A 54,392-nucleotide genomic window follows, 5' to 3' on the forward strand; every position below is an offset into this window, starting at 1 on the left:
GCCTGACCGGATCCGCCGGACGCGGCCTCGGCGAGGGCGTCCGCCTCCAGGGCGTACGCCGCAGCGGGCGGGATGCGGATCTCCTCGACCGGTTCGCCGCTGCGGGACACCAGGATCACCGAGTCTTCGTCGGAACTCGGAACCCACGGCGCGGCGACGGTGATGGTGCCCCCACTACCGACCACGCGCACGCGGTGCGGTTCGCGCAGCTTCACTCCGGTGGTCAGGTGGGCGGAGATGGGGCCGAACCCGACGGTGGCCGTGGCCCACTCGTCCACGCCCGTGGATCCGACGGTGCCGGACGCCGCGAAGCTGGTGGGGACGGGCGACTCGCCCGCGGCCAGTACGACAGCGCGTGCCAGCGAGAGCGGGTAGCCGCCCACGTCGAGGATGCCGCCGCCGGCGAGATCCGCGTCCAGAAGGCGTCCGCTCGTCGCCGGGGTGTGGAAGGAGAACGACGCCTCGACGTGCGCGACCCGGCCGACGGCGCCCTCGCGGACGAGTTCGAGCAGGCGCACCGTTTGCGGGTGGAAGCGGTACATGAAGCCCTCGAGCAGCGCCACGCCGTTGCGGCGGGCCGCTTCGATGATCGCCATCGTGAACGGCGCGTTCGGAGAGAGCGGCTTCTCGCACAGCACATGCTTGCCCGCTTCTGCCGCCTTGATCGCCCACTCGGGATGCGACGTGTGGACGGTCGAGATGTAGACGGCGTCGACCTCGGGGTCGCGGAGAAGTTCTTCATAGTCGGCGTAGCTGCGTTCCGCGCCGAACTCGTCCGCGAATCGCTTCGCACGATCACCGTCACGGCTGGCCACGGCCACCAGTCGGCCCCGCCGGCTCTGGGGAAGTTCCCCCGCGAAGCTGCGCGCGATGGTGCCCGGTCCGATGATTCCCCAGCCCAGTACGTCGTTCGTCATCGTGTGTCCTCCGTCATGTCGGGTTCTGGCCCTCGCCGCGCAGGCAGCCATGACGTGCTCGGCGTGAAAGCGGTGGGCTGCATCGAGCGCATTATCCACACAACTTTACACAATCAGTGCGTATGTGTTGCGTGCAAGAATGTCGACCAGGCCGTAGACCGCCGCGAAGGGGACCCCCGATGAAGCACACGCCGCACTTCATGCTCGAGGACGTTGCCGAGGTCAAGCGCCTCGTTCGGGAGAACCCGTGGGTCACCATCGTGTCCCCCGTCGGGGGGTCGGTCGTCGCGTCGCACTACCCCGCTCTCCTCGAGGAAAGTGGCGAGGACACGATCACTCTGGTCAGCCACGTCGGGCGGCCGGACGAAGAGCTCCACGAACTCGGGCACGCAGATGTGCTCATCATCGTGCAGGGGCCTCACGGCTACATCTCGCCGAGCTGGTATCCGTCCGGCGGGTTCATTCCGACGTGGAACCATGTGACCGCCCACCTCTACGGGCGCCCGGAGATCCTCTCGCCGGAGGAGAACTTCCGGTCGCTGAACCGACTCGTCGAGCACTTCGAGATGCCGGTGGCCAACCCCCGTGGCCTCTCGCAGGATCTCGACTTCGCCCACGGGATGGCGCGCGGCACCGTCGGGATCCGTATTCCGATCACCCGCTTCGACGCGCGCCTCAAGCTCAGCCAGAACAAGTCGGCCGACGACGTGCAGGGAGTCCTCGCCGGGCTCGAGGGGACCGGGCCGTACGCCAACCTCCCCCTCGCCGGGGAGATGCGCCGCGTCCACGGCTGACCTGCGCCTTCATCCGCCCCCCGTCGGAGCGCTCGCCCGCGAGGCCCGCTGTTGCGCAATAGATCTGTAGTGATGCGTACACTGGCGCCCATGGATCCTGCCTTCCCCGACCACGCGCGCGCCATCGCGAACTACCGACGGCTCGTGCGGATCCCGACGATGTCGCGGCTGGACGCTGCGGACGTGGACTGGGCGCCGTTCGACGAGTTCCTCCGGGTTCTCCCCGAGCTCTACCCCGCCCTGTACTCGGCGCTCGAGCACGAGGTCGTGAAGGGGCACTCGTTGCTCTTCCGATGGCGCGGCACCGACGACGGGCCTCCGTCGGTTCTGATGGCCCATTACGACGTCGTCGGAGCCGGCGACGACGGGTGGAGCACCCCGCCCTTCGCCGCCGAGGTGATCGGCGAGGGCGCCGACGCAACCGTCGTCGGACGCGGCGTCATCGACGACAAGGCATCCCTCGTCGGGATCCTCGAAGCCGTCGAGGAGGCGGTGCGGGCCGGGCGCACCCCGCGCAACGACGTCTTCCTCGCGTTCAGCCACAACGAGGAGATCCTCGGCGATGCCACCCCCGCGATCGTCGACCTGCTTCAGGGGCGAGGCATCCGCCCGGGGTTCGTCCTGGACGAAGGAGGCATCGTCGGCGAGAGCATCCTTCCCGGTGTCCCCGACGACGTCGTCTTCGTCGGAGTGAGCGAGAAGGGCGTCGCGACGATCCGGCTCACCTTCACCGCGCCCGGAGGCCACGCGTCGGTGCCCCCCGAGGTGACCTCCACCGCGCGGATGGCGCGTGCCATCACCCAGATCGACGAAGCGGGTGGCGTTCCCGTCCTGAACGAGGTCACGCGGCGCATGATCTCCGCCATCGGACCGGCCGCCGACGGTCCAGTCCGCCGGGCAGCCGAGCTGCTCGACAGGGACGAACCGGCCGCCATCGCGGAGTTCGCCTCCGTGAGCCGTGACGCGCACGCGATGGTGCACTCGGCATCCCTGGTCACGATGCTCACCGCCGGCGAGGCTCCCAACGCCGTGCCCGAGCGCGCGAGCGCCGTCGTGAACGTCCGCGTGGCCGTGGGCCACCGCGCCGAGGACATGGTCGACCGGGTGATCTCCGCCATCAGCGACCCCGAGGTGGTGGTCGAGGTCGTACAGTGCCTGGATCCGGTGGTGCCGTCACAGTCGGACGGGCCCGTCTGGGAACGACTGGAAGAAGCCATCACGGCGGTGTACGGCGACGTCCTCGTCGTGCCCTATGTGAACAACGGCGGGACGGACAGCCGCAACTACAGCGTCATCAGCGACCACGTGTACCGGTTCAATCCGTACGCGATGACGCTGGCTGAAAGGCGCAGCATCCACGCGGTGGACGAAAGGCTCCGGCTCTCCTCGTTCACGGAGGGTCTGAGGTTCTACAGCGACCTGCTCCGGCGCATCTGATTCGGCGGCGCTACCGGCTCGACCCGGGCTCGACGGCCCGGGCGAGCTGGGCGAGCGAAGAGATCATCGCCCCCACGTGCACGTCCTGGTCGATGCCCTCGGGTGCGTCGGCCGCCTCGACCGTGACGAGCGTGCCGGTGGCCTCGGGCTCGAAGGTCCACGTCATCCGCATCGTGCCGGCGAAGGCGGGGTCGCCCGAGGGGAAGTCGACCTCCTCCACCACCCGACGCGGCGGGTCCAGCACGACGCGGCGAACGACGCTGACGTCGGTCTCGCGTGACGCTTTGCCGCCCCCTTCGGGCGGACGGTCGTAGGTGAGCACCATCCGGTAGCCGCGCTCGGCGTCGAACCCCTCCAGCCGCCCGGTCATGCCCTCCGGCGGAATCCAGGCCACGAACACGTCGGGATCGGTGAACGCCCGGAAGACCCGGTCGGGATCGGCGGTGATGTGTCGGGTGGCCCGCTCGGCTCGCATGGCGCCACCTTACGCGGCGCCGGTGCGTCCGCCCGCCCGCCGAACGATACCCGCGACCACGGCGGCGCGGCCCCCGGAGGGTGTCGGGGGCCGCGCGTACCCTGAGGACATGCCCGCGAGAAAGCCCGTCACCGCGTCGTCCTACCGGTGCACCGAGTGCGGGTGGACGACCCTGAAGTGGGCCGGCCGCTGCGGAGAATGCCAGCAGTGGGGCACGGTGGTCGAAAGCGCGGAGAAGACGGGCATCAACCGCGCGGTGACCGCGATCGCGCCGGGTGCGACCCGTGCCGCGCGCCCCATCACGGCTATCGACACCCAGGATGCTCCGCGCCGGACGAGCGGGGTCGGCGAGTTCGACCGCGTGCTCGGTGGCGGCATCGTGCCCGGAGCCGCGATCCTCCTCAGCGGCGAACCGGGGGTGGGCAAGTCGACGCTGCTCCTGGAGGTCGCCGCGCAGAGCGCACGCGCCGGCCGCCGCGTCCTGTACGCCAGCGCGGAGGAGTCCACGGCGCAGGTCCGGCTCCGCGCCGAGCGCACCGGGGCGCTCCACGACGAGCTGTATCTGGCGGCCGAGACCGACCTCGCGACGATCCTCGGACACATCGACGAGGTCGAGCCCGACCTGCTGATCGTCGACTCGGTGCAGACGGTGTCCTCGGCGCTCAGCGACGGCGCGGCGGGGCAGCCCAGCCAGGTGCGCGAGGTCGCCTCGACCCTCATCCGGGTCGCGAAAGACCGGTCGCTGCCGGTCATCCTCGTCGGGCACGTCACGAAGGACGGCTCGATCGCGGGCCCCCGCATCCTCGAGCACCTCGTCGACGTCGTGTGCCAGTTCGAGGGCGACCGGCAGACATCCCTGCGCTTCGTGCGCGCACTCAAGAACCGGTTCGGGCCGACCGACGAGGTCGGATGCTTCGACATGACGGGCGCGGGGATCGCCGAAGTGCCCGACCCGAGCGCGCTGTTCCTCGGGCACGGAGACCCGGTTCCCGGCACGTGCGTGACGATCGCGCTCGAGGGCCGGCGCGCCCTTCCGGTGGAGGTGCAGGCGTTGACCATCGACACGACGGCGCCCAACCCGCGCCGCGTCGTCAACGGTGTGGATTCCGCGCGCGTGGCCATGGTCCTGGCGGTGCTGGAGCGGCGCGCGGGCGTGAAGGTGTCGGACAAGGATGTGTACGTCTCGACCGTCGGCGGTGTCCGGCTGATCGAGCCGGCCGCCGACCTCGCGATCGCCATCGCCGTGGCCAACGCGGTGCTGAACCGCACCATCTCGCACCGGACGGCGGCGATCGGGGAACTCACGCTCACCGGGGAGATCCGGCCCGTCACGCAGTCCGCGCAGCGTGCGGGCGAAGCATCCCGGCTCGGGTACCAGACGGTGGTCGATGCGACCTCCCGCTCCATCGAGCGAGCGCTGCGCGACCTGCCCGTTCGACAGCGCCTCGACCGGGGCGATCCCCCGGGGTTCTGACCCCGGGTCAGCGACCCGGAGGGCCGGAGCGGCGACGCTGCTGCGAGAAGCCGAGAACGACCGGGATGACCAGGCCTGCCGCACATACCGCGCCGACGATGAGGTACTCCATTCGGCCGAGTCTGCCACTGACGACCCGGAAGCGCGACTCGGGCACGGGCGTTCCCGATCTGCGTCAGGCGTCGAGCGCAGCCAGGAGGTCGGCGGGCGAGGCCTGCATCGGGTGCGGCCCGGCGATGTCGAGGAACACCGTTGTGATGTCGTCGCGGTGCGTCTCGAGGAACAGGCGCAGCCACGCGGGCGACTGCAGCGCGACGTGCGGGGGCAGCGTCTCGGGCTTGTGGGTGGCGTCGCTGAAGAGCAGCAGGGCGATGTCGCCGGTGTTCGGGTCGCGGTAGGTCCACACCTCGCCCGCGTCCCGCGGGTTATCGCGGTCGCCGGCGCGCAGGAGCGGAACGACGGTGGGCCCGTTGCGGAGGGCGAAAGCGACCGCGGCCATGTCCTGGGTCTGCAGGGCGTCCGTCAGCACGACATTGCGGAACTCCAGTTCCGCGCCCTTCCGGCCCTTCTTCCCCGCCATCGTTCCAGCCTAACGGGGCCCCCCGAACCGGCCGCGCTCAGCTCAGGAAACCCCTCAGCAACGCCTCCGTACCGGCGAGGTGATCGAGGACGGCGGCGGATGCCGCATCCGCCCGCCCCGCGAGGATCGCGGTGACCATCCGCTCGTGCTGGCCGTTGGAGTGCTCGATGTTGCGCGGCAGCAGCGGAAAGGTGTCGAGCCACGCGTTGATGCGCGCGCGATTGTCCACCACGAGCGGCACGAGCGATGGGATCCCGGCCAACTCGGCCACCGTGAGGTGCAGCAGCGTGTCGGCGCGGCGGTACTCGGTGGCGCCGGCCGACGCCGCCTCCTCATGGCGGGCCCACAGCGCATCGCGGTCTGCCGGGCCGAGCGCACGGACAGCCGCCGCCCGGGCAGCGCCCGCCTCGAGCACCCGACGCATCCCGAGCACGTCGTCGAGCTCCGCCGCATCCACCGCCGGAGGCCCGGCGGGGCGCGGCAGCGGGTCGGCGATGAACGTGCCGCCGTATCGGCCGCGGCGCGACTCGAGGAACCCGGCGTCGGCGAGCTCGCGGATGGCTTCGCGCACGGTGTCGCGGCTCACCCGGTACAGAGCGGCGAGCTCGCGCTCGGGAGGAAGCGACTCGCCCGGCGCGAGCACGCCGAGGCGGACCGTCTGGATCAGGCGGGCCACGGTGTCTTCCAGCGCGTTGCCCTGCCGCACCGGCCGGTACACGGCTCGGCTCACATCCGGCAGCGGGGTGCCGGTCATCGCTTCGGATGCTGCGAGTGGGGCGAGCGCATCGTCACAGGGGGGTCACGTACGCGTTGCTGATGCCGCCGTCGACGACGAAGGCGGTCGCGGTGATGAACGACGCATCGTCGGAGGCGAGGAACGCGACCGTTGCGGCGAGTTCCTCCGGCTCGGCGAACCGGCCCATCGGCACGTGGACGAGACGGCGCTGCGCGCGCTCGGGGTCTTTCGCGAACAGCTCCTGGAGGAGCGGCGTGTTCACCGGCCCCGGGCAGAGGGCGTTGACCCTGATCCCCTGGCGGGCGAACTGCACGCCGAGCTCACGGGTCATCGCCAGAACCCCGCCCTTGGATGCGGTGTAGCTGATCTGCGAGGTCGCCGAACCCAGGAGCGCGACGAACGAGGCGGTGTTGATGATCGACCCCGACCCGGCAGGCACCATGTGCCGCAGGGCGGCACGGGAGCACAGGTAGACGCTCTTGAGGTTGACGTCCTGCACGCGATCCCACGCCGGCAGCTCCGTCGTCTCGATCGAGTCGTCATCGGCCGGGGAGATCCCGGCGTTGTTGAAGGCGATGTCCACGCGCCCGAAGTCGTCGGCCACCCCGTCGAACAGCGCGTTCACGCGTGCTTCGTCGGCCACGTCCACGGATCGGAAGACCCCGCCCACCTCGGATGCCGCGGCCTCTCCCGTCTCCGGATCGACGTCGGCGATCACCACGCGCGCGCCCTCGGCGGCGAACCGGCGGGCGGTGGCCAGACCGATGCCGCTCGCCCCACCGGTGATGATGGCCACCCGGTCTTTGAGGCGCTGGGTGAGATCGACGGTCATGCGTGCAGTCCTCTCGGTGGTGCCGGATGCGGCGGTCATGACGCGTCCGTGGCGAAGAAGACGTTCTTCGTCTCGGTGAAGTGCTCGGCCGCGTCGGGTCCGAGCTCGCGGCCGAGGCCCGACGCCTTCATTCCGCCGAAGGGCGTGGAGTACCGCACCGAGGCATGCGAGTTCACCGACAGGACGCCGCTTCGCACACCCCGCGACACGCGCACCGCGCGGCCCAGGTTCTCGGTCCAGATGGAGCCGGCGAGGCCGTAGATCGTGTCGTTGGCCAGTCGAATGGCGTCGGCTTCGTCGTCGAAGGGAAGCACGGCGACGACCGGGCCGAAGATCTCCTCCCGTGCGATCGCGTCGTCGGTGTCAGCGAGGACCACCGCGGGCGCGAACCAGAATCCGTCGCCCTCCGGAGCCGAGCCGCGGTACGCGATGCGGGCGTCGTGGAGGTAGGACGCGACCTTCTCGCGATGCGCGGCGGAGATGAGCGGCCCCATCTCCGTCGTCTCCAGGGCGGGGTCGCCCACACGCCAGGCCTGTACGGCCGGTTCGAGCAGCTCGAGGAACCGGTCGTAGACACTCCGCTGCACGAGGATGCGGCTGCGGGCGCAGCAGTCCTGCCCGGCGTTGTCGAACACCGCGCCGGGGGCGCTGGCGGCAGCCTTTTCGAGGTCGGCGTCGTCGAAGACGATGTTGGCGCTCTTGCCTCCCAGTTCGAGCGTGACCGGCTTCAGCATCCGCGCGCACCCGGCCGCGACCTCGGTCCCGACCTCCGTGGAGCCGGTGAAGACGACCTTGTGCACATCAGGGTGCGACACGAACCTCTGGCCCACGACCGATCCCGACCCCGAGATGACCTGGAAGAGTCCGTCGGGAAGACCGGCCTCCCGGGCGAGTTCGCCCAGCCGGAGAGCGGTGAGCGGGGTGAGCTCGGCGGGCTTGAGGACGACGGCGTTGCCGGCGGCGAGCGCGGGCGCGAAGCCCCACGACGCGATCGTCATGGGGAAGTTCCACGGCACGATCACCCCGACGACGCCGTACGGCTCGTGGAAGGTGACATCCAGCCCGCCGGCGACGGGGATCTGCCGGCCGGACAGTCGCTCGGGCGCTCCCGCGGAGAAGTTCAGCACCTGGGCGACGTGGTTCGCCTCCCACCGGGCCGAGGAGATCGGGTGCCCGGAGTTGCGCACCTCCAGCGCGGCGAGTTCTTCCACGTGCGCCTCGACCACGCGCGCGAAGGCCCGCAGCCCATCGGCGCGGGCGGCGGGCGGGAGCGCGGCCCAGGATCGCTGCGCCGTGACGGCGCGGGCAACGGCCGCATCCACATCGGCGAGGGATGCACGCGGGACCTCGCGGAACGGCGTGCCGGTGGACGGATCGATCAGGGTGAAGCTCACGCCGTCACCGGGTCCTTTCGCTGAGCGTATGCGGAGGCGGCGGCGACGAGCCCGAGGAACAGGCGCCGGTCGGCGGAATCCTCCTCGGGATGCCACTGCACCGCGACGAGGTAGTCGTCTCCGGGGAGTTCCACGCCCTGCACGAGTTCGTCGTCCGTGCGGGCGGTCACGATGAGGTCGCGTCCGAGTTCGTCGACGCCCTGGTGGTGGTAGCTGTGCACCGCCAGGTCGCCGGCGCCCACGAGTGCGGCCAGGCGCGTGCCCTCGGTCACGGCGACGGTGTTCTCGGCGAACACTCCCCCGCCCAGCCGGTAGCGCTCGGTGCCCAGGGCCTCGGGAAGATGCTGGTGCAGGGTTCCGCCGAACGCGACGTTGATGAGCTGCAGACCGCGGCAGATGCCGAAGACCGGGATGCCGCGTGCACGGGCCCCTCGGAGCAGCGCGAGTTCCCACGCGTCGCGGTCGGGACGCGCGGGGTCGGTGAGCGGGTGGCGTTCGGCGCCGTAGAGCTCGGGTTGGACGTCGGCCCCGCCGGTGAGGATGAGGCCGTCGAGCCCGTCCAGGACGGCGTCGGCGGCGGCATCCGGGCGCGGCTGCGGCGGCAGCAGTATTGCAGCGGCGCCGGAGGCGGTGACCGCGTCGAAGTACTGGTGCGGGAGGAACGAGGCCCGCACGTCCCACACCCCCTGCTTTGCCTGTTCGAGGTAGGTGGTCAGGCCGACCACCGGCGTGCGGGTCACTGAGCCTGTCGAAGCGTCAGAGCCGCTCGAAGCCACGGATGCGCTCCCAATCGGTCACGGCAGCGTCGAAGGCTTCCACCTCGATGCGCGCCTGGTTGAGGTAGTGCTCGACGACCTCGTCGCCGAACGCGGCACGGGCGATCGCCGACTCCGAGAACAGCCGCGCGGCGTCGCGCAGGGTCGTCGGAAGGTGCTCGACGTCGGAATCGTACGCGTTCCCGGTGAGCGGTGCCGGCAGCGGGAGGGAGTTCTCCACCCCGTAGAGGCCGCCGGCGATGATCGCCGAGATGGCCAGGTACGGGTTGACGTCGCCGCCGGGCACGCGATTCTCCACGCGCAGCGACGCGCCGTGCCCGACCACGCGCAGTGCGCACGTGCGGTTGTCCACGCCCCAGGCGACCCCCGTGGGGGCGAACGATCCCTTCGCGAAGCGCTTGTACGAATTGATGGTCGGCGCGTACAGCAGCGTGAACTCGCGGAGCGTCGCCAGGATGCCGGCGATCCAATGCTCCATGAACGGGCTGAACCCGTGGTCGCCGTCGCCCGACATGACCGCCGAGCCGTCGGCGCTGCGCACCGACAGATGGATGTGGCAGCTGTTGCCTTCCTTCTCGTTGAACTTCGCCATGAAGGTCAGCGATTTGCCGTGCGCGTCGGCGATCTCCTTCGCACCGTTCTTGTAGATCGTGTGGTTGTCGGCCGTCTCGACCGCCTCGGCGTAGCGGAACGCGATCTCCTGCTGCCCGAAGTTGCACTCGCCCTTCACGCCCTCGCAGTAGAGGCCGGCGCCCTCCATGCCCACGCGGATGTCGCGCAGCAGCGGCTCGAGCCGCGTCGTGGCGAGCAGGTTGTAATCGACGTTGTAGTCGGTCGAGGGCGTCAGCTCCGCGTACTTCTTCGCCCACGCGGCGCGGAAGGAGTCGTCGAACACGATGAACTCGAGTTCGGTACCGGCGAAGGCCACGAGGTCCTGAGCGGCAAGCCGCTCGCGCTGCGCGTTCAGGATCGCCCGCGGCGAAGGCCCGACGTCGGCACCACCGCCCACCCACCCGAGGTCGGCGATCACGAGCGCCGTGCCCGGCTGCCAGGGAAGGCGGCGCAGCGTCGACACGTCGGGGCGCAGCACCATGTCGCCGTACCCCTGGTCCCAGCCCGACATCGCGTACCCGTCCACCGTGTTCAGGTCGACGTCGACCGAGAGGAGGTAGTTGCAGGCCTCGGCACCGTTGGGGAGCACCTCGTCGCGCCAGAAGCGGCCGGCGACCCTCTTGCCCACGAGCCGACCCTGCGCGTCGGGGAAGGCCACGATCACCGTGTCGATCTCGCCCGCCTCGATCGCCGCATCCAGCTGCGCCGTCGTGAGATTGCCCGCCATGGGTGGTCCTTTCCTCGCCGTCGCGCCGCTCCAACTGTAATCAGGAACTTACATGCAAAGGTAGACAGCCCGACCAATAGGCCGCCACAATCATCCGCAAGGCGCGGCCGTGCGCCCACCCGATTCCTGCGGAGGTCGTATGTCTCAGCCCAGCGGTGCCGCGCGAAAGGTCGCCGGCGCCACCTATACCCGAGCCGGCGACGGCTACTTCGAAAAGCGCACCCTCAAGCGGTCGGCGGGGGTGTGGGGGCTGTGGGGACTCGCGGTCGCCGCCGTCATCTCCGGCGACTTCTCCGGCTGGAACTTCGGCATCGACTTCGCCGGCTTCGGCGGGATGCTGATCGCCTTCGTCATCCTGGTGGCGATGTACTACGGCATGATCTTCTCGATCGGGGAGATGGCCGCCGCGATGCCGCACACCGGCGGCGCGTACTCCTTCGCCCGATCGGCGATGGGGCCGTGGGGCGGCCTGGTCACCGGCGCCGCCGAGACCATCGAGTACGTCGCGACCACGGCCGTGATCGTCTTCTTCTCCGCGTCCTACGCCGACGCGATCACCGCAGAACTCCTCGGCGTCACCATCCCCGCGTGGGTGTGGTGGATCATCCTCTATGCCGTGTTCATCGCGCTGAACGCGGCCGGCGCGGCGATCTCGTTCCGCTTCGCGATCGTCGTCTCGATCATCTCCATCGGCATAATCCTGGTGTACTCGGCCATGGCCGTGTTCTCGGGGGCCTTCTCGTGGGCGGCGCTGTGGGACATCGCGCCCGACCCCGGCCAGACGGCGTTCCTCCCGCACGGCGTCCTCCCGATCCTGTTCGCGCTGCCCTTCGCGATGTGGTTCTTCCTCGGCATCGAAGAGCTCCCCCTCGCCGCGGAGGAGTCGCACAACCCCGTCCGCGACATCCCCCGGGCCGGCTTCTGGGCCCGCGGCACCCTCATCGTCACGGGCCTCCTCGTGCTCTTCCTCAACACCGGCGTACTCGGGGCCGAGGCCACCGGTGTTGCCGGCGAGCCGCTGCTGGACGGGTTCCGGGCGATCGTGGGCGACGGGGCGGCGGCGGTGCTGGCGCTCTTCGCCCTGGTCGGGCTGCTGGCCTCCCTGCAGGGCATCATGTTCGCGTACGGGCGCAACATGTACTCGCTGTCGCGCGCGGGGTACTACCCACGGTTCCTCTCGCTGACCGGCAAGCGGCAGACGCCGTGGGTCGCGCTCGTCGTGGGTGCCGCCATCGGGTTCGTCGCTCTCCTCGTGCTCGACGTCCTCACGCAGCTCAACGAGGATGCCGGCGCGGTGGCCGGCGCAATCGTGCTGAACATCGCGGTGTGGGGCGCGGTCGTCGCCTACCTGCTGCAGATGATCTCGTTCATCATCCTGCGGCGGAAGTTCCCGAACGCCGACCGCCCGTATCGCAGCCCGTGGGGCATCCCCGGCGCCGTCATCGCGATCGTCGTGGCGGCGCTCATCTTCCTCGGGTTCCTGCTCAACCCGACGTTCCTTCCCGCGATCATCGCGATCGCGATCGTCTACGCGGTTCTGCTCGTCGGCTTCGGCGCCTTCTTCCGTCACCGTCTCGTCCTCTCCCCGGAGGAGGAGTACGCCCTGTCCGGCGGCACGCACGGCGACCCGCAGGCGGAGGGGTACGACGCGATGGAGAGCGAGGTGTTCGGAGCCGAGCCCGATCGCAAGCTCTGAGCCGTCACATCCGGATGCCGCGGTCGACTGCCGACCGCGGCATCCGTGCGTCCACGGTGGCGGCGCCGGCCCGTCGAGAGAGAAGGAAAGAGGCCCTCTCGGATCCTCCAGTTAGGGGCTGGCGGATTCGAGAGGGCCTCGCGGTTCCTGCGGGTACGTGGGCCTTCGCGTTTGGGGAACGCTGCGACCGGCTGCTGGGGACAGCTTTACAATCCTCGATGCAAGAACGTATCCACTGTAGCTTCACGCGCGACGCACGTCTGTCCGCCATTTGGGGGACAAGACCGGGTCAATACAGGAGGAACGCGGCGGTGTTCGACGAGGAGATTCCGCCGATGGCGACGCTCAAATGGTACGTGGCCCCGCCCCCGGGCGCAGTGGGACGATCGCCTGAACAATTGTCCACCGACGATCGTGTGCGATCCCACGTCAGCGGCGCCGCGCTCGTGGTCTGCTGACCCGCGGCGAGCAGGACGATCATGTCGCTCGGTTCGCTCTGGCAGTCCGTCGATCGCCACCAGACGTCGGACCCGCTGGAGATCGTGAAAGCCTGGGCGCTCGTGCCGACGTTGAGCGTGCAGTCGGCATCGCTGTGATTGGTGAGGCGGATGGAGAGCTGGGGGTGCTGTCCCGTCGCGTAGGACTGCTGATCGGACAGCGCCTCGATGGTCAGGTCACCGGGAAGGCAGCCCTCGGCGGGGGGCGGGGCCTCGGGGTCGGGCGCCTCCTCCGCGGGTTCGGCCTCGGCCTCCGGCTCAGCCTCCGCAGGGGCCGTCTCGGTCGGCGTCGCCGACGGGGTCGCCGATGACGTGGGAGTCGCTGTGGGCGTCGGCTCCGTGACGGATTCGGCGGCGCTTCGCCACGGCTGCGCCACGAACAACCACACCAGTCCCCCGATGACGAGGAGCGCGACGAGCACCAGCACCAGCCGGCGACGACGGTAGACCGCCGGGGAGTGCCGCCGACGCGGAGGAGTGCCGCTCATGCCTCCAGGGTAGGCGCGGTATCCCGCACCGGCCGGGCGGCACGCCCGATCAGGTGCGCTCCAGCGTCTTCAGCATCCGGGTGTTGCCGAGGGTGTTCGGTTTCACGTGGGCGAGGTCGAGGAACTCGGCGACGCCCTCATCGGGGCTGCGCACGAGCTGCGAATACACGTCGGGATCGACGACCTGCTCTCCGATCGGCTCGAACCCGCGACTGGTGAAGAAGTCCACCTCGAAGGTCAGGCAGAACAGGCGTGAGAGCCCCAGCTCCCGTGCGGAGTCCTCGAGCCCCTCGACGAGGGCGCGACCCACGCCGCGGTGCAGCCACTCGTCGACGACGATGAGGGTGCGGATCTCACCGAGGTCTTCCCAGATCACGTGGAGGGCGCCGCATCCGATGAGCGTGCCGTCGGCCTCGGCCACCAGGAACTGCTGCACCGACTCGTAGAGCACCACGATGTCTTTGCCGAGGAGGATGCGCTGCTGCACGTACGGCTCGAGCAGCTCATGGATGCCGCGGACATCGGCCGTGCGGGCCGGTCGGACGGTGAACTCGCTCATGCCCCCAGCCTAGAGTCGGCATTCGTCTGCGCCGAAACGACGAAAGGGCGGATGCCGAAGCATCCGCCCTTTCGTGGTGTCTCAGGCGCCGGCGACGATGTCCGGCGTCGCGGTGATCTCGCCACCGGTGGTGACGCCCACGGCGACCTTCTCGTCGCGTGCGGTGGTCTCGAACACGAACTCGCCGTTCTGCGAGTCCACCTTCACGTGGTTGCCCGCTTCGAGCTCGCCGTGCAGGATCTTCTCGCTGAGGCGATCCTCCACCTCGCGCTGCATGGCCCGCCGCAGCGGCCGCGCACCGAGGGCCGGGTCGAACCCGATCTCGATGAGCCGCTCCTTGGCCGCCTGCGACAGCTCGATCGTCATATCGCGGTCGAGCAGCCGGTCGGCCAGGCGCTTGGTGAACAGATCGACGATCTGCACCAGCTCGGGCTTGGACAGCTGCGGGAAGACGATGACGTCGTCGAGGCGGTTGAGGAACTCGGGCTTGAAGTGACGCTTCAGCTCCTCGTCGACCTTGCCCTTCATCCGGTCATAGCTCGTCTGGCTGTTGCCCTCGACCTGGAACCCGACCGGACCACCGGCGATCGCCGACGAACCGAGGTTCGTCGTCATGATGATGACGGTGTTCTTGAAGTCGATCATGCGGCCCTGACCGTCGGTCAGACGACCCTCTTCGAGGATCTGCAGGAGCGAGTTGAAGATGTCGGGGTGCGCCTTCTCGATCTCGTCGAAGAGCACGACCGAGAACGGCTTGCGGCGCACCTTCTCGGTGAGCTGGCCGCCCTCTTCGAATCCGACGAACCCGGGAGGGGCACCGAACAGACGCGAGACGGTGTGCTTCTCACCGAACTCCGACATGTCGAGGGAGATCAGCGCGCCCTCGTCGTCGAAGAGGAACTCGGCGAGCGCCTTGGCGAGCTCGGTCTTTCCGACGCCGGTGGGGCCGGCGAAGATGAACGATCCCGACGGGCGCTTGGGGTCCTTCAGACCGGCACGCTGGCGGCGGATCGTCTTGGCGAGCGCCGAGATGGCCTCTTCCTGTCCGATGACCCGCTGGTGCAGCGCCTTCTCCATGAAGACGAGTCGGCTGGACTCCTCCTCGGTGAGCTTGAACACCGGGATGCCGGTGGCCTGGGCGAGCACCTCGGCGATCAGACCCTCGTCGACGACCGCGTGGCTCGCGACGTCGCCGCTGCGCCACTGCTTCTCGAGACGGAGACGCTCAGCCAGGAGCGACTTCTCCTCGTCGCGCAGCGACGCGGCCTTTTCGAAGTCCTGCTCCTCGGAGGCGACTTCCTTCTGCTCGCGCACCTTCGCGATCTTCTCGTCGAACTCGCGCAGCTCCGGCGGGCTGGACAGGATCGACAGGCGCAGGCGTGCGCCGGCCTCGTCGATCAGGTCGATCGCCTTGTCCGGAAGGAAGCGGTCGCTGACGTAGCGATCGGCGAGGTTCGCGGCGGCCACGATCGCGCCATCGGTGATCTGCACCTTGTGGTGCGCCTCGTACCGGTCGCGCAGCCCCTTCAGGATGTTGATGGAGTGGGGCAGGCTCGGCTCGGCGACCTGGATCGGCTGGAAGCGGCGCTCCAGCGCAGCATCCTTCTCGAAGTGCTTGCGGTACTCGTCGAGAGTGGTCGCACCGATGGTCTGCAGCTCGCCGCGGGCGAGCAGCGGCTTCAGGATGCTGGCCGCGTCGATCGCGCCCTCGGCGGCACCGGCACCCACGAGGGTGTGGATCTCGTCGATGAACACGATGATGTCGCCGCGCGTGCGGATCTCCTTGGTGACCTTCTTCAGACGCTCTTCGAAGTCGCCGCGGTAGCGGGACCCGGCGATGAGCGAACCGAGGTCGAGGGAGTAGACCTGCTTGTCCTTGAGCGTCTCGGGCACGTCGCCCTTGACGATCGCCTGCGCGAGCCCCTCGACGACGGCGGTCTTGCCGACGCCGGGCTCACCGATCAGCACGGGGTTGTTCTTGGAGCGACGCGAGAGGATCTGCATGACCCGCTCGATCTCCTTCTCGCGCCCGATGACCGGGTCGAGCTTGTTGTCGCGGGCGGCCTGCGTGAGGTTGCGGCCGAACTGGTCCAGCACCGCCGAACCGCCCTGCGCGGATGCGGCGGTCTGCTCGCCGGCACCGGAGGCGACCCCGGCGGGCTCCTTGCCCTGGTATCCGCTCAGGAGCTGGATGACCTGCTGGCGCACCTTGTTCAGGTCGGCGCCGAGCTTGACGAGCACCTGCGCGGCGACGCCCTCACCCTCGCGGATGAGACCGAGCAGGATGTGCTCGGTACCGATGTAGTTGTGGCCGAGCTGCAGCGCTTCGCGCAGCGACAGCTCCAGCACCTTCTTGGCGCGAGGGGTGAAGGGGATGTGGCCGGTGGGCTGTTGCTGCCCCTGGCCGATGATGTCCTGCACCTGCTCACGCACGGCATCCAGGGAGATGCCGAGGGACTCCAGGGCCTTGGCGGCGACACCCTCGCCCTCGTGGATCAGCCCGAGCAGGATGTGCTCGGTACCGATGTAGTTGTGGTTGAGCATCTTCGCCTCTTCTTGGGCGAGCACAACCACGCGACGGGCACGGTCGGTGAATCTTTCGAACATCCTCAAACCCTCCAGAATGGGTCGTTGGGCACGCTTGCGCGCGCCGTATATCGAGACTAACCAGCGCTCCGGGGCCCGGCGGCGGTGTTCGCCGTCGGCATAGCGCAGCCACTCCCCCTTGCGCCGGGGCGGCTTCCGCGCTTCCGCGGGCAAGGTATTGACGGCGCTCATTGGTGATGCAACGATATTCGATAACAACGAATATCGTTAAGGAGTACCAATGACGCACGGGGGAACTGGTGTGATGGAGCAGACCACCAAGAAGGAACGCAACGACATCCTCTCGACGCTCGGCGTCAGCGGCATCCTGGCCGTGATCGTGCTCTTGGCAACCGTGTTCCGGTGGCTGGAGACGTTCACCCCCGAGGGCACCTCCGTGCCCGTGCCGTTCGACCATGCTGCGGCGGAGCTCACGCCCCGGGACGGGCTCCCGTCCGTGGGCGTGGACGTCACGTGGGGGAACGTGATCGCCGAAGGGACCAACGCGGTCTCCGTCACGTCGCTGGCTCTGTCGATCGTGGTGAGCGCAGCGGCCGCCCTCACCGTGATCGCCCTGTTCGCCGTGCTCGCGCTGCGGTTCCTGCGCGGTCGCTTCTTCGACGCGACGAACCCGCGCTTGCTCGACGCGGCGGGATGGACCATGTTCGCCGGCGCGCTCGCGGTGTACTTCTTCGAGATGCTCGGACGCAACGGGGTTCTCGCGGCCGCGGGCCTCGCCGACTTCGATCCGGATTCGTGGGCTCTGATGGGGCCGTTCTTCGCCGTCTGGATCGCTGCGACGGTGCTCGGACTGCTCTCACTCGCATTCCGTCGCGGCATCCGCCTGCAGCGCGACTCGGAGGGTCTGGTGTGAGCCCCGCCGAGGACGACGGGCCCAGCGGCATCCACTGCCGACTGGACGAGCTGTTGGCCGACCGCGGAATGACGCTGACCCGGCTGTCGGAGCTGGTCGGCGTCTCCATCGTGAACCTGTCGGTGCTCAAGAACGACCGGGCCCGCGCCATCCGTTATTCGACGCTGGCGGCGATCTGCCGCGCGCTGGACTGCGAGATCGGCGACCTGCTGGTTCTCGCCCGCGACTGACCGCGTCAGTCGGCGGCGAGGAAGTCCGCGCCCGCGAGCCGGAACGCGCGAGCACCCGGGGCGTTGGTGTGGTGGCGCCCCGGGATCTCGAAGAATCCCCCGCGGGGGGTGAGGCCGGCCAGGCGCCGCGACTCCTCGAGGATGGCGTCGTCGCTGCCCGTCGCGAACAGCACCGGCTGATGCGGCGGGGATGCGGGGTCGGGATCGTTGTCGCCGATGCGCATCCCCTCGGCCACGGCGATGAGCGCACGCAGGTCGTTGCCCGGCACACGCTGGGCCAGGCCGACATAGCGCTGCGTCACCGCGTCGGTGACGGGTTCGCCGGTGTCGGCGAACGCGCGTGCCTGATCGACCTTGAGGCGAGCGAGCGGCCGCCCGTCGGGGATGCCGCCGAGCACGGCACGCTCCACATGCCCGGGCGCATCGACCGCGAGCTGCCAGCCGACCCGCCCGCCGAGGGAGTACCCCAGGTACCGGATGTCATCGAGAAGGTAGGTGTCGAGCACGCCCGTGAGGTCGCGCACGAGCACCGGCATCGCGTAGCTGGCTGCATCGTGCGGTTTGTCACTCGCGCCATGTCCGCGCTGGTCGACGGCGAGGACGCGCAGGCCGCGCCGGAGGAGCTCGCGCACCCACCCGGTGTTCACCCAGTTGTCGCGCGTGCTCGACCCGAACCCGTGCACGGCGAGGACGGTGGGCGCATCGGGGTCGCCCCAGGAGTAGGTCGCCAGGCGCACCCCGTCCTCGGCCATGACGATCTGGGGCCGGGGCATTTCGGTGAGCGCGGCGATGGCAGCATCCATGCCTCTCATCGTGGCGTATCAGCGGCCGTCAGCGACCGATCCGACGGCACAACTGCGGAGATGCTCGACGACTCGCCGTGAGGACGGCCCGCGAGGCGGCGTGTCGCGGGCCGCATCCGCCGTTGTGCACGGGGGCGACGAGGAGCCGGCCCGCCGATGGCGGTCCGGGTCAGGGGTGGCCGACGATGGGCACGCGGGCGCCGTCGTACGTGTTGCCCGAAAGGACGGCCTCGTATGCGGCGCCGGCGGGGACGCCGGGCACGTCCACCGCGGTCACGCGCGGCGCCATGTCGGCGGTGCAGATCTGATCGGCCGGCGGGCTGACGAAGGTCACCGAGATCTCGCCCGGCGCCGCGACCGCGGCGCTCTCCACCTGCGGTCGGCAGCTCGACGATCCCCACGTGAGCAGCGCGAAGACGTCGGACCCCGCCCATCCTGCGCTCGGCTGGCCCCCGTCCAGGCCCGTCCCGGGGGTGAGGCCCGGGACTCCGGCCAGCTCGGTCTCGCCGCGGTAGCCGGCCGCCTCGACCTCGACGCGCAGGTCCTGGGCGGAGTCGACACCGGCCGGAAGCGGCACGGCCAGCCCCTGCGGCACGAGGTCGTATGTGCACGCCCCGTCCGGCTCCATGACCGAGACCCGGAGAACCCCGTCCTCGTACGTCACATCGTCGGCGAACGGACGACAGGTCGAGGTCCCCTCGAGGAGAACTCCGACCATCGCCCCGCCGTCCAGCCACGCCGCGGCGACCTGTGCCGTCTCGGCGGTTCCCGTCCCGGCCGTTGCCGTGGGCGTTGCTTCGACCTCTCCGGATGAGGCGCAGCCCGCGAGCACGCCGGCGATCAGCACCGAACCCCCGAGAACGGCGAGGACCGAGTGGATGCGACGGGACATGAACGACCTCCGGATGCAGCGTGTGCCTCGCGAGCGGAAGCACCTTCCCATCCTTCCGAACGCGGCTGTGCGAACCCGCCGGATCCGGTAACACCCGGATCACGATCCGGGCGGGAACGCTACTGCAGGGCGGACGTGAGGCGGGCGAGGTTATCGAGCAGCGTCGAACGCAACGGCTGGTTCATCCACTCCTCGATGCTGAGTTCGCGGCTGAGGCTGCGGTAGGTGTCGGCGACCGACTCGAGGTCGCGCACGAACTCTTCCCCGCGCACCAGGAGCGAGATCTCCAGGTTCAGACCGAAGGAGCGCATGTCCATGTTGCTCGAGCCGATGACGGCGATCTCGCGGTCGATCATGATGCCCTTGGCGTGCAGGATGTAGGGCCGGCGGTACATCCACACCTTCACCCCCGCTCGCAGCAGCGCCTCGTAGTAGCTGCGCTGGGCGTGGTACACGAGGGCCTGATCGCCCTCTTCCGAGACGAACAACTCGACGACCACCCCGCGCTGGCACGCGGTGGTGACTGCCAGGAGCAGCGCCTCGTCGGGCACGAAGTACGGGCTGACGATGACGATCCGCTCCTTGGCGGCGTAGAGCATCCCGAGGAAGAGCTTGAGGTTGTTCTCGAAATCGAATCCGGGCCCCGACGGCACGATCTGACAGTCGAGGTCACCCGGCCCGGGAGACACGCGGAACAGGTCGATCTCGTCGGAGAGGATCTCGTCGGTCTCGCCGTACCAGTCGGAGAGGAACACGGCGTTGATGCTGGCCACCACGGGGCCCTCCACGCGCACCATGAGGTCGACCCAGTGCAGTCCGCGCCGGATGTTCTTGTGCAGGTTGTAGCTCGAGTCGGTGACGTTCTGCGACCCCATGTACGCGACCCGTCCGTCGACGACGAGGAGCTTGCGGTGGTTGCGGAGGTCGGGTCGCTGGTAGCGGCCGCGCAGCGGCTGCACCGGCAGCAGGAGGTGCCAGTGCGCGCCCATGGCCGTGAGTCGACGCAGCGTACGGCGGTAGTTCGGCTTTCCCCGGTTGGCCCAGTGGTCAAGCAGCACGCGCACCACCACTCCCCGCGCCGCGACCTCTTCGAGCGCGCGGAAGAAGTTGTCGGTCGCCGCATCGGATTGGAAGATGTAGAACTGGACGTGCACGTAGCGTTCGGCCTGCCGGATGGTGTCGGCCATCGCATCCAGGCTCGTCTGGTAGTCGGAGATGACGGTGGCGCCGTTATCACCGGCGATCGGCATCGCACCCAGGTTGCGGTTGAGCTGGACGAGGTCCCGGAACCAGTGCGGGGCGTTGGGCCGGAGCGTTCCGAAGTCGAGCGAAGCGCTCGTCTCCCGGATGTAGTCGTTCAGGGCCGACTGCTTGCGTCGGAGCTTGCGCGGAAGGCGCGGGTTGCCGATCAGCAGGAACAGCAGCACCCCGACGTAGGGGATGAAGTAGATGGCCAGCAGCCACGCCATCGCCGCGGTGGGGCGCCGGTTACGGGGGACGACGATGATCGCGGTGATGCGGATCGTGACGTCCACGATGAGAGCCACGACCACCCACCACGTGGCATCGAAGGTGACTTCGACCACCGAAACCCCCCGCCGGAAACCCTCCCAGCGTACCGAATCCCGGAGACGCGACCTGCGAGGCGCCGTCAGCGCTCTGAGGGTGCGGGAGCCGGGGGAAGTCCGCGCTTGGCACGCTCCGCGGCCTCGACGCGCGCGTACGCCTTCCGTTCGGTGCGATCCATGCGCAGGATGCTCCGGAGGATGAAGAAGAACAGCACGGTCACCACGACGGTCGGCAGCAGCGCCCACACCACGGCGGTCCAGTAGCTATCCACACCCCCAGGATACGCCGACTCCGCTGTCCGCTCGCCCGGAGAGCGGCCGCACCCTTCCTCCCCAGGCCCGTCGACGGAGCATGCATCCACCGATCACTCCCGCTCGCCTTCCTCGAGCGGGGCCGCGCCCCATCGTGGTGGGCATGACGACCATCTTCCGGGCGGCCAGCGCCGCCGACTTCCTGGCCCTCGTGCCGCGCCTGCTCGGGTATCGGCCCACCCGGAGCCTCGTGCTCATCCCTTTCGACGGCAACCGCACCCTCGGTGCGCTGCGCCTGGACCTGCCCGCCCGCTCCGATCCGGTCGAGCTGGAGCGGATGAGTTCGACCATCATGGGGATGGTCTGCAAGGTCAGCCATGCCGACGCCGTAGCCGTGGTCGCCTACACCGACGCGACGCTCGCCGGCGCCGAGGGGCTGCCGCACGATGCCGTAGCAGGGGCGCTCCTGTCCTCCGCGGACCGGTGCGGATTGCGCGTGAGCGAAGCGCTGTGCGTGGCCGCGGACGGATGGGGGTCGTACCTGGACCCAGGATGCCCCGGCGGCGGACGTCCGCTGGCGGAGATCCCGTACGACCATGAGGGGTTCGGGAACGAGCCGATGCCCGCGCACGACCAGGCGAGCGGCGCCGACCTCCCGGCGGTCGACCTCGCCGAGAAGGAGCGGGTCGGGAGCGCGTTCGCCGAGATCGAGGCGGCGATGGAGGCGCTGTTCGGGGCGGATGAGCGGCGGGCCGATCCGCGGATCCCGCCGCCGGCCCTGGTCACCGTGTGCCGCATGGACGACGTACCGCTGCTGTTCGAAGAGGCCCTCGCGCGCGACCCGGGGGAGCTCGACCCGTATGAGGCCGCCGCGCTCGTGTGGTGCCTCATGCGTCCCGGCCTCCGCGACGTGGCGCTGGTCCAGTGGACGCGAGACCTGGAAGCCGGGGACGAAGCCTTTGAGGCGCAACTGCGTTTCACCGAGGGCGAGACCTACCCCGAACATCTGGCGGCGCCGATCTGGGGCGACGCGCCCTCCCCTGACCCCGACCGGTTGCAGGCGGCGCTGTCTCTCACGCGCAGGCTCGCGGCCGCGGCGCCCCGCGACGCGCGGCCGGGGATCCTCGCCGCCGCCGCGTGGCTGGCCTGGGCACTGGGACGCTCCACGCACGCCGGACGCTACGCCGAACTGGCCCGCGAAATCGATCCCGACCACGTCATGGCCGGCATCGTGCTGACCTTCGCCGCGAACGGGCACCTACCCGAATGGGTCTACCGGCGTTCGGTGCCGCGCGACCCGGTCACACGGCTCATCGACTCGCGAGGCATCGAGTCGTGAGCGGGATCACTTCACGAGCGGGAAGAGGATCGTCTCGCGGATGCCGAGCCCGGTGATCGCCATGAGCAGGCGGTCGATCCCCATGCCCATGCCGCCGGTCGGGGGCATCCCGTGCTCGAGCGCGCGCAGGAACTCCTCGTCGATGCGCATGGCCTCGTCGTCGCCGCGCGCGGCCAGCAGCGCCTGCTCGGTGAAGCGCTCGCGCTGGATGACCGGGTCGATGAGCTCGGAGTATCCGGTCGCCAGTTCGAACCCGCGCACGTACAGGTCCCACTTCTCCACGACCCCCGGCATCGAGCGGTGCTCCCGCACGAGCGGGCTGGTGTCCACGGGGAAGTCCATGACGAAGGTGGGGCGGGTGAGGCCGCCCTTGACGAAGTGCTCCCACAGCTCCTCGACCCACTTGCCGTGGGTGGGGTGCGGCGGCTCATCGACACCGGCGTCAGCGGCGAGCGCGCGAAGCTCCTCGACGGGGGTCTCCGGCGTGATCTCCCGCCCGGCCGCATCCGAAAGAGACCCGTACATCGAGAGGCGGTCCCACTCGCCGCCGAGGTCGTAGACCGTGCCGTCCGCCCACGTGACGGTGGTGGAGCCGGTGACGGCAACGGCGGCGTTCTGCACGAGCGCCTGCGTCAGATCGGCGATGCCGGAGTAGTCGGTGTAGGCCTGGTAGGCCTCCAGCATCGCGAACTCCGGGCTGTGGGTGGAGTCGGCGCCTTCGTTGCGGAAGTTGCGGTTGATCTCGAAGACCCGGTCGATGCCGCCGACCACGGCGCGCTTGAGGAACAGCTCGGGGGCGATGCGCAGGTACAGGTCGGTGTCGAAGGCGTTGGAGTGGGTGATGAAGGGACGGGCGCTGGCCCCGCCGTGCTGCACCTGCAGCATCGGCGTCTCGACCTCGAGGAAGCCACGCTCGGCGAAGGTGGCGCGCAGGCTCGCGTTGACCTTGGCCCGCGCCACGACGGTCTCGCGGGCGCGGTCGCGCACGATCAGGTCGAGGTAGCGGCTGCGGACGCGGCTCTCTTCGCTGAGCTCGGTGTACATGTTCGGCAGCGGCAGCACCGCCTTGGACGCGATCTGCCATTCGTCGACCATGATCGACAGCTCGCCGCGACGGCTGGAGATCACCTGCCCGGATACGAACACGTGGTCGCCGAGGTCGACCAGTTCCTTCCACGCCTGCAGGGACTCCTCGCCGACGACGGCGAGCGACACCATGGCCTGGATGCGGCTGCCGTCGCCGGCCTGGAGGGACGCGAAGCACAGCTTTCCGGTGTTGCGACTGAACACCACCCGTCCCGCGACGCCGACGGTGACACCCGTCTCCTCGCCCGCTTCGAGCGCGTCGAAGCGCGCCCGGACGGCGGGGATCGTGTCGGTCACCGGCACGACGACCGGGTAGGGCCCTCCGGCAGCATCCGCGCGTTCGTGCAGCAGGCGCTCGCGCTTGGCCAGGCGCACGGCCTTCTGCTCGAAGGCGTCGTCCAGCTCGTTCTGCTGAGCGTCATCGTTCGGGGTGTCGGCGGCGGATGCGGGCACGTCGGTCATCGGCGGGGGCTCCTCGGGATTCGCATCCAGTCTAGGTGGGCCGGTTTCCCGGCCTTCGCCCTGCAGACAGCGCGGTCAGGGAACGTAGATGTCGGTGTTGTCGACGAAGCGGTGGCCGCCCACGGTCGCGGCGATCAGCACCGTCGCCCGGCCGGCATGCCCTTCGTCCACCGGCAGGAACGTGGCGGGGTCGACGATGCTCAGGTAGTCGAGCCGGATACGCGACTCGCCCATGAGCGTCGACTGGGCCGCGGCGATGCAGGCATCCACGCCCCGATCGGCGTTGGATGCCGCCGCATCCAGCGCCTCGGTCAGTCGCGCGGCCGCGCGACGGTCGTTGTCGTCCAGGAGCCCCACCCGGCTGGAGACCGGCAGGCCGTCATCGGCGCGCACGGTCGGCACCGTGGCGACCTCGATGCCGAACTTCAGGTCGCGGATCATGCGCTGCACGAGGAAGACCCGCTGCAGGTCGCGCTCCCCGTACAGGGCGATGTCGGGCCGCACGAGGTGGAACAGCAGCGCCTCCACCGTGAGGAGCCCGTCGAAGTAGTACGGCCGGGAGCGTCCCTCGTAGCGCAGCCCCAGGTCGCCCGCGCTGATCCGCGTCGTGGCAAGGCCCGCCGGCAGCAGCTCCGCCGCATCGGGGGCGAAGACGATGTCGACCCCCAACGACTCGAGCAGCGCGAGGTCTTCCGCCGGGCTCCGCGGGTACGCCGCGGCGTCGTCGGACGTGCGGAAGCGCAGCGGGTTCACGAACGTGGACACCACGACGACATCGGCGCGCTCGCGCGCCAGGTGGACCAGATCGATGTGCCCGTCATGCAGGGCGCCGAGGGTGGAAAGGAGAGCGACCGTGGGCGCCGGCTCCTCGGTGCGGGATGCGGCTCTGGCCTCGGCCAGTCGGGTGCGCAACCCGTCGACGGTGCTGATCATCCGTCGATCGTAGCCTCCGGCGGCAGGGTGTCCGGGCCGGCGGGCGCCCCCTCGGCGAGCGCCTGGTCCACCGTCGATCGCACCAGCGCGGACAGGTACCCGCCGGGGTTGTCGATCCCGACGCCCGCGAGGAGCCCCGATGCCTGCCGGACGATCGAGCGGGAGAAGTGCGTCGCGGTGGCGATGGCCTCGGCGTATGCGGGCCGGTCGGCTTCCGCGATCACGACGGGTTCACAGCCGAGCTCCACCGCGAGCGCCTGGGCGATCGGCAGCACCGGGGCGGGAGCGGTGACGGCGGCATAGCTCTCGGTGAGCTGGCGGAGGTCCATGGATGTCCCGGTGAACGAGATCGCCGGGTGGATGGCGAGCGGGATGGCGCCTCCGCGGAAAGCCGGCCCCAGCACCTCCACGCCGTACCCGGGGTCGACGTGCAGGACGAGCTGGCCGATCTGCCACGCGCCGAGTTCGGCGAGCCCCGCCACGAGCGTCGGGAGCTCGAGGTGGGGAACGGCGATCACCACCAGCTCGGCGCGACGGACCACCTCGTCGGCGTCGAGCGTGGGGACGCCCGGCAGCAGCGCATCCACGCGGTCGGGGTCGGAGCCCCCGGTGATGCCGACCACGGCGTGGCCGGCGTTGCGGAGCGCCGCGCCCACGACCGGGCCGACGCGTCCGGCACCGAGAATCCCGACGCCGAGCCGTCCGTCGCGGGCCGGGCTCACTGCGCCCACCGGTGGCTGCGGTCGCCGGCCGCCGCGGCGACGATGCCCTCGGCGGCCCCGGCGAACGCCCGCAGCGCGTCGTCGCGGTCGAGGATGCCGACGGTCGCAGTGACGGTTCCGGGAACCACGTGCGCGGTCAGGTTCGCCAGGCTCAGTGCTCGGTCGACGGGACCCTGCGTGATCCCGATGCTCTGCATGCGGGCCAGCGGGAAGACCCCGAGCGCCCGCCACACGAAGCCGCGACGCAGGAACAGCGCGTCGGGGGTGAGGAGGTAGCCGTTGCGCCGCCACGACAGCGGGCGCAGCAGACGCGCGCGGCGGGGCGTGGTCACGTAGGGGTCTTCCTCCGCCGGCCCGAGGATGCCCTGCTCGAACACGTGGGCGAGTTGCTCCTCGGGGAGCGCCGGCAGGAGCAGCCGGAAGACCCGCTCGACGTCGGCCCGCGTGCCCACCGGCAACACCGTGGTGAACTGATCGGCTGCGGCCTCCGCCATCGCACGCCCCGAAATGCGGGTGACCGTGATCGACCACCAGCCGAATGGCCGCCACAGGAGAGGCTGGCGCACCTCGAGCGCATGCACGCGGCCGGGCGGCAGGATCTCACTCACGGTCGTGAACACCCCGAATGTGACGCGGACGCCGCTGGGGGTGGGGGCGATGGAGTACCGCAGCGCCCGGACGAACGACCTCGCCCAGTACGCGGCGAAGCCGATCACGGCCGGGACGAAGACGAACAGCAGCCACGGGACTCCCGCGACGGCGCCGACGATCACGACGACGAGGAACCCCAGCAGTGCCAGCGTCGACCCGCTCAGCACACGGGATGCGGCGAGCCGGCCGGGCGGGATGTGCACGACCGATTCGACCTCGGTCCCATCCGCATCCTCGCCCTCGATGAGTCCGGTGATCCCGGCACCGACGACCGTGGCGGCCTGCTGGATGCGCGACCCCCGCGGCCGCTCGGCACCCGGAGTGCCCGCAGCTGCAGCCAGACGGCGGCCCGAGGCCAGGCGAAGGATGTCGGTGCGGATCGTTTCGGCGTTCGGGATGGACAGGTACTCCAGCTTGACGTTCGAATCCTGCCCCGCGCCGATCACCTCGAGCTGGGCCAGGCCGAACAGCCGCGCGACGAGGGGGCGGGTGAGGTTGACACCCTGGACGCGGTCGAGCGGGGCGCGGCGATGGGTGCGGAAGAGCACGCCGCTTTGCACATCGACGTCCTCCCCGGTGATGCGGAAGGTGTGGAAGCGCCACGAGATCCAGAACACGACGACCAGGACCACTAGGACGGCCAGCAGCACCCCGCCCGCCAGCAGGAGGAGGTTGTTGCGGAGCAGGTAGTCGACCGGGTCGGCGGGCGCGTCGTCGCCGCGGGGGAAGCCGGGCACGAAGATCTCGACAAGTCGCTCCCGCAGGTTCGCCACGATGATGCCGACGATCACGAGGAGGAACAGCCCGCCGCGCAGGAGCGGGCTGAGGGGATGCATGCGATGCCACTCGCCGTCGCTCAGCGGCGAGCGCACCTCCGCGACGGGCGGGGCGGTGACGGGGGCGTCGCTCACAAGCCCGTCCGGCGGGTTTCGGCGACCTCGACGAGCGTGTCACGCAGCTGCTCGGCCGCATCCTGCGGGAGTCCGGGGATCGTGACGCCGGTGGTGGCCGCGGCGGTGACGAGCTTGAGCTGCGCGATGCCGAAGCCGCGGTCGAGCGGTCCGTGGGTGATGTCGATGAGCTGCATCCGCCCGTACGGGACGGCGACCATCCGCTGCCACAGGATGCCGCGGCGGAACACCAGGTCGTCGCGGCGGAGCTGGTAGCCGTACGAGCGCGCCTGGCGCGGGGTGATCACCAGCGACGCCACCGCGATGACGGTGAGCACTCCGGCGGGGATCCACACCCACGTCTGCGAGAGCCACAGCTGGAGCACCAGCGCAGCGACGAGCACGAGCAGGAGGAAGACGCCCGTGGAGATGAGCTGCACCCAGACGTAGGCGCGGGCGAGCTGATGCCAGACGCCGTCGCCCAAGGGAAGCCGGCCGGGCGCGCGCGGCTCGCGGATCTGCGGGAAGGTCCCACTGTCCAGCACGTCGTCCTCGGTGAGCTCAGCGGCCGGAGGGTTCGAGTCCGGGGGAGGTGTTCCCGGGCTGATCGTCATCGTCGTCCTTCCGGATGGTGCAGAGCTGTTCGGCGACGAGGCCGCCGGCCACGAGGAGCGCCCCGCAGACCGCCGTCGCGATGACCGTCCCCATCGAGCCTAGCGACGGCACGACCGGTCGGGTGAGGAGGAAGACGATGAGCCCGACCCCGAGACCGCCGACGACGGCGCCGACGATGCTGGAGGCCTTGGCGAGGATCGCGATGCGCAGCGCGCGGAACGGATTGACCGGACCGGGAATGCGCCCCCGGGTGGCCCGGAAGACGGGGATCGCCAGCACGATCACCGTGGCGCCGAGGAGCAGCAGCAGGATGGGGAGGCTCACCGATGGCGTGAACGTGGGTCGGCCGGTGGCGCTGAGGATGTTGTCGAGGAGGAAGCCCGCACCCGCCCCGATGACGGCGGCGAGGATCAGGCCCCCGGCGCTCGTGCGCTTCACGACTGGCCCCGCAGCCGGTCATGGAGTTCGCGGACGGAGCCGACCCCGGGAAGTTGTGCGTCGCGGTCGATGTCGAGCCAGGGAGTGAGCACGAAGTCGCGCTCGGCGGCGCGCGGATGCGGGAGCGTGAGGCGAGGATCGGTCGAGATGATGTCGCCGTACGCGATGAGGTCGAGATCGAGGGTGCGGTCGCCCCACCGTTCGCGGCGCACACGCCCGTGCGCCGACTCGATCTCATGCAGGGCGCCCAGCAGCACCGACGGTGCCAGGCGCGTGCGCACGAGGGCGATGGCGTTGAGGTATCGCGGCGCATCCTCGTCTTCGCCCGACGCGGTCATCGCCACGGTCTCCATCGCTCCCGATGCCCGGACCTCGGGCGTCAGCGGCAGCGCGGCCAGTGCCGACAGCGCCGCTCCGAGCGTCTCGGCGCGGTCGCCGAGGTTGGAGCCGAGTGCCACCACCGCCACCGTTCCGTCCTGTGCGCTCATGCCCGCTCCGTGGAGAATCCGGCCGGCCGCGTGCGCGGGCGTGAGCGACGGAGGGTGACCGAGACGTCGGCGAAGGGTACGGGGATCGGCGCCGCGGGCTTGTGGACCGTGACGGTCACCACCTGCACGCGGTCATCGGCCAGGACGACGTCGGCGATGCGCTGCGCCAGGCGTTCGAGCAGGTTGACCGGCTCCCCCGCGACGACGGCGACGACCCGCTCCGCCAGTTCGCCGTAATGCACCGTGTCGGCGATGTCATCGGATGCGGCCGCGGCGGCTGTGGCGATGGCCAGGGTCAGGTCGACGACGAACTCCTGACCGTCGCGCCGTTCGTCGGGGTACACCCCGTGATGCCCGAATGCCCGGAGGCCGGTGAGGGTGATCTCGTCGACGACGTCTTGCGTGCTCATGCTCCGCTGCCTTCCCAGTACTCCGCCACGCGCAGGGCGTCGCGGGTGGCCGCCACGTCATGGACGCGCACGGCCCATGCCCCCGCCCGCGCGGCGAGGACGCTCGTCACGGCCGTGGCGAGGTCACGACGCGGCAGGGACGCGTCCCCACCGAGCGCCTCCGCGAGGAACCCCTTCCGGCTGGTGCCGACCAGGACGCGCGGTCCGAGGCCCGTCAGCTGCGGCAGGGCACGCAGCACGTCCCAGTTCTGCGCGCCGCGCTTGCCGAACCCGACACCGGGGTCGAGGATCATCCGGGACGGCGGGATGCCCGCCGCCGCGGCGGCCGCCATCCGGGCGAGCAACTCGTCGGCGACTTCGCGGGCGATGTCGCGGTAGGTCGCATCGGCGTACATGTCGTCGGAATGGCCCCGCCAGTGCCCGAGCACCACATCCGCTCCGGTCGAGGCGACCGCCGGAAGAAGCTCCGCGTCGGCCAGGCCCCCGGAGACGTCGTTCACGATCCGCGCGCCGGCGTCGACCGCCGCCAGGGCCGTGGAGGCGTTCATCGTGTCGATGCTCACGGTGACGCCGGCATCCGCGAGCGCCGCGATCACCGGCAGCGCGCGCTCCTGCTCGGTGCGTACGGGGGTGCGCCCGGCGCCGGGCCGCGTGGATTCCCCGCCCACGTCGATGATCGAGGCGCCCTGCGCACGCAGCTCGAGGCCGTGCGCGATGGCCTGGTCGGGGTCGGCGAACCGGCCGCCGTCGCTGAACGAGTCGGGGGTGACGTTGACGATCCCCATCACGAGCGTCATGCGCGGGGGCTTCCGATCAGCGTCATGAGCTCGGCCCGGGCCGCGGGTTCGGCCAGCTCGCCGCGGGCGGCGATCGTGACCGTGGACGACTCGGTCTGCCGTGCGCCACGCATCGTCACGCACTCATGCACGGCGTCGAGAACCACGAGCACGCCGCGTGCATCGAGCGACGACGCGATGACGTCGGCGATCTGCTCGCCGAGGCGCTCCTGCACCTGGGGTCGCGAAGACAGGATGTCCACCACCTTGGGGAGCGCTCCGAGGCCCACCACCTGCTCCCCCGGCAGGTAGGCCAGGTGCGCACGGCCGCGGAAGGGCAGGAGGTGGTGCTCGCAGATGGAGCGGAACGCGACCTCGCGCAGCAGCACGGCACCGGAGGGCAGGGTGTCGGGCGCCGGCCCCCGGGTCACCGAGATGGTGTGCGCGAGCGGGCTCGCCGCATCCTCCCCCACCCCGGAGAAGAACTCGGCGTAGGCGTCGGCGACGCGCTGCGGTGTCTGACGTAGCCCGGGGCGATCGGGGTCCTCCCCGATCGCCTCCAGCAGGTCGTGAACGAGTTCGGCGACGCGGTCGCGATCGACGGCCACGCCTACGCCGTGGCCGGCCGCGCCTGTCCGCTCGGACGGCGGCGCGGGGCCTTCTCGGCCTTCGGCTCCGCCTCGACGGAGGCGGCGACCCCGGCGGGCTCGCCGCGACGCGGCACGTCCACCGGCGGAAGAGCCGACACGGGCCGTTCGCTGCTGGACAGCCACTGCGGACGCGGCGGCAGTCGCTTGATGTCGGCGAAGATCTCGGCGAGCTCGATGTGGTCGAGCGTCTCCTTCTCCAGAAGCTCCAGGGCGAGCCGATCGAGGATCTCGCGGTTGGCGTTGATCACCTCGTACGCCTCGTTGTGCGCCTGTTCGATGAGCGCACGCACCTGGCCGTCGATCTGTTCGGCGATGCGCTCGCTGAAGTCGCGGCCGTGACCCATGTCGCGGCCCATGAACACCTCGCCCGAGGAGGAACCGAGCTTGACCGGCCCGACGTCCGTGGTCATGCCGTATTCGGTGACCATCTTGCGAGCGATGCCCGTGGCCTTCTCGATGTCGTTGGAGGCGCCGGTGGTGGGGTCGTGGAAGACGACCTCCTCCGCGACGCGGCCGCCCATCGCGTAGGCCAGCTGATCCTGAAGCTCATTGCGGGTGACGGAGTACTTGTCATCCAGCGGCAGCACCATCGTGTAGCCCAGGGCCTTGCCGCGGGGCAGGATGGTGACCTTGGTCACCGGGTCGGTGTGGTTCATCGCCGCGGCGGTGAGGGCGTGGCCGCCCTCGTGGTACGCGGTGATGAGCTTCTCCTTGTCCCGCATGACGCGCGTGCGGCGCTGGGGTCCGGCGATGACGCGGTCGATGGCCTCATCGAGTGCGCGGTTGTCGATCAGCTGCGCATTCGAGCGCGCCGTCAGCAGAGCGGCCTCGTTCAACACGTTGGCCAGGTCGGCGCCGGTGAACCCCGGCGTCTTGCGGGCCACGACCTCGAGGTCGACGCTGTCGGCCAGCGGCTTGCCACGGCCGTGTACTTCGAGGATCTTCTTGCGACCCTGCAGGTCCGGAGCATCCACGCCGATCTGCCGGTCGAAGCGGCCGGGCCGCAGGAGAGCGGGGTCGAGGATGTCGGGACGGTTCGTCGCGGCGATGACGATGACGTTGACCTTGGGGTCGAAGCCGTCCATCTCGACGAGCATCTGGTTCAGTGTCTGCTCGCGCTCGTCGTGGCCGCCGCCCATCCCGGCACCGCGGTGACGCCCGACGGCGTCGATCTCGTCGATGAAGATGATCGCCGGGGAGTTCTCCTTGGCCTGGGTGAACAGGTCGCGCACGCGGCTGGCGCCGACACCCACGAACATCTCGACGAAGTCCGACCCGGAGATGGAGTAGAAGGGCACGCCCGCCTCGCCGGCGACGGCGCGCGCGAGGAGGGTCTTACCCGTTCCGGGAGGGCCGTACAGGAGGACGCCCTTCGGGATGCGGGCGCCGACGTTCTGGAACCGCACGGGGTCCTTCAGGAAGTCCTTGATCTCCTGCAGTTCCTCGATCGCCTCATCCGCGCCGGCGACGTCCTGGAACGTGACGGTCGGGCTCTCCTTGGTGACGAGCTTGGCCCGCGACTTGCCGAACTGCATGACGCGGCTTCCGCCGCCCTGGGCGCTGGAGAGCAGGAACCAGAACAGCAGACCCAGCAGGATCAGCGGGAGCATGAGCGACAGGAACCCGTCGAACCAGCTCGGTCGCGGGACCAGGTCGTTGAACCCGTCGGAGGGTTCGGCCGCGTCGATCGCGCGGACCACCTCGTCGGCACGGGCGGTGACGTAGTAGAACTGCACATCGGTGGCGCCCTCGAAGGCCTCCGACAGCACCATGTCCACACGCTGGTCGCCGTCGGTGTTCGTCACCTCGCTGACGGTGTCGCCGCGGAGGAGCTCGAGCCCCTGCTGCGTGGTGATCTGCCGAGCACCGTTGAGGTTGGTGATGAGGGAGAACCCGACGATCAGGAAGATCCCGATCAGCACCACATACAGGATCGGGTTGCGCGTGAGCTTCTTGAAGTCCATGGTTCGGGCGGCGCCCATGACCCTTCCATCTGAGGACCCGCCGATGAGGCGGTGGATTCAGGGTATCGCGGGCTCCCTATGCCGGGACTGTGCATTCGCCCACGGCGTACCGCGACCGGATGGCGCGAGCGCTGCGGGTCACCAGGGGACGGGTCCGTCCTCGCTGGAGAACGTGCCCGTCGGGCCGTCGGGACCGAGAAGGGCCATCTCGACCACGTGGCGGGCGCCTTCTTCCACCGTCTTCGTGCCTTGGAAGTTGTTCAGCGCCGTTGCGGTGAAGCCCGGATCGGCGACGTTCACCTTGATCGCGGTCGACTCCAGCGCGATAGCGAATCCGAGCGTCGCCGCGTGCAGCGCCGACTTCGTCGTCGGGTAGATGCCGAACAACGGCCGCTCGGGATTGTCCGGGTGGGAGTTGAGGGTGAGCGAGCTCCCCGAGCTTCCGACACTGACGATCCGCGCCGCGGGGGCTTCCCGCAGCAGCGGCAGCATCGCCTGCGTCACCGCGATCGGGCCGATGACGTTCGTCTCGAAGAACTGCCGCACCACGTCGATGGGCACCTCGGTCAGCAGCCCGGCCTTCGCCCGGTCTTCCAGGGGCATGCGGGGATCGCCGAGGAACGAGGCCCCGGCGTTGTTGACCAGCACGTCGAGCCGCCCGAACTCCGAGCGCACCCACTCCGCGGCCGCGGCGATCGACTCGGCGTCGGTCACGTCGAGTCGGACGGCATAGGCGCGGCCCGCGATCTCCTCGACCGCGGCCTGCCCTCGACCCAGGTCACGAGAGCCGACGAGGACGACGAACCCGCGCTCGGCGAGCTCCTTCGCGACCTGCAGGCCGATCCCGGTGTTCGCGCCGGTGACCAGTGCGACAGGACTGCTCTCCACGGTGTTCCTCCCACGGGTCGCTCAGGGTCCCGGGTCGCTCAGGCGGCCCCGTCGAGCCAGTCTGCTGCCTGCGGGGCGAAACCGGAATCACTTTCCGTCCGCAGTTCGTGATCTTTCGTCCGAAGATGACGGTCGATCGACTCTCCGCGTGCTCGACCGTGCGGCCACTCGGGCGGGCAGGTTCAGCTGTAGACGTGCGGCGCGAGCACCGCGACATCCCGCAGGTTGCGGTAGCGCTCGGCGTAGTCCAGGCCGTAGCCGATGACGAACTCGTTCGGGATGTCGAAGCCGACGTACCGGCAATCGACGTGCACCTTCATGGCGTCGGGCTTGCGGAGGAGCGCGAGCACCTCGACCGATTCGGCGCCGCGCGAGGCGAAGTTCTCCAGGAGCCAGCTCAGCGTCAGCCCGGAGTCGATGATGTCTTCGACGATGAGGACGTGCCGGCCGTGGAGGTCGGTGTCGAGGTCTTTGCGGATCTGCACGACACCGCTCGAGCGGGTGCCGGTGCCGTAGGAGGACACGGCCATCCAGTCCATCTCGATGTGCCCCGGAAGCTGTCGGGCGAAATCGGCCATCACCATGACCGCCCCCTTGAGCACGCCGACGAGGAGGAGGTTCTTGCCCTCGTAGTCGACCGCCACCTGCCCGGCGAGCTCGCTGAGCTTCTCCTGGATCTGCTCCTCGGTGAGCAGGATGTCGGTGATGTCATCCGGAATGTCGGCGGCGCGCATGTTCTCGATCCTAAGCGGATGCGCCGGCGCGGCCTGAGGCGGTGAACTCGATGGCCCCGCCCACCCGACGGGCGCGGCATCCGGGCAGGTCGATCGCGCCCTGCCCCGACCACGCCGTTGCCAGCCGCGCGACCTCGAGCGTCTGGGCACGGCTGAGGCTCTGGCCGAACTCGCTGGCCACGACGTGGCGGATGATGCGGTGCCGGAGGGCCGCGGGGTTGGCGGCGAGCGCGGCCGCCGAGATGGAGATCCCGGCTTCGGCGTGCTCGACGAGGTCTTCGATCACCTCGTCGATCATGTCGGCGAACGCCTCGGCATCTTCCCGGAGCTGCTCGGCGGTGCGGGCCAGCGCCTCGGCCACCCCTGGGCCGAGTTCCGCCTCGAACACCGGCAGCACGCGGTCGCGCACCCGCACCCGGGCGTACCGGGGGTCGGCGTTGTGCGGGTCATCCCACGGTTCGAGGCCCTCGGCCGCGCACGCCGCGCGGGTGGTCTTCCGCCGTACGGCGAGCAGGGGGCGGAGGAGGGAGACGCCGTCGAACTCGCTGACGGGGGCCATGCCTTGGAGGCTCGCCGCCCCGGATCCCCGGGCAAGGCCCAGCAACACGGTTTCGGCTTGATCGTCGAGAGTGTGCCCGACGAGGACCGCGGCGGCGCGGTGTGCCCGGGCGGCTTCGGCCAGCGCGCGGTACCTGCTGGTGCGCGCGGCCGCCTCCGGGCCGCCGGCGCCCCCCACCGTCACGCCCACGACATGCGCCTCGAGCCCCATGCTCCGCGCCGCATCCGCCGCTCGCGCTGCGACCTCGGCTGAATCGGCCTGGAGCTGGTGGTCGACGACGATCGCGACAGCGCGGAGGCCGAGCTTGGGTGCCTCGAACGCGGTGGCTGCGGCAAGGGCGAGCGAGTCCGCGCCTCCCGACAACGCCACGATGACGCCCGGGTCGGCGGCGGCCGCGGGCGGCTCGAGCGCCTCCCGCACGGCACGGCGCACCTCGGCGACGGCGGGGGCGAGCGAGGGTCGGCGGTCCACGGCCCCACGCTACCGGGGCCGCGCGCAGCCCCGTTCGCCCTCAGCCCCCGGGCCGTACTCAGTCCGGATCGTGGCCGCAGCGCCCCTTCACCGGCGTGTCGCGGACGTTGCGCGATTTCAGGCTGAGTACGGTCCGCGCGGCACGAGGACGGGCGTGGCCAGCGTGCGGCCAGCGGCCAGCGCGGCCTGACTGCGGCCAGCGCGACCGGGGGTGCGGGCGCCCGGGCCGTACTCAGTCCGGATCGTGGCCGCAGCGCCCCCTCACCGGCGTGTCGCGGGCGTCGCGCGATTTCAGACTGAGTACGGTCCGCGACCGGAGGCCGGGCGTGGCCAGCGCGCGGCCTGGGGACGGTCAGCGCCCAGCGCGGCCTGACTGCGGCCAGCGCGACCGGGGCTGTCCGGACTGAGTACGGCCAGCGGGCGACCGGGGTACGCGCGCCCGGACCGTACTCAGTCCGGATCGTGGCCGCAGCACCCCCTCACCGGCGTGTCGCGGGCGTCGCGCAATTTCAGACTGAGTACGGTCCGCGACCGGAGGCCGGGCGTGGCCGGGGGTGGCCGATGCGCAAGCGAAACGGCGAGCATGGCCGATCCGCAACCGGAGGACGGGCATGGCCGATGCGCAAGCGAAACGGCGAGCGTGGCCGATGCGCAATCGGAGATCGGGCGTGGCCAGTGCGCGCGAGAGCGCCGCATTAGGCTGGTGCGCGGCACTTCCGCTGGCCGAGCGTCAGCTAACGAAGTCTCCCCACGATTGAAGGAGCACACGTATGGGCGCGTACGACGCCGTCATCGAGATCCCGCGCGGCAGCCGCGTGAAGTACGAGGTCGACCACGGCACCGGCCGGGTCTTCCTCGACCGCATCCTCTACACGGTGTTCGGCTACCCGGCGAACTACGGCTTCTTCGAGAACACGCTCGGCGAAGATGGCGACCCGCTCGACGTGCTGGTGCTCCTGGACCGCGACCTGTACCCCGGCATCCTCGCGAAGGTGCGGCCCGTCGGGGTCCTGAAGATGAGCGATGAGGCCGGCGGCGACGACAAGGTGGTCGCGGTGCTGTCGAAGGATCCGCGCTGGGATCACATCCAGGATGTCGGCGACATCGACGAGTGGACGAAGAAGGAGATCGCGCACTTCTTCGAGCACTACAAGGATCTCGAGCCGAACAAGTGGGTCAAGGTCGATGACTGGGCGGATGCGGCGGAAGCCGAGCGTCTCGTCGGCGAAGCGTTCGCGCGCTTCCAAGAGCACGAGGGCGAGACCCGCACGCAGGGTGCCGGCGAGGCCCCGAACTCGCTCTGACCTTCACGAACATACGAGAAGCCCGGCCGCATCGGCCGGGCTTCTTCGTGTCGGAGCGGGTCAGACCCAGACACCGCGGTCGCGGAGGAACGGCGCCGGGTTGATCGTGCCGCTGGAGGTATACACCTCGAAATGGAGGTGGCAGCCGAAGGAGTTGCCGGTCTGGCCGGTGCCGGCGATCTGCTGTCCCGCGTTCACCCACTGCCCGGAGTGGACGTAGATGCCGCCGCCGATGATGTGGCCGTAGCCGGTCGAGACGCCGTTGCCGTGATCGATCTTGATGTAGTTGCCGTAGCCGCCGTTGTATCCGGCATAGGTCACTCTTCCGGCGGAGGCTGCGAAGATCGGCGCCCAGCACCCGGCGCCGAAGTCGATGCCCAGGTGGTCTTTGGTCGAGCAGTAGCCGGGCGTGCACTGCTGGGAGCGACGGCCGTACCCGGAAGTGACGCTCGCGGAGGAGGGCCTCGCCCAGCCCGATGCGACGACCCCACCGCCACCGGCGGATCCCCCGCCGCCACCGCCGCCACCGCCACCGCCACCGCCACCGCCGCCACCGCCGCCACCGCCGCCGTTGTTTTTGCTGGCGGCCTGCTCGCGGGCACGGCGCTCGGCCTCTTCGCGGGCACGGCGCTCGGCCTCTTCGCGGGCCTTGCGCTCCCGCTCCTCACGGGCCTTGCGTTCGGCTTCCACGCCGGCCTGGTAGTCGGCGACCGTCTTGGCCGTGGTGTCCCTGAGCGCGGCGAGCTGCGCCTCGAGCGTCACCTGGTTGGCCTGCTGAGCAGCGAGCGCGGCCTGGGCCGCGTCCGCGGCCTGCTGCGCCGCGACCATCTTCTCCTCGGCCACCTTCTGCAGCCGGTCGCGCTCCGCGCGCATCACCTCCGCCTGGTCGCTGAGACTCTGCGCGCTGTCACGCGCGGTCACCGCTTGGGCATAGACCGACTGGTTCCGCTCGATGAGCTTGTCCATCGTCCCCAGGCGGTTGAGCAGGTCGTCAGCGGAGGCGGCCGAGCCGGCGAAGAAGAGGTCCAGGGACGCGCTGTCCCCACCGCTGCGGTACAGCTGCGCAGCAACGCGGCCGGCCTTGTTGGCCGCATCCGTGGCCTTGGCAGACTGCGCGTCGGCTTGCGCCTGCAGTTGATCGGCGTCGTACGCGGCCTGCAGATACGCCTGTTGCGCTTCGTAGTACTCGTTCGACCGCGCGACGACCTCGGCCTGGGTTCGCTGCACGTCGGCGGCGAGCCCCTGGATCAGAGCCTGGATGCGGGTGATCTCCGCGGCCTTGGATGCCTCATTCGCGCGTGCGCGCTCGACGTCGGCCCACGATGGGTATCCGGCAATGCCGAAGGCGGCGGGTACGAGCGGTCCGGCTGTGGCCCCGAAGAGCCCGATGCCCATGGCGCCGAGTGCTCCGAGGGTGAGGGCACCGCGGCGGTCGACCGATGGCCAGAGCATCCGTCGTTCCCGGGGACTGGGTGCACAGTCGCACTCCTCAGTGTCGAGACGGTCGAGCGTCACACAGCACCTTCCCTCTCCGCGGTAACTTCGACCACAGTAGCAACAGGAGTCACAAGAGCAACAGGTTCGCTGCGCCAACGCCGCGACATCCATGTTGGCCCCCCGAGCGGGGATATCCCTGCTGGACTCGCCCCCGATTGGCGGATCAGCGGGGGATTGCGTATGCTTGAGCGTCGGCAAGTGAGCACTGAGCCCGCGTGGCGAAGGGGTTCATTTCGGCCCCATCGTTTAGCGGCCTAGGACGCCGCCCTTTCACGGCGGTAGCACGGGTTCGAATCCCGTTGGGGTCACATTTCCACCGGCACAACTGAATAAGCATGGCCCTGTAGCGCAGTTGGTTAGCGTGCCGCCCTGTCACGGCGGAGGTCGCGGGTTCAAGTCCCGTCAGGGTCGCTCCGAGCGACGGGCCTTCTTTCGAGGAGGCCCTTCGTCTAGGACGTGGCAGCTTCGGATGCCACGCGGCTCTGTAGCTCAGTTGGTAGAGCGCACGACTGAAAATCGTGAGGTCACGGGATCGACGCCCGTCGGAGCCACTGGCCCTTTCTCAGGCTTCTACTGGGAAGGGGCCTTTTTCGTTGGCCGGCGCGACTCGCCGAGTGTGCCCCAGCGGGTCCGGCCGCCGCGAACCACTACGCGGCGTGCGATCGCGCGTGACCGGCAGACATTGGGACTCTGCACCGGGACTTCCGGCCCTGGGCCGATTCGGGGGTGCCGTCCAGAATCGAAGCGGGCCGGCGACTGGGGAACCGGCTTTGATGCAACAGCCGTTACGCGGCACAGATAGACCAACGGGGGACGCACGACTAGGTGCGTCCCCCGTTGGTCGCCTCACCCGCACTGACACCTGCTAGCGCGCGTTGAATCCACCGTTGCTGTGTAGGAGTTGTCCATTGAGCCATGAGCCTTCCGGGGAGAGAAGGAACCGGACGAGGTCGGCCGTGTCCTTCGGCGTTCCGAGTCGGCCGGCCGGAGTGGCGCTGATGGCCCACGCGCGGACGTCGTCGCTCATCCATCCGGTGTCGATGGGGCCGGGGTTTACGACGTTCGCGCGAACTCCGCGCTCGGCGAGCTCGACGGCTGCCGCGGTCACGATGCGATCGAGTGCGCCTTTACTGGCGCCATAGGGGAGGTTATGGGCGGTGTGGTCGCTGGTGAGGGCCACGATGTTGCCGGTGACCTCGCCTGCAGCAGGAGCGGGCGGGAGTTGCTCGGCGAACGATTTGATCAGGAGCCAGGTGGCTCGCGCGTTGACGGCGAAGTGCCGGTCCCAGCTTTCGAGACTGGTGTCGAGGATCGAGCTGTCGACGGACTCGGCATGCGACATGACCAGGCCGGAGACGGGGCCGATCTCACGTGCGGCCTCGACGAGCTCGGCCGGGGTTTCCGGTGCGCTGAGGTCACCGGGGATGAGTTTCACGGTGACGCCGAAAGCGCGGCATTCGTCGGCCACCGCTTCTGGATCGTCGCGGCCTTGTTCCATTCCGAGGCGGTCGTCGTAGGGTCGCCAATAGTTCAGGGCGAGGTTCCAGCCGTCCTGCGCCAACCCGACCGCAAGGCCCGCGGCGATGGAGCGCCGACGCCCGACCCCCGTGATGAGGGCAACCCGCGATCCTCGGGCCATGCTCATGACGCCCATCCTACGATCGCGCGGGAACGAGCAGTCGGCGCCCGCGGTTAGCCTCGAGATGTGGAGGAAGAGCAGGCACTGGCGGGCGGGAACGCCAGCGGCGAGATAGTGCGCATCGGAAGCACAGTGCGGAAGGCCTGGACAGCGGCCACGCCCAGCGTGATCTCCTACGTCGAGTTCCTCCGCGCGGCCGGTGTGGACGCGCCAGCCCCGTTGGGCCGCGACGAGGCAGGCCGACAGACTCAGGAGTGCGTGCCCGGCCGCCTGGCGATGGATGCGGGCCCTCTTTCTCGCACGGAGCTCCGCCGGGTCGGCTCAATCGTTCGCTCTATCCACGACGCGAGCATGGCTTTTGTCCCGGGCCCTGATGCCGTGTGGGAGACAGCGATACCGGCGCCTGGCGATGAGCTGGTCTGCCATAACGATCTCGCTCCGTGGAACCTGATCGTGGGAGACCGGTGGGTCTTCATCGACTGGGATGCAGCCGCTCCCAGCACGCGACTGTGGGACTTGGCATATGCCGCACAGGCATTCACACTCAACGATCCCAGCCGTGCACCGCAAGACTCGGCACAGGCCCTGGCGGCATTCATCGACGGCTACGGTGCCGACGGGCGGATGCGAGAGCGGCTTCCATCCGCGATGGGCCACCGAGCGGAGGCGATGTACGACCTGCTTCACTCATCGAATCTCGCTGAAAGGGAGCCCTGGGCGTCGATGTTCGATGACGGGCACGGCGAGCATTGGCAAGCCGTGATGCGCTACGTGAACTCTCATCGGGAGTCGTGGTCGCTCGCCCTCGCAAACCCCCCGCCCGCCCAGATCCCCAGCCGAAACTGATTGTCCCGGAACGAGGGTTCGATCGGGAAGGTGCTGGCCCCCTCACCGGATCGCGGCGTCCGATTCGGTGGTCAAGGCGGTGTGGGGAGCGCGTACACGTTCTTCGAGATCTGCGTCGCACGTTCAGGAGCGGGTAGGCCGTCGGGCTGCGCGACGAAGTTTCCCGCTATCCCGCTGACAGCAACCCCGCCCCGACCGCCGCAGCCGGCGGTCCACCCGGAGGATCCCCCGTCCAGCAGAAGACAGATCGCGCCTTGCTCCGCACCTTCGACCAACCACACCGACGTGCCGTCGTGCTCTCCGAGGTAGTGGCTCGTCGACTCGTCTACCGAGCCCAATACATCGGCGCCGAGGTCCGGCAGATCGTCGCGGGACGCACGCTCTCCACGCAGGTCGGCATACTCGACGCCGGACGAGGCTGCGCAACCTGCGAGGGTCAGCACCCCCACGACAGTCAGAGGAACGAATACCAGCGTTCGGACCATGCCCATGGGCAGCAGTCTCGCGCGACGTAGCCCCGCGGTCCACCTTTGCTTTGTCTTCCACGAGGACAGGTCAGTCGTCTTCTGGCCGCCTGGCCGCTCTGCGCGGGGCGCGAGAAGCGAAAAGCTCTTCGAAGAGGTCGGCTTAGATAGAGCGTGTGACGATCGACGTCGGTTACTCCGGTCTTGGCGGACCTGCCGCGCATGGTCGCGATACTGAGCCGCTGGCAGGACGATGACTGACCCGGCCACCTCCATCCCGGCGACGTGGGGTGGCACTCGATGGTCGGCGCTGAGCAGACCGTTACGCACCTGCGTTTCTGGACGAGTGACGCCTCACTCGTCGCTGTCGGCATGCTCGACGGCAACGCCTTCCGGATGGCCCTCGGCCCCTGTGCGGTCGACGATGAGGGAGTCGCCGCCCGGATCGCAGGCGACCTCGCAGACCCCGCAACGGGGGTGATCACGTCGAGCGAGACCGTGGTCGAAGCTCGCGGCGCTCGCGCGCTGCAGACCCGGCTTCGATGCAGGGGGTGGGTTGATGACGAGCCCTGGACCGCACTGCGCAGGGACCTCAGCGGACTCGTGGAGCCGCCTCGGTCGAGCGCGGCGGGCCGCCGAGTGGAAAGCGTCGGGCCCGAGAAGGCGGACGTCTGGATCGGCGTGCACTGGTCGGCCTTCAAAGGAACACCACGGCCGGTGCGGTTATGAGGCCCCTTTGAGGAACTGGTCGACCGCCGTGATGGTGAGGTCGTCGAGTCGTTCCGCTTCGATCGCCCCGGTGTTGACGAGTGTGGAGATCCCGTTGATGGTGGCATACAGAATGAGTCCGATTTTCTCGGGCTCCCCCTCACCGAGCACCCCCTCGGCCAGACCCTGACGAATGAGGTTCAGCAGCGGCGCGTACGCCTCCTCGGCGGAGCGCGGGACCTCTGATGCGTCCTGACGGTTCTTGCTCGCGTTCATCAGTTCCAGCAAGGCGGCGTTCTCTGTGGCGAAGTGAGCAAATGCGGATGCGGCGCGACGCACTCGCGTGGCGAATTCTGCGTCCTCGTCGGCGACGGCGTCGCGGATCCGGTCGCCGAGCCGCGCATAGCCCGCCTCGGCCAGGGCGTCGAGCAGGTCCTGTCTCTCCGGGAAGTGCCGGCGCGGGGCTGCATGGCTGACCCCCACCTCTCTGGCAAGGTCGCGCAGCGACAGGTCGGCGACGCCATGAGTGCGGACACTGCGTTCTGCCGCTTCGAGCAGGGCGGCTCGAAGGTCGCCGTGGTGGTATCGGCGCTGACCCGGACCCCCGCTCATGCTCAGCAGCCTACCGAGGCAAAGTTGACGTTGACAACATGTGTAGCCAGCGCCTACATTGTGCCGCGGGAGGACGAAACGATGACACTGCTGAAGCACGAGTTGATCGCCATCTCGGGGGCCTCCACCGGCATCGGAGCGGCAACCGCTCGCACGCTTGCCTCCCGCGGATATCACGTGCTCGCCGGCGTTCGTAGCGACACGGAGGCGGACGCGATCCGCGACGACCGCATCGAGCCGGTCACGCTGGACATCACCATCCCCCGACACGTTGCGGCCCTCGCCGCCCGGATCGCCGACGATCGCCATCAGCGTCCGCTGCGGGCGCTGATCAACAACGCCGGGATCGAGATCAACGCCCCCGTCGAGGTGCTCCCTCTTGGCATCTGGCGGGAGCACTTCGAAGTCAACGTCTTCGGACACATCGCTGTCATCCAGGCGTTGCTGCCGGCCCTACGGCGCAGCCGGGGCCGGGTGGTCAACATCAGCTCCGTCGGCGCGGAGGCCACCCTCCCCATCTACGGCGCTTACGCCGGCAGCAAAGCCGCCTTCGAATCCGCCAGCCACGCCCTGCGTCGGGAGGTGTCGTCCCAAGGTATCCAGGTCGTCATCGTCCAGTCCGGGGGCGTGAAGACACCGATGGCGGACAAGAGCGGCCCGCTCTCCCTGCAGCTCGCGGAGAGGATGAGTCCAGACCACACCGACCTCTACGGCGAGTTGATCTCCTCGACCGTGAAGTTTCAGTCCTCATTCCTCGAGCGCGCGATCACTGCTGAGAAGGCGGCCGCCAAGATCGCGAGAATCGCTACGACCAGACGCCCCCGAACCAGGTACAGCCTGGGACCGGATGCTGCGTTCACGCTCCCGCTCAACCGCATCCTGCCCGACCGGCTGATGGACCGGGTCTTCTCCCGCTGAGCGACCGGGCTCGGGCGCCGCGGAGTCGCATGACCCGCGCGGCGCCCGCCGGCGTCAGCGAGTCGCGTTCGCCTTGAAGTACGCGTTCGAGGCGGGGAGGTACATGAGGATGGTGGACACCACGACGGCGCCCAGGCCCACCCACTGCACCCAGCTGTTGGTCGCCGACCCGCTGACAGTGCCGCCGATCTGCAGCACGGCGAGAACGGTGAGCACGATGCGCGCCCAGTTTCGGCCGGCGCGCATCTTGAACAGGACGATCAACTCCGCGATCGCAATGACGAGCGCGACGACGGCGATGATGACGCCCTCGACCCCAGCCTCGCCGGCGACCACCAGGAGGAGGACGGAGCCGACGATGCCGAGGAGCACGGTCAGGAGCCAGAGAACGAATGCGACGGTGACGGTGGTCGGTGGAGCGGGGCGGGTGCTGGTGCTGGTGCTCATGGACAACGTCCTTCGTGTCTGGGGGACAATTTCCCAAATGCTAGCTCGCGGCGACGGTGGGAGGGCGGAAGTGGCATCGTGTTACGTCACCAACCAGCACGACGCTGCAGCGCGGCAACGGCCTGGGCAGGCGCGAGACCTGCGATGTCGACGGACAGTTCGTGAGCGCGGAGAGGCTCATGGTCGGAGGTCACGAGCCGCACGAACGTGACCTCGGACGCGGGTAAGGCCGCGCGCGCTGCAGAAGGATCGACCCCGAGCGGTGCGGTCACCACGATCCTGCCTGCCCCCGCGCCCGTGAAGGCGGCACACAGGCGCGCCAGGTTCGCGAGCCCGACGGCGCCCCGGATATTCCAGGCGAAGGAGAGCTGCGCGAGATCCGCGAATCCGGCCCGCCGACCCGCATCCCACTCCTGCTTCGCTATTTCCCAGCCGACCCGGGATGCGCCCGCGAGCCGCGGGCCGGTGATCCAGAGCACCCGTGCAGAGGGGGCGGATGCCTGGGACGGAACTGCGTCGCCGCGGCCGGGCCCGCTCCCCGCGGCATCCGGGTGCCACGTCGCCCGCACGTCGTCCACGGTTTCCGCCTCCGAACGGTGCTCCGTATCGACGCGCTCCCACCCTGGATGCACTCGCTCGGCCTCCGCAGTGCCGGCAGCGAGGAACTGCGCGACCTGTTCCTCCCCGAGCCTCCGCGCGGCCAAGCGTTCGCGTCGGGTCTCCTCGGATGCATCGAGCCAAAGGGAGTGCACCCGGATCCCGTGGATCCCCGGCGGCGGAGCATCCGGAAAGGCGACGCCGGAGACGATCAACCGATCCGCGCCCGCCCGCACGAACTCCCTGGCGACACCGGCGAGGGCCCGCTCCTTGAGGCCCCACCGATCCGGATCGTCCTCCGGCGGCGGATAGCACATGCCCAGCTGGTCGATATCGACGTAACCGGACGCCACGCCCTCCGCGGCGAGCCGCTGCGCGATCGCCCACGCCGTCGTCGACTTGCCGACGCCGGCCCCACCTGCCAGGCGCAAGAGGTCCATCGGGTGCAGCTTAACGAGGAGCACGACGTGCGCCGCGACGACACCCAGGCCGGAAGGCCACCCGCTGGGGGACGGACGCCACGCGACTCAGGCCCGGAGAAGTTCTTTCTTTCGGCGGTCACCGCGGTGACCTCAGCCGAGGACCTCCGGCACCTTCATGCTCTCGCCGTGCAGGTGCTCGGCGAGGAACGCGAACACCGTCTCGTACCAGACCACGGCGTGCTGCGGCTTGAGCACCCAGTGGTTCTCGTCGGGGAAGTACAGGAAGCGGTGCACGATCGTGCCGTCGTCCGCGGCGAAATGCTCGTTCAGTTCCGACCACAGCCGAAGCCCCTCGCCGACCGGCACCCGGTAGTCGCGGTCGCCGTGAATCGCGAGCAGCGGTGTGCGGATGTCGCGGACGAACCGGTGCGGCGAGTTCTCGACCATCGCCTCGGGCGTGAAGATCCGTTGCCAATACGCCGACGAGTCGGTGGTGGCGGCGAACTGGTCCAGCGCCCACAGGCCCGCGTGCGTGACGATCGCCCGGAACCGGTCGGTGTGCCCGGCCACCCAGTTCGCCATATAGCCGCCGAACGAGCCGCCCAGAGCGGCCGTCTTCGTCTCGTCGATGTCATCCCGCGCCACCACGGCGTCGGTGATCGTCATCAGGTCGGTATAGGGCTTGCCGCCCCAGTCGTTCCAGCCGCGGGCGATGAAGTCGAGGCCGTATCCCGTCGACAGGGCGGGGTCGGGGAGCAGCACCGCATAGCCGCGGGCGACAGCGAGCTGCGGGTTCCACCGCCAGCTCCACGCGTTCCAGCTGTAGACCGGACCACCGTGGACCCACAACAGGAGCGGGGCCGGCGCCGTCGGCGAGGCACCGGCGGGAAGGAGCAGCCAGCCGCGTACACGTGCGCCATCGGCAGCTGTCGTGTCCACCTCCGTCATGGTCGCTGCGGAGTCGGGCAGCGCGGCGGGCGAGGCGAGGGCGGTCACGACCCCGTCGCGGGTGACGCGCACGGGGTGGGGTGGGGCCATCCAGGATGACCGCAGCGCGATGAGATCGCCGGTTCCCCGGTCGATCCCGACGTGCGTGTAGGCGAATTCGTCGCGCGTGATCTGCTCGGCGGGGCCGCCGTCGAGCGGCACCCGGAAGATGGGCCCGCGCCCATCTTGATCGGCCGTGACGATGAGCGCGCGGTCGTCCGCGTCGAAGGCCACCGAGCTCGGCCAGCGGTCCCATCCCCCCGCGAGGCGGCGGGGGTTCGATCCGTCGAGCTCCGACACCCAGAGCTCCTGGTCGGCCGGAGCCTCGGGCGAACCGAAGCCGGACCGCACATACGCCAGCGTCTCGCCGTCGTGGCTGATCGCGGGCGACTCGAAGTACGTGCTCCGCTCATCGAAAAGCGTCGTGCGCTTTCCGGTGGCGGTGTCGATCGCGACGAGGATGTGGCGAGCGTCGCGCCCTTCGGGGATCTGCAGCGACGCGACCAGCGTGGCGCCGTCGGGCGTCAGCGCGGCTCCGGCGATGTCGGCGGTGCGCCCGGGCTGTGGGGTCAGGTCGCGCGGACGCGGTAGCGCGCGGGGGTACGGCTTTGCCGCATCCTTCTCCTCCTCCTCGACCGCCTCCGACTCCTCCGCGACCGCCCCGATCGTGTCGGCGAGTGCGTCGAGGTCGAGGGCGAGGAGGTGCGGTTCGTCCGGGCCGAGATCGTGGTCCCAGAACCGCACGGGGTAGCTCGAATGCAGGATCGCTGAGACCTTGCGCTTCTTCCGTTCGGCGCGGAGCCGCGCGTCGTCTTCGACCGTGTCGGCGGAGGGCAGCAGGTCGGCCGACAGGACGAGGCGCGGGGATGCCTCGGCCACGGCCGCGATGGCACCCACACCGCCGGCGAGCCGCGTGATCGGTCGCGCTTCGCCGCCGCCTGCCGGCAGCAACCAGAGCTGGCCGGACTCCTCGTCGTCGTCAGCCTCGGAATCCGGCCGCGCACTGACGAAGAGCACATCCCCGGCGGCGGTGAACGCGGCGCCGGACTCCCCCTTCGCCGAGCGCGTGAGGCGCCGTGGAGCGCCCCTACCGTCGGAGGGCACCTCCCACAGCGAGCGCTCGTACGCCGTCCGGTCTTTGGTGAGGGTGGCGACGGTGAGGACCACGCGCCGGCCGTCGGGCGAGAGCGCCAGCGCCTCGATGCGGGGAAGCGAGACGTACTCGTCGAGGGAGCCGAAGGGTGTGGGGGGCATGCCATTCACGCTAACCGCTCCCGCCGCGCGGCGCGTGGTTCGGCGAAGGCGGGTGGCGCTGCCCGTGGGATGGGGCGCGGCGGCGTCACGGTTCAGCCGGTGACCCACCGCGCGGGAGGTGGGTCAGGGCGCGACGACCCGGAGCGTGCACTGCCTCGCTCCGGGGCTCTTCATGGCGGCGGGCGCCGCGGCGTACTTGGTGTCGATCACGCGGTCGATGGAGCGCTGCACCGGGTCATCCGCGGCCACCGGCTCCAGCGCGACGCGTTCGGTCGGCAGATCGAGTGCGGCGTCGCGGTCTCGCGCGGCGATCATCCCGTCGCCGAGGACGAACTCGACCTCGCGTCCGGAAATCGCGCGCCGATACCACCAGGACGACCTCCCGTACTCCGACCGCACGTAGGGGACACCGTCGACCACCATCGCCAAGATGGGGGTGGCTATTCGGGTGCCGTCGGCGCGGCGGGTGATGACGGCGACCACGCGGGTCTGGTCGAGAACGCGCACGAGGTCGTCGAAGGCCATGCACCGAGGGTACTCGGCGCGGCGGCCGCTCAGCGTAGGACGGAGCTCAGGAGCAGGCTCGTCTCGCTGTTGACCACGCCGTCGGTCGACCGGATGCGGCCGAGCACCTGATCGAAGCGGGCGAGGCTGTCGACCTGCAGCTCGGCAACCAGGTCCCATCCCCCGTTCGTGGTGTGCAGCGCCGTGATCTCAGGGAACCCGCGGAGGCGCCGGATGACGGCATCCGTGGTGCGCCCCTCCACCTCGATGAGCGACATCGCGCGGATCTGATCCACCGCGACCTCGTCGCGCACCCGGACGCTGAAGCCGACGATCGCGCCGGAGGAGACCAGGCGGGCGAGCCGGCTGTTCGCCGTCGCCCGCGCGATACCGAGACGCCGCGCGATGTCCGACGCGCGCGACGCGTTGACCACGGCGCAGCGCCGCACCATCGAGAAGAGCGCCCGGATCGTCGCGGTGCCCGTTCCCACGATCGAACTCGCCGGCGGGTCGGTCCGCTGCATGATCGCCGGCGTGCACCTAGATCGGCGGCCCCGCCCTCCGCGCGACGGTCACGGGCATCGACCGGGCCGTGAGAGCGACCCACAGAGCGCTTCGGTCATCGGGAGAATCGTGTCGGGGGATCATGCGGCGGAACGGAATTGAGACGCGGATGGCCTTCATGCCAAGCTCAGCATGTACGCGTTTCGGACAAGGGAGTTGTCATGCGTTGGAAGACCCGTTTCGCCGCCACTGTCGTCGCCGTCGCCACCCTCGCGGGAGGAACGCCGGTCACCGCAGCGCCCGCCGTTGCCGCCACCTCTCATCGGGTCGCGATCGACGGCATGGCAACGAAGGCGGATTGCCAGTACGTCCAGAACACCTGGCGCGCGCACATCATCCGCAAGGGCGGGAAGATCTACGGCGGCGAGGGATGCCTCTACGGCGGCGCAGCGCGGAAGTGGCTCTTCAGCATCAGCTACACCCTCTGACGTCACCCGCAGGCGGCCGTCATTCTTTGGGCCGGGTCGCCTGACCGTCGAGCCAGAGCCGATCGCTCGGGTCGCTGTGCGACCCGCCGCTTCCCACGTGCTTCGCCGCGATCCGGTCACCCTTGGTGATGACCTGGACCAGCGCCATGCCGTGACCACGTCCGAGGTCGAAGTCGTCCTTGAGCCACTCCAGGATCGGACCGGCTTTCGTATCGGGGCCGAAGCCGCGTTGCCCGGCCAGCTCGATGAACTGCCGCGGCGTCAGGCCGGTCTTGGTTTCGATGGTGTCGAGGTACGCCTGGAACGACATGTCGGCTCCCTGGGCTGAGTTCGGGCGTTGGGTGCACGATACGCGTGCCCCCCGACGCTCGACAGCCCCCGGTTCGTCAGAGTGCGGCGGCCTTCGCCCGCAGTACGGCGCTCTGCTGCGCGTTGGCGGCCCGTTGCGCCGCGCTGAGCAGCTCCGCGCGTGCCTCCTCCGTGCGGCCGAGGCGCAGAAGCAGCTCGCCGCGCACGCTCGGCAGGAGGTGGGAGCCCTGCAGTGCCGGGGCGTCGGCGAGCGCGTCGACCATCGGCAACGCCGCATCCGCCCCCGAGGCCATCGACACGGCGACGGCGCGGTTCAGCTCGACCACCGGGCTCGGGGCCAGTCGTCCGAGCGCCTCGTACAGGAGCACGATGCGCTCCCAGTCCGTGTCGTCGACGCTCGGCGCCGTGGCGTGGCACTGGGCGATGGCCGCCTGCAGGGCGTACGGCCCACGGCCACGGCCGAGGGCATCCGCGCGCCCCAGCGCGGCGCTCCCACGGACGATCTGCCCCCGGTCCCATCGCGTGCGGTCCTGATCGGCCAGCAGCACGGGCGAACCGTCCGAGGCGATCCGCGCGCCGAAGCGGGATGCCTGGAACTCCATGAGCGCGACCAGTGCGTGGGCTTCCGGTTCGCGGGGCGCGAGCGCGGCGAGAACGCGTCCGAGGCGCAGCGCCTCGTGGGCGAGGTCGGTGCGGATCCACCGGTCGCCGGCGGTCGCGGCATACCCCTCGGTGAACATGAGGTACACCACCGCGAGCACCCCGGCGAGCCGCTGCGCCCACTCGCTCGGCTCAGGCGTCTCGAACGGTGCGTGCGCGGCAGCCAGCGTCTTCTTGGCCCGCGTGATGCGCGCCTGCACGGTCGGCACGGGCACCAGCAGCATCCGCGCGATCTCCTGCGTCGACAGACCGCTCACCACGCGCAGGGTGAGGGCGATCTGCGACTCGCGGGACAGCACCGGATGACACGCGATGAACACCAGTCGGAGCACGTCGTCGTCGATCGGCTCCCCGTCGTCGTCGGTTGCCTCCTCGAGCTGGGACGCGAGGGCCCGGTGCCGGTCGTCCAGCGCAGCGCGCCGCCGCCAGTGATCGATCGCGCGCCGCTTGGCGACCGTCGTCAGCCAGGCACCCGCGTTTCGCGGAACGCCGGTCTCGGGCCATTTCTCGAGCGCCTCCACCACCGCCTCCTGCGCGAGATCCTCCGCGAGGCCGACGTCGCCGGTCGCCTTCGCGAGCGTGGCGACGATGCGCGCGCTCTCGATACGCCAGACGCCGTCGACCGTGCGGCGGATGTCGTCGCTCATGGCCGCTTCGCTGCGGCTTCCTCCTCGGCGCGCCATCCCTTCTCCTTCTGGACGTACTCGTTGTCGGAGTAGTCCGCGAAGTCCGACTCGTCGGTGACGCGGCGCACCTCGATCTTGTTACCGGCGCCGAGGGGTGCACGGCTCGCCCACTCGATGGCCTCCTCCTTCGTGGCGGTCTGGATGATCCAGAAGCCGTTGAACAGCTCGTGGGTCTCGCCGTAAGGGCCGTCGGTAACCACGGGCGCTTCGCCGGTGAACTCCACCACCGACCCCTCCGCGGCATCCGTAAGCCCCTCGCCTCCGAGGAGGATGCCCGCTTTGATCATCGACTCGTTGTATGCCCCCATGGCGTTGAGGACCGCCTCGACGTCCATGTCTTCATAGTTCTCGGCGGATCCGCTGTTGCGCATGATCAGCATGTACTTGGCCATGAGATGCTCCTTCGGTCTCGAGGCTCGGATCGCCCCTCTACTATCGCGTCGAACGGCGCCGGGCGAAATCGACATCGGGGCGAGATCGGGATGCTGTGGGGCCCCACCCGGCGCGACTACGCAGCGCTGTGGGGCGCGGCGACGTCGATACTCCAGGTCACTCCGAAACGGTCGGTGAGCATGCCGAAGCCGGGGCTCCATGCGGATGCGGTCAACTGCTCGACGATCGAGGCTCCCACGGCGAGCGCATTCCAGTAGACCTGGACCTCGTCGAGGCTCTCTCCGCGCACGGAGAGGAAGAACGGCTGTTCGGTGATCGTGACGCCGTTCTCGCGGCGGGTCGAGCCCGCGTGGGTCGCGGCACTGTCGGACGCGCCAGGGATGTCGTACGCCATGACCCGGAAGCCGTCGGCGCTGGTGACCTGACCGAAGACGACGTTGCTCGCGCCGGGCGCCTCGGGGGGCATGCCGACCTCGGCGTAGGTGACGATCGTGACTTCGCCGCCGAAGACGGACCGGTAGAACTCCAAAGCCGCGCGGGCTTCGCCGTGGAAGTTGAGGTGGGGGGTGGTCTGAATGCTCATGTTCGCTCCTGGTGTGACGGTGCCGGGGCGTTTCCCTGACAGCATCCACGCTTCCAGATGTATAGGTCAGGTTCGGTCCTACACTCGAACTAGCATCGAGGAATGACGACGACCACGTCCCGGCTGCTTCAGCTGCTCTCGCTGCTGCAGACCAGGCGCGACTGGCCGGGCACGGTGCTCGCGGAGAGACTGGAGATCAGCCCCCGGACGGTTCGCCGCGACGTCGACCGGCTCCGCGAGATGGGCTACCGCATCCAGTCGACGATGGGGCCGGAGGGCGGCTATCGCCTCGACGCCGGCAGCGAGCTGCCTCCCCTGCTCTTCGACGACGACCAGGTCGTCGCGCTGGCCCTCGCCCTGCAGACGGCGACCGTCACCGGCGTGGGTATCGAGGAAGCGGCGCTGCGGGCGTTGACCACGGTGCGGCAGGTGATGCCCTCGCGTCTTCGCCATCGCCTCAGCGTTCTCGAGTTCACCGCGATGCCCGCCGGCGTGGGCGAAGCCGGGCGCGACACGGTGTCGCCGGAGGTGCTTCTCGCGATCTCCGCCGCTGCGCGGTCCTGCGAGGTGCTGCGCTTCGACTACACGCGCCGGGATGCCCCCGATCCCCGCGGCACCACCGGTGACAGCGCGGAGGCGGTTCCACCGCGCCGGGTGGAACCGCACCACCTCGTCACGTCCTCGGGTCGTTGGTACCTCGTCGCGTGGGATCTCGAGCGCACTGACTGGCGCATCTTCCGCGCCGACCGCATCGCTCCGCGTACCCCCACCGGCCCGCGGTTCACGCCGCGACGCATACCGGGTGGCGACGTGGCCGCGTACGTGGGCGCCCGCTTCAAGGGTTCCGACCTGCGTAACCGCTGGCCCTGCTCCGGGAAGGTCATCCTGCACCTCCCCGCGTCGGACGTGGTCCCGTTCGCCGGCGACGGGATCGTGGAGGACCTCGGGCCCCACCGCTGCAGTCTCGAAGCCGGTTCCTGGTCGTGGGCGGCGCTTGCCGCATCCCTCCTCCGGTTCGACGCCGACATCGACGTCGTCGGGCCGCCCGAACTCACCGCCGCGTTCGCGCGGCTCGCCACGCGGAACGCGCGGACCGCGAGCACGGGGCCCGAGGGGCAGCCCGCCGCCAACGGATGACCTGCACACCGCGCCCCGCTCGTCAAGCCGCTCCAGCGGCACGCGTGCAGGGCGTATCCCGGAATGAGGCGACCTCATCGACGAGAGGAGCATCATGGCGGGCTACGACGGTTTCGGTTCCCACGGAAACGGCAGCGCCATCTGGACGAGCGCGATCAGCGCCGCCCTGGGTGACGGGATCGTGCCACGGGACCGGAAGACGCGAGAGCGCAAGCGGCATCGACACCACCACGATCCTGCACCCGACCCGGCCCAGCGCCGGACGGCGGGATGAGCGGATCCGCATCCGCATCGGCATCCGCGGGTTCCCACCGCAGGAGATCACCCGGCTGACACTCGAGCACGTCGCAGAGCGCGTCGAGCGTGGAGAACCGCACGGCTTTGGCTCGTCCGTTCTTCAGGACGGCGAGGTTCGCCGGCGTGATCCCGACGCGTTCTGCCAGGGTGCCGACGCTCATCTTCCGTCGCGCCAGCATCACGTCGATGTCGACGACGATCGGCATTCAGATCACCTCGTCCAGCTCTGAGCGCAGGGCTCGCGCCTCGTTCTCGCGATCGATCGCCTGCGAGAGGAGTCGGCGCATCACCACGACCAGCAGCGCCATCCCCGCCAGGACGAGAGCGGCGCCGCAGATCAACCCCACCACGCCGGGGGCGATCCCGCCCGGCGCGAGCATCACCGCGAGGAGGAAGGTCAGCCCGGCAGCCGACGCGACGGCGCCGATGACGACGTCCACGTATCGGAAGGATGCCTCGGAGAACACGGCGCCGCGACGCACGAGGGTCAAGAGCCGCCAGACGCACACCGCGAACACCTGCATCGTGACGATGCCGAGCACGGCGATGGTGACAAGCGTGATCCGTCCCCACAGCGGTTCGCCCTCCAGGTCGGCCCACACCAGGGGCACGATCACGACCTGCACGAACAGCGACCCGACCAGCGAAAGCGCGATGACCACGCGCAGAAGAACGATCGATATGGTGCCCATGGCACCCCCTCTGAAGAGTGGACGGTGCTGAGGCTATCGTTTTTCGATAGATATTGCCATCCTGCACAGGGTGCGCGGCGATGGACCTACCCGTGCCCGGTCATCAGCGATGCGCCCGGCGCGAGGGTCGCGTTCGTTCGATAGCGACCGGGGGCGAGCCCGAACTCGCGCCGGAACGCAGCGCTCAAGGCGAACTCGCTCGCGTATCCGACGGCGGGTGCGATCGCGGCGAGTGGCTGCGAGCTCTCCCGGAGAAGCTGCGCAGCCCGGGCAAGTCGCCAGGACGTCAAATAGCTCATCGGCGGACTGCCCGTCACCGCGGCGAATCGGCGGGAGAATCGGCGCGACGGCAAGTGCACGAGATCTGCGAGCTCGCGCACCGTCCACGGTCGTTCCGGGGCGGCGAGCAGGGCACGTATGACGTAGGCGATCTCGGGATCGCGTTGCTCGGGCAACGTGATGTCGCCGTTTTCCTCGAACCACCGCCGCAACACCTGGGTGAGTAGCAGATCAAGCAGGGCGCGGGTTGCGATGGCCGCACCTGGGCGGGTGGCGTCGAGTTCTGCCGCAAGCAGCGCGAGGATGCCGCGGAGATGGGCATCCGTGTCCTCCGCCGCCGAGACGATCACACCGGGCACCGGCGTGAGGTTCTTCGCGAACCGTCCGCGATCCATCCAGTAGGCACCGCAGACGAACTCCACGTCGGCATCCTCGCCTCCCCCGGAACCCAGGATCGCCGGGGGCAGTGACGCCAGCCGCGCCGGCGCGGGAGAGAAGCCGTGCTCGACGCCGGGCTGAACGAGCACAACGTCTCCCGGGGCGAGCTGCCTCGGTGGTTCATCAGGGGTCACCAGCCACGCCGTCCCGCGCACGAGCACGTGGAATCCGCTGACCTCGAGGCCGGTATAGCGCATACCCCAGGGGCCGGCCGCACTGACGCGGCAGGCCTCGGCCCGGCCGACACGCACACCGGCGACGGCGGCGCTCAGGGCATCGGGGGGGACCATCCCGCCAGGCTATGCCGCCTCTGGGGGTACTGGGGCGGCGCCCCGGTACCGAATGACAGAGCGCGTATGTGTCAAGACCGGGCGCACATGGCGCCTGGCCCGCGCCGCCGCTTGCATGGAAGGCGCCGCCCGATCCGAGGCGGCCCGTTCGCTCCCGAATGA

57 protein-coding genes, 3 tRNA genes and 1 pseudogene (1 of these 61 only partly in view) are annotated in these 54,392 nt (G+C 69.8%); 16 read left to right on the forward strand and 45 right to left on the reverse strand.

The window, feature by feature from the left end:
• Positions 1-917 carry the 5' portion of an aldo/keto reductase gene (locus AC2DFQ_RS10725; protein ID WP_484533884.1) on the reverse strand. It extends 1,060 nt beyond the left edge of the window, so only the first 917 of its 1,977 coding nucleotides appear in the window; its start codon is at positions 915-917; its stop codon lies off the left edge, out of view.
• A 179-nt stretch (positions 918-1,096) separates the two neighbouring features.
• Here AC2DFQ_RS10725 and AC2DFQ_RS10730 point away from each other — a divergent pair, with 179 nt between their 5' ends.
• Both AC2DFQ_RS10730 and AC2DFQ_RS10735 read left to right on the forward strand, forming a co-directional pair.
• Positions 1,097-1,711 (forward strand): FMN-binding negative transcriptional regulator, encoded by a 615-nt coding sequence (locus tag AC2DFQ_RS10730; protein WP_484510181.1) that lies wholly within the window; start codon positions 1,097-1,099, stop codon positions 1,709-1,711.
• A gap of 90 nt (positions 1,712-1,801) precedes the next feature.
• Positions 1,802-3,148, forward strand: a complete 1,347-nt coding sequence (locus AC2DFQ_RS10735; protein ID WP_484533885.1) for a M20/M25/M40 family metallo-hydrolase — start codon at positions 1,802-1,804, stop codon at positions 3,146-3,148.
• A 10-nt stretch (positions 3,149-3,158) separates the two neighbouring features.
• On the opposite strand, the gene AC2DFQ_RS10740 is transcribed toward AC2DFQ_RS10735, so the two are convergent.
• On the reverse strand, positions 3,159-3,623 hold the full coding sequence (locus tag AC2DFQ_RS10740) for an SRPBCC domain-containing protein (protein WP_484510179.1): 465 nt from the start codon (positions 3,621-3,623) through the stop codon (positions 3,159-3,161).
• A 109-nt stretch (positions 3,624-3,732) separates the two neighbouring features.
• Here AC2DFQ_RS10740 and radA point away from each other — a divergent pair, with 109 nt between their 5' ends.
• Positions 3,733-5,097: a DNA repair protein RadA gene (gene radA, locus AC2DFQ_RS10745; RefSeq protein WP_484510178.1), complete on the forward strand. Its 1,365-nt coding sequence runs from the start codon at positions 3,733-3,735 to the stop codon at positions 5,095-5,097.
• Positions 5,098-5,272: 175 nt separating this feature from the next.
• Here radA and AC2DFQ_RS10750 read toward each other — a convergent pair whose 3' ends face one another.
• From AC2DFQ_RS10750 to AC2DFQ_RS10775, 6 genes are read right to left on the reverse strand one after another with little or no spacing between them, the layout of a single operon-like run.
• Positions 5,273-5,677, reverse strand: coding sequence for a dehydrogenase (locus AC2DFQ_RS10750; RefSeq protein WP_484533886.1), 405 nt, complete (start codon positions 5,675-5,677; stop codon positions 5,273-5,275).
• A 37-nt stretch (positions 5,678-5,714) separates the two neighbouring features.
• The gene (locus AC2DFQ_RS10755) at positions 5,715-6,431 is read right to left on the reverse strand and encodes a FadR/GntR family transcriptional regulator (protein ID WP_484533887.1); all 717 of its coding nucleotides are present in this window, start codon (positions 6,429-6,431) and stop codon (positions 5,715-5,717) included.
• A 34-nt stretch (positions 6,432-6,465) separates the two neighbouring features.
• Positions 6,466-7,245, reverse strand: coding sequence for a 3-oxoacyl-ACP reductase (locus AC2DFQ_RS10760; protein WP_484533888.1), 780 nt, complete (start codon positions 7,243-7,245; stop codon positions 6,466-6,468).
• A gap of 35 nt (positions 7,246-7,280) precedes the next feature.
• A complete protein-coding gene (locus AC2DFQ_RS10765; protein WP_484533889.1) occupies positions 7,281-8,639 on the reverse strand; it encodes an aldehyde dehydrogenase family protein in 1,359 nt (452 codons plus the stop codon).
• Positions 8,636-9,379: a gamma-glutamyl-gamma-aminobutyrate hydrolase family protein gene (locus tag AC2DFQ_RS10770; RefSeq protein WP_484533890.1), complete on the reverse strand. Its 744-nt coding sequence runs from the start codon at positions 9,377-9,379 to the stop codon at positions 8,636-8,638. The genes AC2DFQ_RS10765 and AC2DFQ_RS10770 overlap by 4 nt, the downstream gene beginning before the upstream one ends.
• Positions 9,380-9,395: 16 nt before the next feature.
• Positions 9,396-10,754: a glutamine synthetase family protein gene (locus AC2DFQ_RS10775; RefSeq protein WP_484533891.1), complete on the reverse strand. Its 1,359-nt coding sequence runs from the start codon at positions 10,752-10,754 to the stop codon at positions 9,396-9,398.
• A 139-nt stretch (positions 10,755-10,893) separates the two neighbouring features.
• Here AC2DFQ_RS10775 and AC2DFQ_RS10780 point away from each other — a divergent pair, with 139 nt between their 5' ends.
• Positions 10,894-12,450 carry an amino acid permease gene (locus tag AC2DFQ_RS10780; RefSeq protein ID WP_484533892.1) on the forward strand — a complete coding sequence of 519 codons (1,557 nt, stop codon included), beginning with the start codon at positions 10,894-10,896 and terminating at the stop codon, positions 12,448-12,450.
• A gap of 289 nt (positions 12,451-12,739) precedes the next feature.
• Here the strand turns inward: AC2DFQ_RS10780 and AC2DFQ_RS10785 are convergent, their stop codons facing one another.
• From AC2DFQ_RS10785 to AC2DFQ_RS10795, 3 genes are all read right to left on the reverse strand, one after another.
• Positions 12,740-13,435, reverse strand: a complete 696-nt coding sequence (locus AC2DFQ_RS10785) for a hypothetical protein (protein ID WP_484533893.1) — start codon at positions 13,433-13,435, stop codon at positions 12,740-12,742.
• Between the two features lie 49 nt (positions 13,436-13,484).
• On the reverse strand, positions 13,485-13,994 hold the full coding sequence (locus AC2DFQ_RS10790; RefSeq protein WP_484533894.1) for an amino-acid N-acetyltransferase: 510 nt from the start codon (positions 13,992-13,994) through the stop codon (positions 13,485-13,487).
• An 81-nt stretch (positions 13,995-14,075) separates the two neighbouring features.
• Complete coding sequence (locus AC2DFQ_RS10795; RefSeq protein ID WP_484510168.1) at positions 14,076-16,601, reverse strand: ATP-dependent Clp protease ATP-binding subunit; 2,526 nt, start codon at positions 16,599-16,601, stop codon at positions 14,076-14,078.
• Between the two features lie 244 nt (positions 16,602-16,845).
• Between AC2DFQ_RS10795 and AC2DFQ_RS10800 the strand changes: the two genes are divergently transcribed.
• Both AC2DFQ_RS10800 and AC2DFQ_RS10805 read left to right on the forward strand, forming a co-directional pair.
• Complete coding sequence (locus AC2DFQ_RS10800; protein ID WP_484533895.1) at positions 16,846-17,454, forward strand: hypothetical protein; 609 nt, start codon at positions 16,846-16,848, stop codon at positions 17,452-17,454.
• Complete coding sequence (locus AC2DFQ_RS10805) at positions 17,451-17,684, forward strand: helix-turn-helix domain-containing protein (protein WP_484510166.1); 234 nt, start codon at positions 17,451-17,453, stop codon at positions 17,682-17,684. The genes AC2DFQ_RS10800 and AC2DFQ_RS10805 overlap by 4 nt, the downstream gene beginning before the upstream one ends.
• A gap of 5 nt (positions 17,685-17,689) precedes the next feature.
• Here the strand turns inward: AC2DFQ_RS10805 and AC2DFQ_RS10810 are convergent, their stop codons facing one another.
• The 4 genes from AC2DFQ_RS10810 to AC2DFQ_RS10825 form a co-directional block, all read right to left on the reverse strand.
• On the reverse strand, positions 17,690-18,487 hold the full coding sequence (locus AC2DFQ_RS10810; RefSeq protein ID WP_484533896.1) for an alpha/beta fold hydrolase: 798 nt from the start codon (positions 18,485-18,487) through the stop codon (positions 17,690-17,692).
• A gap of 169 nt (positions 18,488-18,656) precedes the next feature.
• Positions 18,657-19,379: a hypothetical protein gene (locus AC2DFQ_RS10815; RefSeq protein ID WP_484533897.1), complete on the reverse strand. Its 723-nt coding sequence runs from the start codon at positions 19,377-19,379 to the stop codon at positions 18,657-18,659.
• A gap of 119 nt (positions 19,380-19,498) precedes the next feature.
• Positions 19,499-20,965, reverse strand: coding sequence for a cardiolipin synthase (gene cls / locus AC2DFQ_RS10820; protein WP_484510163.1), 1,467 nt, complete (start codon positions 20,963-20,965; stop codon positions 19,499-19,501).
• A 65-nt stretch (positions 20,966-21,030) separates the two neighbouring features.
• Entirely contained in the window at positions 21,031-21,219 is a 189-nt protein-coding gene (locus tag AC2DFQ_RS10825) for a hypothetical protein (protein ID WP_484510162.1), read from the reverse strand.
• A gap of 143 nt (positions 21,220-21,362) precedes the next feature.
• Here AC2DFQ_RS10825 and AC2DFQ_RS10830 point away from each other — a divergent pair, with 143 nt between their 5' ends.
• A complete protein-coding gene (locus AC2DFQ_RS10830) occupies positions 21,363-22,538 on the forward strand; it encodes a DUF4192 family protein (protein WP_484533898.1) in 1,176 nt (391 codons plus the stop codon).
• Between the two features lie 6 nt (positions 22,539-22,544).
• Here AC2DFQ_RS10830 and lysS read toward each other — a convergent pair whose 3' ends face one another.
• From lysS to tilS, 14 genes are all read right to left on the reverse strand, one after another.
• Positions 22,545-24,086, reverse strand: coding sequence for a lysine--tRNA ligase (lysS, locus tag AC2DFQ_RS10835; RefSeq protein ID WP_484510160.1), 1,542 nt, complete (start codon positions 24,084-24,086; stop codon positions 22,545-22,547).
• A gap of 75 nt (positions 24,087-24,161) precedes the next feature.
• Positions 24,162-25,019, reverse strand: a complete 858-nt coding sequence (gene panC / locus AC2DFQ_RS10840; protein ID WP_484510159.1) for a pantoate--beta-alanine ligase — start codon at positions 25,017-25,019, stop codon at positions 24,162-24,164.
• Positions 25,016-25,741: a Rossmann-like and DUF2520 domain-containing protein gene (locus tag AC2DFQ_RS10845; RefSeq protein WP_484533899.1), complete on the reverse strand. Its 726-nt coding sequence runs from the start codon at positions 25,739-25,741 to the stop codon at positions 25,016-25,018. Before AC2DFQ_RS10845 ends, panC begins: the two co-directional genes overlap by 4 nt.
• The gene (locus tag AC2DFQ_RS10850; protein ID WP_484533900.1) at positions 25,738-27,303 is read right to left on the reverse strand and encodes a PH domain-containing protein; all 1,566 of its coding nucleotides are present in this window, start codon (positions 27,301-27,303) and stop codon (positions 25,738-25,740) included. The genes AC2DFQ_RS10845 and AC2DFQ_RS10850 overlap by 4 nt, the downstream gene beginning before the upstream one ends.
• Positions 27,300-27,896 carry a PH domain-containing protein gene (locus AC2DFQ_RS10855; protein WP_484533901.1) on the reverse strand — a complete coding sequence of 199 codons (597 nt, stop codon included), beginning with the start codon at positions 27,894-27,896 and terminating at the stop codon, positions 27,300-27,302. The genes AC2DFQ_RS10850 and AC2DFQ_RS10855 overlap by 4 nt, the downstream gene beginning before the upstream one ends.
• Positions 27,844-28,335 (reverse strand): DUF3180 domain-containing protein, encoded by a 492-nt coding sequence (locus AC2DFQ_RS10860; protein ID WP_484510155.1) that lies wholly within the window; start codon positions 28,333-28,335, stop codon positions 27,844-27,846. The genes AC2DFQ_RS10855 and AC2DFQ_RS10860 overlap by 53 nt, the downstream gene beginning before the upstream one ends.
• The gene (gene folK / locus AC2DFQ_RS10865) at positions 28,332-28,823 is read right to left on the reverse strand and encodes a 2-amino-4-hydroxy-6-hydroxymethyldihydropteridine diphosphokinase (RefSeq protein WP_484510154.1); all 492 of its coding nucleotides are present in this window, start codon (positions 28,821-28,823) and stop codon (positions 28,332-28,334) included. Before folK ends, AC2DFQ_RS10860 begins: the two co-directional genes overlap by 4 nt.
• Complete coding sequence (gene folB / locus AC2DFQ_RS10870; protein WP_484533902.1) at positions 28,820-29,233, reverse strand: dihydroneopterin aldolase; 414 nt, start codon at positions 29,231-29,233, stop codon at positions 28,820-28,822. The genes folK and folB overlap by 4 nt, the downstream gene beginning before the upstream one ends.
• Positions 29,230-30,030 (reverse strand): dihydropteroate synthase, encoded by an 801-nt coding sequence (folP, locus tag AC2DFQ_RS10875; RefSeq protein WP_484510152.1) that lies wholly within the window; start codon positions 30,028-30,030, stop codon positions 29,230-29,232. The genes folB and folP overlap by 4 nt, the downstream gene beginning before the upstream one ends.
• Complete coding sequence (folE, locus tag AC2DFQ_RS10880) at positions 30,027-30,617, reverse strand: GTP cyclohydrolase I (RefSeq protein ID WP_484533903.1); 591 nt, start codon at positions 30,615-30,617, stop codon at positions 30,027-30,029. Before folE ends, folP begins: the two co-directional genes overlap by 4 nt.
• 2 nt (positions 30,618-30,619) lie before the next feature.
• Positions 30,620-32,623, reverse strand: a complete 2,004-nt coding sequence (gene ftsH / locus AC2DFQ_RS10885; RefSeq protein ID WP_484510613.1) for an ATP-dependent zinc metalloprotease FtsH — start codon at positions 32,621-32,623, stop codon at positions 30,620-30,622.
• 138 nt (positions 32,624-32,761) lie between these two features.
• Entirely contained in the window at positions 32,762-33,511 is a 750-nt protein-coding gene (locus AC2DFQ_RS10890) for an SDR family NAD(P)-dependent oxidoreductase (RefSeq protein WP_484533904.1), read from the reverse strand.
• 182 nt (positions 33,512-33,693) lie between these two features.
• Complete coding sequence (gene hpt / locus AC2DFQ_RS10895) at positions 33,694-34,245, reverse strand: hypoxanthine phosphoribosyltransferase (RefSeq protein WP_484510149.1); 552 nt, start codon at positions 34,243-34,245, stop codon at positions 33,694-33,696.
• Positions 34,246-34,255: 10 nt separating this feature from the next.
• Entirely contained in the window at positions 34,256-35,275 is a 1,020-nt protein-coding gene (gene tilS, locus AC2DFQ_RS10900; RefSeq protein WP_484510148.1) for a tRNA lysidine(34) synthetase TilS, read from the reverse strand.
• A 770-nt stretch (positions 35,276-36,045) separates the two neighbouring features.
• On the opposite strand from tilS, the gene AC2DFQ_RS10905 reads away from it, so the two are divergent.
• Positions 36,046-36,579: an inorganic diphosphatase gene (locus AC2DFQ_RS10905; protein ID WP_484510147.1), complete on the forward strand. Its 534-nt coding sequence runs from the start codon at positions 36,046-36,048 to the stop codon at positions 36,577-36,579.
• 60 nt (positions 36,580-36,639) lie between these two features.
• Here AC2DFQ_RS10905 and AC2DFQ_RS10910 read toward each other — a convergent pair whose 3' ends face one another.
• Positions 36,640-38,031, reverse strand: coding sequence for a peptidoglycan DD-metalloendopeptidase family protein (locus tag AC2DFQ_RS10910; protein WP_484533905.1), 1,392 nt, complete (start codon positions 38,029-38,031; stop codon positions 36,640-36,642).
• 280 nt (positions 38,032-38,311) lie between these two features.
• Here AC2DFQ_RS10910 and AC2DFQ_RS10915 point away from each other — a divergent pair.
• From AC2DFQ_RS10915 to AC2DFQ_RS10925, 3 genes are all read left to right on the forward strand, one after another.
• Positions 38,312-38,384, forward strand: a tRNA-Glu gene (locus AC2DFQ_RS10915).
• A gap of 29 nt (positions 38,385-38,413) precedes the next feature.
• Positions 38,414-38,487 (forward strand) — tRNA-Asp (locus AC2DFQ_RS10920).
• A 67-nt stretch (positions 38,488-38,554) separates the two neighbouring features.
• A tRNA-Phe gene (locus tag AC2DFQ_RS10925) sits at positions 38,555-38,627 on the forward strand.
• 314 nt (positions 38,628-38,941) lie between these two features.
• Here AC2DFQ_RS10925 and AC2DFQ_RS10930 read toward each other — a convergent pair.
• On the reverse strand, positions 38,942-39,715 hold the full coding sequence (locus tag AC2DFQ_RS10930; RefSeq protein ID WP_484534103.1) for an SDR family oxidoreductase: 774 nt from the start codon (positions 39,713-39,715) through the stop codon (positions 38,942-38,944).
• A 66-nt stretch (positions 39,716-39,781) separates the two neighbouring features.
• On the opposite strand from AC2DFQ_RS10930, the gene AC2DFQ_RS10935 reads away from it, so the two are divergent.
• Positions 39,782-40,561, forward strand: a complete 780-nt coding sequence (locus AC2DFQ_RS10935) for a phosphotransferase (RefSeq protein ID WP_484533906.1) — start codon at positions 39,782-39,784, stop codon at positions 40,559-40,561.
• 71 nt (positions 40,562-40,632) lie between these two features.
• Here AC2DFQ_RS10935 and AC2DFQ_RS10940 read toward each other — a convergent pair whose 3' ends face one another.
• Both AC2DFQ_RS10940 and AC2DFQ_RS10945 read right to left on the reverse strand, forming a co-directional pair.
• Entirely contained in the window at positions 40,633-41,052 is a 420-nt protein-coding gene (locus tag AC2DFQ_RS10940) for a hypothetical protein (RefSeq protein ID WP_484533907.1), read from the reverse strand.
• A 696-nt stretch (positions 41,053-41,748) separates the two neighbouring features.
• Complete coding sequence (locus tag AC2DFQ_RS10945; protein WP_484533908.1) at positions 41,749-42,345, reverse strand: TetR/AcrR family transcriptional regulator; 597 nt, start codon at positions 42,343-42,345, stop codon at positions 41,749-41,751.
• A gap of 81 nt (positions 42,346-42,426) precedes the next feature.
• On the opposite strand from AC2DFQ_RS10945, the gene AC2DFQ_RS10950 reads away from it, so the two are divergent.
• Entirely contained in the window at positions 42,427-43,263 is an 837-nt protein-coding gene (locus AC2DFQ_RS10950) for an SDR family NAD(P)-dependent oxidoreductase (protein WP_484533909.1), read from the forward strand.
• A 54-nt stretch (positions 43,264-43,317) separates the two neighbouring features.
• Here AC2DFQ_RS10950 and AC2DFQ_RS10955 read toward each other — a convergent pair whose 3' ends face one another.
• The 5 genes from AC2DFQ_RS10955 to AC2DFQ_RS10975 form a co-directional block, all read right to left on the reverse strand.
• Positions 43,318-43,710, reverse strand: a complete 393-nt coding sequence (locus tag AC2DFQ_RS10955; protein ID WP_484533910.1) for a hypothetical protein — start codon at positions 43,708-43,710, stop codon at positions 43,318-43,320.
• A gap of 86 nt (positions 43,711-43,796) precedes the next feature.
• Complete coding sequence (locus AC2DFQ_RS10960; RefSeq protein ID WP_484533911.1) at positions 43,797-44,747, reverse strand: AAA family ATPase; 951 nt, start codon at positions 44,745-44,747, stop codon at positions 43,797-43,799.
• Positions 44,748-44,879: 132 nt separating this feature from the next.
• Entirely contained in the window at positions 44,880-46,970 is a 2,091-nt protein-coding gene (locus AC2DFQ_RS10965) for a S9 family peptidase (protein ID WP_484533912.1), read from the reverse strand.
• A 123-nt stretch (positions 46,971-47,093) separates the two neighbouring features.
• A complete protein-coding gene (locus tag AC2DFQ_RS10970) occupies positions 47,094-47,495 on the reverse strand; it encodes a DUF2255 family protein (protein ID WP_484510136.1) in 402 nt (133 codons plus the stop codon).
• Positions 47,496-47,524: 29 nt separating this feature from the next.
• Entirely contained in the window at positions 47,525-47,998 is a 474-nt protein-coding gene (locus AC2DFQ_RS10975) for an Lrp/AsnC family transcriptional regulator (protein ID WP_484510135.1), read from the reverse strand.
• Between AC2DFQ_RS10975 and AC2DFQ_RS10980 the strand changes: the two genes are divergently transcribed.
• A complete protein-coding gene (locus tag AC2DFQ_RS10980) occupies positions 47,880-48,140 on the forward strand; it encodes an arginine deiminase-related protein (RefSeq protein ID WP_484533913.1) in 261 nt (86 codons plus the stop codon). The two genes, AC2DFQ_RS10975 and AC2DFQ_RS10980, sit on opposite strands and share 119 nt — an antisense overlap.
• A gap of 59 nt (positions 48,141-48,199) precedes the next feature.
• Complete coding sequence (locus AC2DFQ_RS10985) at positions 48,200-48,466, forward strand: hypothetical protein (RefSeq protein ID WP_484533914.1); 267 nt, start codon at positions 48,200-48,202, stop codon at positions 48,464-48,466.
• A gap of 19 nt (positions 48,467-48,485) precedes the next feature.
• On the opposite strand, the gene AC2DFQ_RS10990 is transcribed toward AC2DFQ_RS10985, so the two are convergent.
• From AC2DFQ_RS10990 to AC2DFQ_RS11005, 4 genes are all read right to left on the reverse strand, one after another.
• Positions 48,486-48,776, reverse strand: coding sequence for a DUF4287 domain-containing protein (locus tag AC2DFQ_RS10990; protein ID WP_484533915.1), 291 nt, complete (start codon positions 48,774-48,776; stop codon positions 48,486-48,488).
• Positions 48,777-48,852: 76 nt separating this feature from the next.
• A complete protein-coding gene (locus AC2DFQ_RS10995; protein ID WP_484510132.1) occupies positions 48,853-50,118 on the reverse strand; it encodes an RNA polymerase sigma factor in 1,266 nt (421 codons plus the stop codon).
• Positions 50,079-50,513 (reverse strand): YciI family protein, encoded by a 435-nt coding sequence (locus tag AC2DFQ_RS11000; protein ID WP_484510131.1) that lies wholly within the window; start codon positions 50,511-50,513, stop codon positions 50,079-50,081. The genes AC2DFQ_RS10995 and AC2DFQ_RS11000 overlap by 40 nt, the downstream gene beginning before the upstream one ends.
• A 116-nt stretch (positions 50,514-50,629) precedes the next feature.
• The gene (locus AC2DFQ_RS11005) at positions 50,630-51,097 is read right to left on the reverse strand and encodes a VOC family protein (RefSeq protein WP_484533916.1); all 468 of its coding nucleotides are present in this window, start codon (positions 51,095-51,097) and stop codon (positions 50,630-50,632) included.
• A 102-nt stretch (positions 51,098-51,199) separates the two neighbouring features.
• Here AC2DFQ_RS11005 and AC2DFQ_RS11010 point away from each other — a divergent pair, with 102 nt between their 5' ends.
• Positions 51,200-52,234, forward strand: a complete 1,035-nt coding sequence (locus tag AC2DFQ_RS11010) for a helix-turn-helix transcriptional regulator (protein WP_484533917.1) — start codon at positions 51,200-51,202, stop codon at positions 52,232-52,234.
• 296 nt (positions 52,235-52,530) lie between these two features.
• Here AC2DFQ_RS11010 and AC2DFQ_RS11015 read toward each other — a convergent pair.
• From AC2DFQ_RS11015 to AC2DFQ_RS11025, 3 genes and pseudogenes are all read right to left on the reverse strand, one after another.
• Positions 52,531-52,737: pseudogene (locus AC2DFQ_RS11015) on the reverse strand (helix-turn-helix domain-containing protein); the annotation flags it as partial.
• On the reverse strand, positions 52,738-53,223 hold the full coding sequence (locus AC2DFQ_RS11020; protein ID WP_484533918.1) for a DUF2975 domain-containing protein: 486 nt from the start codon (positions 53,221-53,223) through the stop codon (positions 52,738-52,740). It abuts the pseudogene before it with no gap.
• Positions 53,224-53,309: 86 nt separating this feature from the next.
• A complete protein-coding gene (locus tag AC2DFQ_RS11025) occupies positions 53,310-54,230 on the reverse strand; it encodes a helix-turn-helix transcriptional regulator (protein ID WP_484510127.1) in 921 nt (306 codons plus the stop codon).
• Between the last annotated feature and the right edge of the window lie 162 nt (positions 54,231-54,392).

This window comes from Microbacterium sp. Z11_20 (assembly GCF_057197605.1).

Bases quoted from the DNA above. Each gene is read 5' to 3' on its own strand.
- AC2DFQ_RS10730 (WP_484510181.1), top strand. From the start codon at position 1,097: ATGAAGCACACGCCGCACTTCATGCTCGAGGACGTTGCCGAGGTCAAG.
- AC2DFQ_RS10735 (WP_484533885.1), top strand. From the start codon at position 1,802: ATGGATCCTGCCTTCCCCGACCACGCGCGCGCCATCGCGAACTACCGA.
- AC2DFQ_RS10740 (WP_484510179.1), bottom strand. From the start codon at position 3,623: ATGCGAGCCGAGCGGGCCACCCGACACATCACCGCCGATCCCGACCGG.
- radA (WP_484510178.1), top strand. From the start codon at position 3,733: ATGCCCGCGAGAAAGCCCGTCACCGCGTCGTCCTACCGGTGCACCGAG.
- AC2DFQ_RS10750 (WP_484533886.1), bottom strand. From the start codon at position 5,677: ATGGCGGGGAAGAAGGGCCGGAAGGGCGCGGAACTGGAGTTCCGCAAT.
- AC2DFQ_RS10755 (WP_484533887.1), bottom strand. From the start codon at position 6,431: ATGACCGGCACCCCGCTGCCGGATGTGAGCCGAGCCGTGTACCGGCCG.
- AC2DFQ_RS10760 (WP_484533888.1), bottom strand. From the start codon at position 7,245: ATGACCGTCGATCTCACCCAGCGCCTCAAAGACCGGGTGGCCATCATC.
- AC2DFQ_RS10775 (WP_484533891.1), bottom strand. From the start codon at position 10,754: ATGGCGGGCAATCTCACGACGGCGCAGCTGGATGCGGCGATCGAGGCG.
- AC2DFQ_RS10780 (WP_484533892.1), top strand. From the start codon at position 10,894: ATGTCTCAGCCCAGCGGTGCCGCGCGAAAGGTCGCCGGCGCCACCTAT.
- AC2DFQ_RS10785 (WP_484533893.1), bottom strand. From the start codon at position 13,435: ATGAGCGGCACTCCTCCGCGTCGGCGGCACTCCCCGGCGGTCTACCGT.
- AC2DFQ_RS10790 (WP_484533894.1), bottom strand. From the start codon at position 13,994: ATGAGCGAGTTCACCGTCCGACCGGCCCGCACGGCCGATGTCCGCGGC.
- AC2DFQ_RS10795 (WP_484510168.1), bottom strand. From the start codon at position 16,601: ATGTTCGAAAGATTCACCGACCGTGCCCGTCGCGTGGTTGTGCTCGCC.
- AC2DFQ_RS10800 (WP_484533895.1), top strand. From the start codon at position 16,846: ATGGAGCAGACCACCAAGAAGGAACGCAACGACATCCTCTCGACGCTC.
- AC2DFQ_RS10810 (WP_484533896.1), bottom strand. From the start codon at position 18,487: ATGGATGCTGCCATCGCCGCGCTCACCGAAATGCCCCGGCCCCAGATC.
- AC2DFQ_RS10815 (WP_484533897.1), bottom strand. From the start codon at position 19,379: ATGTCCCGTCGCATCCACTCGGTCCTCGCCGTTCTCGGGGGTTCGGTG.
- AC2DFQ_RS10830 (WP_484533898.1), top strand. From the start codon at position 21,363: ATGACGACCATCTTCCGGGCGGCCAGCGCCGCCGACTTCCTGGCCCTC.
- lysS (WP_484510160.1), bottom strand. From the start codon at position 24,086: ATGACCGACGTGCCCGCATCCGCCGCCGACACCCCGAACGATGACGCT.
- panC (WP_484510159.1), bottom strand. From the start codon at position 25,019: ATGATCAGCACCGTCGACGGGTTGCGCACCCGACTGGCCGAGGCCAGA.
- AC2DFQ_RS10855 (WP_484533901.1), bottom strand. From the start codon at position 27,896: ATGACGATCAGCCCGGGAACACCTCCCCCGGACTCGAACCCTCCGGCC.
- folK (WP_484510154.1), bottom strand. From the start codon at position 28,823: ATGAGCGCACAGGACGGAACGGTGGCGGTGGTGGCACTCGGCTCCAAC.
- folB (WP_484533902.1), bottom strand. From the start codon at position 29,233: ATGAGCACGCAAGACGTCGTCGACGAGATCACCCTCACCGGCCTCCGG.
- folP (WP_484510152.1), bottom strand. From the start codon at position 30,030: ATGACGCTCGTGATGGGGATCGTCAACGTCACCCCCGACTCGTTCAGC.
- ftsH (WP_484510613.1), bottom strand. From the start codon at position 32,623: ATGGACTTCAAGAAGCTCACGCGCAACCCGATCCTGTATGTGGTGCTG.
- hpt (WP_484510149.1), bottom strand. From the start codon at position 34,245: ATGCGCGCCGCCGACATTCCGGATGACATCACCGACATCCTGCTCACC.
- AC2DFQ_RS10905 (WP_484510147.1), top strand. From the start codon at position 36,046: ATGGGCGCGTACGACGCCGTCATCGAGATCCCGCGCGGCAGCCGCGTG.
- AC2DFQ_RS10910 (WP_484533905.1), bottom strand. From the start codon at position 38,031: ATGCTCTGGCCATCGGTCGACCGCCGCGGTGCCCTCACCCTCGGAGCA.
- AC2DFQ_RS10930 (WP_484534103.1), bottom strand. From the start codon at position 39,715: ATGGCCCGAGGATCGCGGGTTGCCCTCATCACGGGGGTCGGGCGTCGG.
- AC2DFQ_RS10940 (WP_484533907.1), bottom strand. From the start codon at position 41,052: ATGGGCATGGTCCGAACGCTGGTATTCGTTCCTCTGACTGTCGTGGGG.
- AC2DFQ_RS10945 (WP_484533908.1), bottom strand. From the start codon at position 42,345: ATGAGCGGGGGTCCGGGTCAGCGCCGATACCACCACGGCGACCTTCGA.
- AC2DFQ_RS10950 (WP_484533909.1), top strand. From the start codon at position 42,427: ATGACACTGCTGAAGCACGAGTTGATCGCCATCTCGGGGGCCTCCACC.
- AC2DFQ_RS10955 (WP_484533910.1), bottom strand. From the start codon at position 43,710: ATGAGCACCAGCACCAGCACCCGCCCCGCTCCACCGACCACCGTCACC.
- AC2DFQ_RS10960 (WP_484533911.1), bottom strand. From the start codon at position 44,747: ATGGACCTCTTGCGCCTGGCAGGTGGGGCCGGCGTCGGCAAGTCGACG.
- AC2DFQ_RS10965 (WP_484533912.1), bottom strand. From the start codon at position 46,970: ATGCCCCCCACACCCTTCGGCTCCCTCGACGAGTACGTCTCGCTTCCC.
- AC2DFQ_RS10970 (WP_484510136.1), bottom strand. From the start codon at position 47,495: ATGGCCTTCGACGACCTCGTGCGCGTTCTCGACCAGACCCGCGTGGTC.
- AC2DFQ_RS10980 (WP_484533913.1), top strand. From the start codon at position 47,880: ATGTCCGACGCGCGCGACGCGTTGACCACGGCGCAGCGCCGCACCATC.
- AC2DFQ_RS10975 (WP_484510135.1), bottom strand. From the start codon at position 47,998: ATGCAGCGGACCGACCCGCCGGCGAGTTCGATCGTGGGAACGGGCACC.
- AC2DFQ_RS10985 (WP_484533914.1), top strand. From the start codon at position 48,200: ATGCGTTGGAAGACCCGTTTCGCCGCCACTGTCGTCGCCGTCGCCACC.
- AC2DFQ_RS10990 (WP_484533915.1), bottom strand. From the start codon at position 48,776: ATGTCGTTCCAGGCGTACCTCGACACCATCGAAACCAAGACCGGCCTG.
- AC2DFQ_RS10995 (WP_484510132.1), bottom strand. From the start codon at position 50,118: ATGGCGCGCCGAGGAGGAAGCCGCAGCGAAGCGGCCATGAGCGACGAC.
- AC2DFQ_RS11000 (WP_484510131.1), bottom strand. From the start codon at position 50,513: ATGGCCAAGTACATGCTGATCATGCGCAACAGCGGATCCGCCGAGAAC.
- AC2DFQ_RS11005 (WP_484533916.1), bottom strand. From the start codon at position 51,097: ATGAGCATTCAGACCACCCCCCACCTCAACTTCCACGGCGAAGCCCGC.
- AC2DFQ_RS11010 (WP_484533917.1), top strand. From the start codon at position 51,200: ATGACGACGACCACGTCCCGGCTGCTTCAGCTGCTCTCGCTGCTGCAG.
- AC2DFQ_RS11020 (WP_484533918.1), bottom strand. From the start codon at position 53,223: ATGGGCACCATATCGATCGTTCTTCTGCGCGTGGTCATCGCGCTTTCG.
- AC2DFQ_RS11025 (WP_484510127.1), bottom strand. From the start codon at position 54,230: ATGGTCCCCCCCGATGCCCTGAGCGCCGCCGTCGCCGGTGTGCGTGTC.